Here is a 57,671-nt window from a genome sequence, read left to right as displayed (position 1 = left end):
ACCGCTCGACCAGCTCCACGCCCTTGGCGTCGTTGTACGTGAACTTCCCCCGGCCCTCGTCCATGAGCGGTACGCCGTACTCACCGAAGGTCTCGATGGCGGGCATCCTGGCGATCATCGCCTCGTCCGGACAGTGTTCGGCCATGGTCTCGGCCTGGTCGAACAGTTCGTCGTACGTGGCGGGCAGTTTCGCGGGGTCCAGCGCACACTTCGCCAGCAGCTTCTTGTTGAAGAACGAGGGACCGGTGTTCAGATACCAGGGGTAGCCGTACGTGCCGCCGCCCAGGCCGTCGAACGTCATCGCCTGCCACGCCTTGTCCAGATACTTCCCCTCGGCCTTCGGATCCGCCTTGCCGAGGTCCAGCAGCATGCCGGCCCGCGCGAGGGTGTACGCGGCCTCGGGACCCATGTCGACGACGTCGGGGAGGGAGCCGGCGGCGGCGTCGGCGGAGAGTTTGTCCTGGTAGCCCTCGGCGGGCTGGTCCACCCATGTGATCTTCGTGTCCGGATTCTCCTTCTCGAAGGAGGCGATGAGATCGTTGAAGTACGAGGTGAACTTGTCGTTCTTCAGATTCCAGGTCTGGAACGTGATCGTGCCGGAGACCTCCGTGTCCGAGGCCTTCGGTGCCGATGTGTTGTCGCCGCCGATGACGCACGAGGACAGCAGCAGCGATCCGAGGACGGTTCCCGCGACGAGCGCGCGCCGGCCGGCGGTGGGTGTCATATGGATCCTCCTGATGTGTGGGCGGCGATACGCAGGGTCGCCACCTGGAAGGGGCCGAGGTCCAGACGCGCGCCGTCGGCGCGGGCGGGCGCGCCGGGCGGGCAGGGCGGGAGCGCGGGCGGCAGGCCGTCGTCCGGGTTGAAGGGGCGTTCGAGCAGATCCGTCTCGTGGACAACGGCGTCCGTGCCGAGGGCCGGCGAGGGGCGCAGCAGGGCCTGGGCCCGGCCGCCCTGGGTCTCGTAGATCCGTACGACGAGATCCCGCGAGCCGTCGTCCGCGAGCTTCACCCAGTCGACGACCGCGTGGCCGCCGACCGCTTCGAGCTCCACGAGCGGGCGCAGCCGCCCGGGGACGGCGACCTCGGGAGTGTTGAACCGGTAGGCGGCCTCGACCGTGGCGGGCACGTCCGCGCCCGGCAGCAGCGCCCAGCGGAACACATGCCGGCCCACATCGGCCTCCGGGTCGGGGAACCGGCTGCCGCGCAGCAGCGAGAGCCGGACGACGGTGGCGCCGCCCCGGGCCCGGGCGTCCGCGCCGTACATGGTGTCGTTGACGATCCCGAGTCCGTAGGTCCCGTCGGCCACATGGATGTACCGGTGCATGCCGGCCTCGAACATCGCGTCCTCGGCCGCCGTGTTCACCAGCAACGGGCGTTCCACGTACCCGTACTGCGTCTCGAACCGCGCCGTCCGCGCCATGACATGGACCGGCAGTGCGACCTTGAGCAGGTGTTCGCGCTCCTGCCAGTCGACGGCGCACTCCGTCTCCAGCCGCCCGGTGCCCGCCCTGAGCCACACCGTCACGGTGCACACCGACACACCGAACCGGCGGACGACCTCGACACCGGCGTCGGCTCCGTCGTGGACCACCCTGCGGCCGGTGACCTCGCCGACCGGCCGGGGATGGCGCAGGGTGTGGCGGTCCACGTCCCAGGCGTCCCAGCGCACGGGCTCGTCACGGAAGATCTCCAGCTCGTTGGCGTGCGCGCCGGGAGGTACGGTCTCCCGGCCGGTGCGCAGATCGACGAGTGAGGTGATGTGGCCCTCGGTGTCGACGACGGCCCGCAGCAGCCCGTCGTCCAGCACCGTCGCGCTGCCGTCTCCCTCCGTGACGGCGACGGTGGTGGAACTGCTCCCGGACGCCGGAAGGAACGGCGGCAGTACGGCGGCGCCGTCGCCGTCCGTCCCGCCCAGCACCTTGGCGGCCTGCTCGGCGAGGGCGCCCAGCCGCGCCACGGCCGACCGGTAGAAGTCGCGGGCCTCACGGTGCACCCAGCTGATGGAGGTGCCGGGCAGGATGTCGTGGAACTGGTGCAGCAGCACACCGCGCCAGATCGCGTCCAGCTCCTCCCGCGGACAGGGTGCCTCGTGCAGGAGCGTGGCCGCCGCGCAGAGGTACTCGGCGGCCCGCAGCAGCGACTCGCAGCGCCGGTTGTACCGCTTCATGGCCACCTGGGAGGTCAGTGTGCCCCGGTGCAGCTCCAGATACAGCTCCCCCCGGTGTACGGGCGCGAGCGCCGGCGAGGCCGCGGTGACCTCGGCCAGCTCGGTCTCGGCGTCCTGGAAGAACTCCGCCGGGGTACGGGAGACGACCCGGGGCGCGCCCTCCAGATCGGCGAACCGGCGCAGCCGCTCCGCCATCTCCGCGGTGGGGCCGCCGCCCCCGTCGCCGTAGCCGTAGGGCAGCAGGGAGTGGGAGGCGATGGCCTTGTCCTTGAAGTTGCTCACCGCGTGGCGCAGTTCGCGGGCGGAGACATCGGCGGCGTACGTCTCCACCGGCGGGAAGTGGGTGAAGACCCGGGTGCCGTCGATCCCCTCCCACCAGAAGGAGTGGTGCGGGAAGACGGTGGTGTCGTTCCACGAGATCTTCTGGGTCAGGAACCAGCGGGCGCCGGCCCGGCGCGCGAGCTGGGGCAGCGCGCCCGAGTACCCGAAGGAGTCCGGCAGCCACACCTCGCGCGTCTCGATACCGAACCGGTCGAGGAAGTACCTCTTGCCGTAGGTCAGTTGCCGCACCATGGACTCGCCGGTCGGGATGACACCGTCCGGCTCCACCCACATCCCGCCGACCGGGACGAAGCGGCCCTCCTCGACATGCCGCCGCACCCGGGAGAAGAGCGCGGGTTGGTGCTCCTCCAGCCAGGCGAAGTGCTGTGCGGCGGACATCGTGTAGACGAGGTCCGGGTGCGTGTCGAGCAGCGCGAGGACGTTGGAGACCGTACGGCCCACCTTGCGCACCGTCTCGCGCAGCGGCCACAGCCACGCCGAGTCCATGTGCGCGTGCCCCACGGCGGTCATCCGGTGGGCACTGTGGTGGGCGGGCGCGGCCAGCAGCGGCGCCAGCACCGCGCGTGCGCGTCTGGCAGTGGCCGCCGCGTCGGTCTCGTCGTAGACGTCCAGGGCCTCCTCGATGCCGCGCAGCAGCCGCCAGCGGCGCGGTTCGTCCTCGCCGAGTTCGGCGGCCAGGCCGCCCAGCACCTCCAGATCGCAGAGGAGACCGTGCACCTCGGCGCGGAACACGGTGGTCTCCGCCCGGCGCAGCCGGAACTCCTCGAACTCCTCCCGCGCGCCCTTCTCCCCGTGCTCGGTGACGACGAAGGGCGGCAGCCCGAGCAGCAGCGGATTGGCGGCCGCCTCGACATGGAGGACGAAGCGGCCCTCGGCGTCGAGCAGGCCGGAGTCGCTCTCCCCGTCGTACAGCCGGACGCTGCTCTGCCGGGGATGGAGGCCCTTGACCACGTGGCCGTCCCGGGCGAAGACCAGGCCCTCGCAGTGACCGCCCACCGAGTGGTCGAACCACCCCAGATCCAGGACGAGTTCGACCGGTCCGGGCGGGGCGGCGGCGATGTCCACCGTGCCGCTGACCCGGAACCAGGTCGTCGACCAGGCCGGGCCCCACGCGGAGCCCGGGGCGAAGGGGCGGTAGTCCGGGAGGGCGCGACCGCTGTCGGTGGTGAGCCCGAGCGCGTGGCCGGGGCTCACCGGCTCGCCGTCGCCGTCCGACACGGCCCAGGACTCGACGCGTACGCCGGCGAGCCGGGTGCGCACCCGGGGCAGGATGCGGTCGCGCCGTACGCGGTCGAGCCGGTCGAGCGTCGAAGAGAAGTGGTTGTGCACCGTGAGTGCTCTCCCTGGAGGAGTGGGCGAACAGGCGGATACGTTCCGGTTCCGGTCAGGTCCCGGTGCGGTAGACCGCGATTCCGGTCATCGTCGGTGTGTAGCGCTCCGTCGCGATCTTCCCGGTGAGCGCCAGCCGGAGCCGGGAGGACGTCACACTGCCGAATCCGGTCACGGTGAGGTCGTGCCCGATACCGGTGTCGCGGCTCGCGAAGGTCACCCAGTGGCCGGATCCGGCGTCCCACCGCTGGAGTTCGAAGGTACGCACGCGCGGGTTGGTGCCGGAGTCGGTGTACTCGTCCAGGTAGACCTCGTCGAAGGTGGTGTCCGCGCCGAAGCCGATGTCGAGGGTGATCGGGTAGACCGCGTCGTCGGCCGCGGCCCAGCGGGTCGCGGGGTCGCCGTCGGTCAGTTTCTCCGCGCCGAGTGTGCCGTTCGCGCCGGGGTGGGTGGAGCTGGCGGTGACCGGTCTGCCGCGTGCGAGGTCGACCCGGCTGTCCGTCTCGTCCTCGACGGGGTCGTTGTCGACCGGGTCGGTGACGCGCGGGCCGGTCCGCGCCTCGGCGATACCGATGTCCGGTGCGTCGCCGTAGTAGAGCTGCGTGCCGAGGAAGTCCTCGGTGCCCAGATGCGGGTTGTACCGGCCGGCGTCGATGAGCGGCGAGTCCGGTCGCGGCGCGAAGTGCGCCGCCGCGTCCCGGATCCGGTCCACGCCCGCCCCGGTGACGTACGCGGCGGGGTCCCCGGTGAACCGCGGATCGGCCCGCAGCCCCCTCGGGTCGGCCGGTTCCTGAGCGGAGTGGACGCCGCCGGCCTCGTAGTAGTCGTTGTTCGAGAACACGGCCTGGCGCAGGGCGCCGGTGCGCCGGTACCACGGGGTGGGAGTCGTCGTCGAGGTGTTGTAGAAGATGTTGTTGAGGAAGTAGACGCGGCTCAGGAACGTCTCGTCGTGGACGGTGTCGAGTTCCGCGCCGTCGTAGACGAAGGTGTTGTTCGTGAAGTAGGTCGGTGAGTAGTTGGTCGACAGCATGTTCTTCACGAGCACACCGTTGTCGTTGACGCTCAGGTTGTAGCGGGCGATCGAGTTGTGGCTGTTGCCCATGTAGGCCATCCAGCCCGCCGCGTTGTCGTGCGAGTAGTTGAACTGGTAGGTGACGTTGAAGTTCGTGTACTCCAGGTCCCACGGGGTGCCGTCGTACTCGTCGCTCGGGCCGCCGTAGACCTCGTTGTACTGCATGACCGAGTCGGCGCCGGCCCACAGATAGAGCGCGCAGGAGACCCCGTCGTACCGCTCCAGGAACCCGTTCACCTCGTTGTACTCGACCGTCATGTTCTTGGTGTTGGCGAGCTGGATCGCGCCCTGGCCGGTGCTCTTGGCGTAGTTGTGGCCGATGTAGACGTCACGGCTGTACAGGTCGCGGGTGCGTACCCACAGCTGTTCCCAGCCCTCGTGGAACTTTCCGCTCTCGTCGTACTGGCCCGCGCTGGTGCCGTCGGCGCCGAACCAGTTGAACGCGAACTGGATGGCGTGGAGTTCGACGTTCTCGAAGGTGTTGTTCTCGATCCGGACGTCCTTGAAGTAGTAGCCGCCCGTTCCGTACTCCTTGTAGCTCCGGCTGCCGAAGACCTGGAAGTTGACACCTCCGTAGTGGATGCGCTGCCACTGGCTCGGGCCGTCGATGTGGTGGACGTACACCTCCGATATGCGGAAGTGGTCCATGACGCTGTCCTCGCCGTCCTTGAGGAGGTCGGCGTTGACCGAGACCGCGATGCCGTCGCGGACGACGGACCCCGTGGTGATGTCGGTCGCGAAGTCGTTGTCGTTGGACAGCTCCACGTTGTCGATGTGCCAGTACTGCTGGTTGCGCAGCACGATGGCGCCGGTGAGCCCGACGGTGGCGGGGTTCTTCGTGCCGTTCGCCTGGAACGGGCTGGGGACCTTACCGTTCGTCGCGATGTACGGCCGCCGGGCGCCCGGGTCGCCGTACGCCGAGATGGTGACCGGCCGGCCCGCGCTGCCCGAGCCCTTCGGCCACAGCTGCTCGTCCTGCCACTGCTCACCGGCCTTGAGCAGGATCCGGTCGCCGGGCCCGAACGTGGTCGCGTTCGCCTTGGCCAGGGTGCGCCAGGCCGCTCCGCGAGAAGTCCCGACAGCGTTGTCACTGCCCTGCGTGGCGTCGATGAAGTAGTCCGTGCCACCGGTCGTGTTCGGTGTGTCGCCCGGCCAGGACGCGCGTGCGGCGGCGGGTACGGGAGCGCGCTCCGCGGCCCCGGCGGCATGCGCGGCGGGCACGAGCGGTCCCACGAGCAGCGCGGCGAGCAGAGTGGTGAGTACGGGGGCGAGGCGCGCGCGGAGCGCCCGCGCCGAGAACCGCGCTGGGGTGTCGACAGGTCTCATCGCTGCACATCCTCTGCGTTGATGGCGTCCACCGCCGCGGTGTCGACTTCGGTCGTGCTCGCGTCGACCCGGCGCTGGAGGAACTGGGTGAACTTCTTCTCGACGAGCGACTGCCTGATCCGCCGCGCGTAGTCGGCGAACGCCTTCTCCTCGTCGACTTCCTTGCCGTCGAGTTCGTAGTAGGTGATGTGGCCGGTGCCCGTGACGGGGGCGGAGATCCGGCCCGGCGCGAGGGTGCCGAGCACCGCCATGAGGTCCTGGTCGTGCGCGTTCAGCCCGGTGGTGCCACCGCCGTCGTACGTGCCGGAGCTCAGCTCGGCTCCGGACTCCCCGGTGACGGCGGCGAGATGCCCGGCGGCCGTTACCCGGCGGTGCAGCCGGGCCGCGCCGTCGGGGGAGGCGCCGTCGGCCACCGGCACGACGAGCCGTGTGTACCGGTAGGTGGTTGCGTTGGCGCTCCAGGAGGCGCGGTCGCTGTCGAACGCGCGCCGGACTTCGGCGTCGGTGACCCGCAGCGGGCCGTCCGCGTCCGCGCCGAGCCGCTTCTTGAGGGTCGTGGTCAGCTCGGTGAGCCGGTGGGTGTAGAACTCCTCGGCGGTGAACTCGGCGACGCCGTAGACGGTGCGGCCCGCGGCGATCGCCTCGGCACGGGACGCGTTCTCCCGCGCCAGCGCGGTGAGGAAGTCCGCGTGGTCCACGGAGCCGACGAGCCCCTGCTCCTTCGCGAGGACGAGTGCGGCCCTGTCCCGCCGGATCTCGTCGAGGGCACGGGACGTGAGCCGCTGGAGCGCGGTCCTGTCGCCGGCCCGCGCGTTCCAGTCGGTGGTGCCTCGCAGGTGGTACGTGCCGCGCAGCTCGTTCTGGACGGCCGGCGCGAGCCGCCGCATGTGGAAGAGGAGTTCGTCGCGGGTCACCGGATGCCCGTCGACGGCGGCGACCTTCTCGTCGATGCGGTCGCCCGTGTCCACCACACCGGTGACCACCACCGCGGTGATCACCACGGCGGCGACCGCCAGGAACACACCGGCGAGCAGTGCGACGGCCCGGCCCACCGGCCTCCGCCCGGGCGGGACACCGCGCCGGAGAGCGCTCTTCACGAGGCCGTCCCGATCGCGGCCATCCGGGCGAGGACGGGCGTGTCCCGGGCCAGGGTGACCTCGGCCCGTACGGTGTCGACCTCGGCCGGCGGGAAGGTCAGGACGCGCTGGTGGCCCACCGCGTTGGCCTCGGCGAGCGTGGTCCACCGGCCGTCCAGGCGGCCCCGGACCACGACGTGCTCGACGCGCTGGCCCCACGCGATGTCCTCGCCCAGGACGACCGCCTCGACCTGGCGGGGTCCCGCGAACGCGAGGGTCACGGCGGGCAGCGGATCCGTGTCGTCCGGCCGCCACGGTGTGCGCCCCCGGCCGGGCCACGCGGTCGCGATGTCGCCCGGGGCGCCGGACGAGACCGTCGCCGTCGCCGCGATCCGCCGCGCCCGGAAGTCCTCGATACGCCGCCCGAGCCCCTCCAGCACCGCGACATCGGTCGCGTGGATACGCCCGTCCCTGGCCGGGGGGACATTGAGCAGGAAGCAGGAGTTGCCGCCGACGGCCCGCAGATAGACGGCGAACAGCTCGTCCACGGAGCGGACCGCGCCGTCCTCGGCCGGGTGGTGGAACCAGCCGGGCCTGATGGAGGTGTTGACCTCCGCCGGATACCAGACCGGATCGGCCCCCTGCCCGGCCCCCTGCCCGGCCCCCTGTCCGGCCAGCGCGGCGCGGCTGCCGAGATCGCGGTCGTCGCTGCGGACGAGCCGGGCGAAGGCGCCGTCGTCCGCCCGCTGCGAGCGGTCCGCGGTCCGCTCGGCGTCCCGCAGCGCGCCCGGCACCACGCTCCACTCGTCGGGGCGGGTCTCCCCGGCCTCGTTTCCGCACCAGCGGACGTCCGGCCCGCACACGGCGATGACCGCGTCCGGTTGCAGCGCGCGCACCACCGCGTAGTACCGCTCCCAGTCGTAGACCTGGCGCTTGCCGTTCGGCCCCTCGCCGTTCGCGCCGTCCAGCCATACGGAGAACAGCGGTCCGTACCGGGTCAGGACCTCGGTGAGCTGGGCGACGTAGAAGTCGTCGTAGGCGGTCCCGGAACCGTAGGACGCCTCGGTACGGTCCCACGGGGAGAGATAGACGCCGAACCGCAGGCCGTGCCGCCGTGCCGCGTCGGCGACCTCCGCGACCACATCGCCCCGGCCGCCCCGCCACGGCGAGGCGGCGACCGTACAGTCCGTGGCATCGCTCGGCCACAGACAGAACCCGTCGTGATGCTTGCAGGTGAGGATCACACCGGTCATCCCGGCGCTCTTCAGGGCCAGGACCCACTGGTCGGCGTCGAGGGCGGCCGGGTCGAAGGCGGCCGGATCGTCGTGGCCCTCGCCCCACTCCCGGTCCGTCATCGTGTTCATACCGAAGTGGATGAACCCGTAGAACTCCATCTCCTGCCAGGCGAGTTGACGCCCGCTCGGCCGGACCGCCGCCAGCTTCCTCCCGTACTCGTCGGTCACCGGAACCTCCGGTTGTACGCGGCGAGCAGGGCCAGCAGCCCGGCCAGTCCCGCGGCCATCACCAGGAGGTGTCCCCACCCGACCGTGGTGCGCGCGGTGACGACGAGCGCGAGGCAGAGTGCCGCGAGGACCGTACGGGCGGCGATGCGTAACGCGGTGTGTGTCGATTCCTTCATGCCGGTGTGTCCTTCCACTGGTGCCGGAGCCTGTTCGGCCGGTGCGGTGGGGGCCGGTCAGCCCTTCACACCGCCGGATGCCATGCCCTCGATGAGCCGGCGCTGGATGACGACGTAGACGATGAGTACGGGAACGATGACGATGACCATGCCGGCGTACAGGCGCCCGTAGTCGGCCGCCGCCTTCTGCGCGGTGAACAGGTTGAGCAGTCCGACCTGCAGTGTCTTGCCCTCGCCCGGGAGCAGGGTGAGCGAGATGATGAAGTCGTTCCAGTAGGCGAGGAAGTTGAAGAGGATCACGGTGGTGACCGCGGGACGCGCCATCGGAAGCATGATGGCGGTCATGATCCGGAAGCGGGAGGCCCCGTCCACCGCGGCGGCCTCCTCGTACTCGACCGGTATCGACCGGAAGTAGGCGGTGAGGAGATAGACGGTGAACGGGATCGACGTGGCCGCGTAGACGAGCGACAGGACCGCCGGGTTGTCGATGAAGAACCCGCCGGGAAGGACATCGAGGAGCGAGCGGTCCCAGCCGACGAGCATGAGGAAGATCGGGACGACGATGTAGTTGACGTTGACGAAGAGCCCGCCCAGGAGCGCGATCTCCACCAGGCGCCGGCCGCGGAACGCGTACCGGGCGATGACATACGCCGCCGGCACGGAGACCGCCAGGACGAACACCAGCCCCAGCGCCGTGACCAGCACCGACGTCAGGAAGTACTGCCCCAGGTGCGCCGAGACGAACGCGTCGGCGTAGTTGCTGACATGGAGGCCCTCAGGCAGCGTCCAGGGGCTCCCGAAGAACTCGCTCTTCCGCTTGAGCGAAGCGAGCAGCACCCAGCCGACCGGCACCACAACGGCCAGCGAGAGGGCGACGACAAGGACATGGGTGAGCACACGCCCGGCACCCGGCCGGGGAGCGCGCGGACGGGCGGTGTGCGATCGGGACGGACCGAGCAGGGTCATGGTGCCTGTCCTCAGAACTGGAGGGGCTCGCGCCGCGTCGCCCGGCTCACCAGCAGCGACACGAGGAACGAGAACGTGAAGATGACGACACCGATGGCCATGCCGTAGCCGTACGACGAGTTCGTGTACGCCTGCTTGTACATGTAGCTCAGCAGTACCTCCGAGGAGCCGTCGGGCCCGCCGCCCGTCATCGCGCGGACGAGGACGAAGCTGAGGTTGACGGCGCTCATGATGAAGAACGTCAGTGTGGTGCGCAGGCTCTGCCAGATGAGCGGCAGCGTGATGGCGAAGAACTGCCGGGCGGGGGAGGCGCCGTCGAGCGCGCTCGCCTCGTACAGCTCCTCCGGGACGCTCGACATGCCCGCCATGTAGAGGACCATGTAGTAGCCGAGCGACTGCCAGACCATCGCGACCGCGACGGAGTAGAGCACGATCTTCTGGTCGCCGAGCCAGACCCGCTGGAGACCGTCGAGGGACAGCAGCCGCAGTGTGCCGTTGAGCAGACCGTTCTCCTGGTCGTACACGGCGGAGAAGATCGCCGCGATCACGACCACCGAGAGCACGTTGGGGATGTAGAGGAGGAACCGGTACAGGTTCCGCCCGCGCAGCCGCTGCCGCGTCATGATCGCGGCGAGGAACAGGCCCATACCCATGGTCACGACGCTCACCACGACCAGGAGCGCGACCGTGTTCTGGAACGCGCGCACGAACTGCCGGTCGTCGAGGAGACGGGTGAAGTTGTCGAGCCCCACGAATCGCATGTCCGGGGAGAACCCGCTCCAGGTGTAGAGCGACATCCGGAACACGTTCACGGTCGGTACGACCATGAACACCGCGAAGAGCACGAGTGCGGGAAGCAGGCAGGCGAGTACGAAGCGGCCACTGCCGCGCCGCCGGGCCGGGGTTCCGGCTCCGCGCAGCGAACTACCTCTGGGCGGAGCGGTGTTGGAGGTGTGGTTCGTCGAGCCTGGGGGTGTGGTGGAGAGCGTCGTCACCGTACCGGTCCTTGGGTCGTACGAGGCGGTCCTGGGGGAGCGCGGCGGTCTCAGCCGCCCGACCGGCGCAGTTTCTCGCTGGCGTCGTTCAGCGCGGCCTGCCACTTCTCCTCGGTGGTGTCGCCGCTGATGATGCTGTTGGCGGTGTCGAAGAGTGTGGCCTTGATGTCGACGCCCTCGACGGGCGCGGTGCTCGCGAACCCGCCGACGAGCGCGGAGACCGACGGGTCCTCGTACACCTGGTAGAACTCGGCGTTCTGGGGCGACAGGGCGCTCGTGACGGACTCGACGGGCTGGATCGCGTTCGACTCGGCGAAGATCTTCGCCGCCTCGTCGGAGTACAGATAGGTGATGAAGTCCTTCGCCGCGTCCTTCTCCTTCGCGGCGCTGGGAACCCAGACCGACTCGACCGACGTCGTGATGTAACGCTCCCCGCCCGGAGTGACCGCCGGGAGGGGCGTCAGGCCCCACTCGAAGCCTTCCGCACGCGGAGCCTCGGCCATCTCGCCGACGATCCAGGTGCCGTTCGGCATGAACAGCGCCTTGTTGTCGAGGATCAGCTGCTGGTTCTTGGTGAAGTCCTGCTCGTTGGCGTACCCGACGGTGGCCGGCGCGGCGTAACCCAGCAGCCGGGTGGTGATGTCGAGAGCCTGGCGCGCCTTCGCCGACTTCCAGACGTCCTGCTTGTACGTCATGACGTCGGTGTGGAACTCCTCCCCGCCGATACCGGCGAGGAGCGCGAAGAAGTACGAGTCGAGGTACCCGGCGGTCGGGTAGGTGAAGAGCGGGATGCCCTGCCGCTTCGCCGTGTCGCCGAGCGCGAACATCTCGTCCCAGGTGGCCGGTGTCCGCCAGCCCTTCTCCTTGAACAGGCCCTTGTTGTAGAAGAGCCCGGTCGGCGCGTAGTACATCGGCATCAGATACGTCTGATCCGTGCCGTAGGGGTTGGTGTTGAGATTGCCGACGATGCCCTTGGTGAGCTTGTCGCCCACGGTCCTGTCCTCGCCGGGGATCTTCGCCTTGAGCACCGGGGTGAGGTCCTCCAGCGCCTTGTCCTTGACGAGGGTCTCGGTGAGGGCGGCCTTGCGGCCCTGGCCGAGCACCACGACGTCCGGATACCGCCCCGCCTTCATGTTCGGGGTGATCTCGTCCTCGATGCTCTTCGATATCTGCAACCGCACCTCGACCTCGGGGTGCGCCGCCTCGTACGCCTTGATGACCTGGGCGTACATGTCCCGGCCGTAACCGCCTTCGAGGGCGGCGACCTTGAGGGTCGTCCGGCCCGAGTCCGCGGTGCCCTCGCCGGCCGAGCAGCCGGCGAGCAGCCCGAGCACCGTGACCGCGGAGCCCGCGAGGGCGAGCGATCTCCTCATGGGGGAGTCCTTCCCATGCACAGGGGGTTGTTACGATGGCACCGATAACATGCGCGTTCACGATGGCATCGAACCCCACGCGGCGCAAGAGCCCCGGGAACGGCGTTTCGGTGGGTCACCGGGAGCGCGGCGGCGCCGTGGAGGCGCGCACCGACAGGGTCGGAGCGGCGTCCGGCCCGCCGGTGCCGATGTCGTCACCCCGCAGCAGCAGGGCCACGGCCGCCTCGCCGTAGCGGTAGAAGTCCTGCCGGACGGTCGTCAGCGGCGGCGAGCAGTAGGCCGCCAGGGCGATGTCGTCGACGCTCACGATGGACAGGTCCCCGGGCACCGAACGGCCGCGCTCGCGCAGCGCGCGGATCACCCCGAAGGCCATCTCGTCGCCGGCCACGAAGACCGCGGTCACCTCCGGGATCATCGCCAGGATCCGCCCCTGCCGGTACCCCGAGTCCGGCGACCAGTCGCCCTCCAGGGGCGGCGGCGCCTCGATCCCGGCCTCGGCCAGGCACTCCTGCCAGCCCTGCCGCCGCCGGCGCGCCTCGATCCACTCGTCGGGCCCCGAGATGTGCCAGACCTGACGGTGCCCCAGATCGAGCAGGTGCCGCGTGGCGACCCGGCCCGCCTCCCGCTGGTCGATGCCGAGCACCCGGGCGCCCGCAGTCCGCGAGCCGTCCAGGGTGACGGTCGGGATGTCGCGGGTGATGTCCTCCATCTTCCGGGTCACGGAGATGAGCGGCACGGCGATCACGAAGCCGTCCACGCCCTGGTCGGCGAGGCGGGACAGGGACTGCTCCATCAGTCCGACGTCCAGCGCGGCGATGGCCGCGATGCTCACCGCGTACCCGGCCGCACCGGCGGCAGCCTCGACACCGGCGGTCACCGCCGAGCGCGAGTAGTACCCGCCGGACGCCAGCAGGACGAGCCCGATGGTGCGGCTGCGCCCGGAGGAGAGCGCCCTGGCCGCGCTGTTGAACCGGTAGCCGACCTGCTCCACGGCGGCCAGCACGCGCTTGCGGGTCTCGGGATCGACGTTCGGCGACGCGCGCAGCGCCCGCGAGACGGTCTGCGCCGACACCCCGGCGGTCCTGGCCACATCGGCCATGCTCGGCTGCCTCGGCTTGGCGGTGCCCTCGGTCATGGCGCGCTCCTCTCCCGCGGCCGCGCGCGGCGTCCTCCGCCCGATCACGCGACCTTGTTACGTATGGCACCGATAACATACGCTCGCCGCGTGACTGAGTCGCCCGCGACACCCATCTCTCCGGCACCCACCACGACCGACGAGGCGATCGGAGCCGTCGGAACCGCCACCGCCGCGCTCACCTGGCGCGCGGGGCGGGTGTACCGGCACGGCGTCCCCCACCGCGTCCTGTCCGGGGCGCTGCACTACTTCCGCGTCCACCCCGGCCTCTGGCGGGACCGGATCCGCCGCCTCGCCGACCTCGGGCTCAACACGGTCGACACCTATGTGCCGTGGAACTTCCATCAGCCCCGCGAGGACATGGCGCCGCGCTTCGACGGCTGGCGGGACGTCGAGCGGTTCATCCGCACCGTGGGGGAGGAGGGTCTCGACGTCATCGTCAGGCCCGGACCCTACATCTGCGCGGAGTGGTCCAACGGCGGCCTGCCGAGCTGGCTCACCGGCCGGGACGTCGCGGTCCGCAGCTCGGACCCGGCGTTCACCTCGGCCGTCGGCCGCTGGTTCGACGAGCTGATCCCGCGCATCGCCGCACTCCAGGCCGCCGAGGGCGGTCCGGTCGTGGCGGTACAGGTGGAGAACGAGTTCGGCAGCTTCGGCGACGACCGCGCCTATCTGCGGTGGAACCGCCGGGCCCTGACCGCACGGGGAATCCGGGAACTGCTGTTCACCGCCGACGGACCCACCGAGCTGATGCTCGACGGCGGCACCCTGCCGGGGACCCTGACGGCCGTCACCCTGGGCTCCAAGCCCGACGCCGCCCGGCGGCTCCTCGCGGCCCGCCGCCCGGACGAGCCCTTCGTGGTCGCCGAGTTCTGGAACGGCTGGTTCGACCACTGGGGCGAGCCGCACCACGTCCGCGGAGTCGACAGCGCGGTCGGCACCCTGCGCGGCATCGTCGCCGACGGCGGCAGTGTGAGCATCTACATGGCACACGGCGGCACCAACTTCGGTCTGTGGGCGGGCGCCAACGAGAGCGAGGGCCGGCTGCAGCCCGTCGTCACCAGCTACGACTCCGACGCGCCGATAGCCGAGGACGGCAGCCTCACCGCCAAGTTCTTCGCGGTACGCGAGGCACTCGGCGCCCGCGGGCCGCTGCGGTCGCCCGCACGGCCGGAGACGCTCCCGCCCGCACGCGTGCCGCTCGTCCACCGCGCCGACCTGCTCGCGGGGCTGCGCGCCGTGCCCGCCCCGACCTCGACCGCCGCGCGCCCCGCCTCGTTCGAACAGCTCGGCCTCGACGCGGGAATGGTCCTGCACACCGCACACCCGCGTATCCCGGCGGGCGAGCACCGGCTGCTCCTCACCGACGTACGCGACCGGGCACTGGTCTTCCGCGACGGCACCCTCCTCGGCACCGCCGAACCGGGCTCCCCCGAACTCCCCCTGCACGGAACGGGCGATGCCGTACGGCTGGAGGTGCTGGCCGAGAACCTCGGCCGGGTGAACTACGGGCCCGGCATCGGAGCGCACAAGGGCCTGCTCGGCCCCGTCCTCGTCGACCGGCGCACCGTGCAGGGCTGGGACAGCACCCCGGTCGCGCTGCAGGAGTGGTCCGCCGCCGAACTGACCGCCGCGCTCGCCGCGGGCCCCGCGACCACACACACCGGATTCGCCGTCGCCACCCTGCGCGTCGACACCCCGGCGGACACCTTCCTCGCGCTGCCGGGATCGGGCCGCGGCCTGGTCTGGGTCAACGGGTTCCTGCTCGGCCGCTACTGGGAGATCGGGCCGCAGATCACGCTCTACTGCCCGGCACCGCTGCTGCGCCCCGGCGAGAACACCGTGACCGTCCTGGAACTGGAACGGCTGGGCCGGGAACTGGAGTTGCGGGACCGCCCCGAGCTGGGACCACCGCAGGAGTACGTCGAGGAGTTCGGCTGAGCGGACCACGCGCCCACGCGTGCCGGCGGTCAGCCCGTGAACCCCGCGTGGACATGGTCGTGGTGGGTGGCGTCGCTGAAGAACTGGCCCGCGCCGCCGCCCGTGAGCAGGACGGGACCGCCCACGTTGTACGAACCGGCCGCCGCCGCGTCGCGCATGAAGGTCTCCACCAGCCGTCGCGGGGTGGCCGGGTCCACGACCCGGTGGCCGTCGATCCGCCACACGTCGAAGGCCCGGCCGCGCGGATGGTCGCTGGGCCGGTCGGTGCCGAAGACGTCCAGCGGGTGACCGGAGCGGATCACACTCACGTCCATCCGGTACGTACCCGCCAGCCGGAGCAGCGCCCGCAGGACGCTCTCGTGGATGTGCCCGGCGCGGACATCGGCCGCTGCCGCGGGCGGCAGCGTGATCCGGCGCTCCGCCAGCACCTCGCGCGCGGCTGCGGGCAGCGACCTTACGGCTCCGCCAGGACTGGCCGGGTGCAGCGCGGTGACCTCCCAGCGGGGCCGCGCGCGGCGCAGCCGTACGTCGACGGTCGTGCCGCCCGCGTGCCCCGGGATCCACTGCCAGCAGACCACCAGCATACTAGGGCCTGTGTGGGGTTGTGATCTGGGCTCGCGGGGCGTGGCACGCACGCTCGCGGCGTTGCCGAAATGCCCTAGTAGCTCCGCTACGAGGGCCTCTCGGCGCCTTGCGATCGCACGCACCACGCCCCGCTCCCTGGGCCAGATCACAACCCCACACAGGCCCTAGCCGAGTCCGCCAGGATCCCCCCGTACTGGGCGTCGACCACCTGGAGCGCGGCCTCACCGGCGGCGGGCAGCAGCGCCCCCGCCGCGTCCACGAGGGACGGCGCCGCGCCCAGCGCGGCCACCCGCCGCTTCGCCGCCGCCGCGCCGCCCTGCCCGGCGGACCAGGCCCCGATGGCCTCCACCACCTGTACGGCCCGCAGTTTGACGTCGGGGCTCACATCGGCGCGGTCGGGCCGCCACGGGGTGGTCGTCGGCAGCGGTACGGGCGAACGCGTCGCGGCGACGGCGCGGGCGCCCGGCCCGGCCCCCGCCCGCGAACCCCCGGAACACCCGGCGGCGGCCCCCGCCACCAGCCCGCCGGCGCCCAGCAGCACCGCCCGTCTGCCGAACTCCATGGCCGTACCTCGTCCCCGGTCCCGGACCTGTCCCGGTCTCCTGTGCTCCAGGGTGCGGGACATCCGCTCGGGCCGCACGCCGCCGCGCACCGCCGCACGCCGCGCACGCCACACGCCGCCGCTCGGCGTCAGCGGCCGTAACGGCGCTCCCGGGCCGCGTACGAGCGAAGCGCCCGCAGCAGGTCGATCTGGCGGAAGGCCGGCCACAGGACCTCGACGAAGTGCACTTCGGCGTAGGCGCTCTGCCACAGCAGGAACCCGGACAGCCGCTGCTCACCCGAGGTACGGATGATGAAGTCCGTGTCATGGCCGGCCGGGGAGTACAGATGCTCGGAGATGTGCCGGGCCTCGAAGTTCTCCGCCAGCTCCATCGGGTCACCGCCCGCGCTGGTGTGTGTGTCGAACGCCGCCCTGACCGCGTCCACGATCTCCCGGCGACCGCCGTAGCCCACCGCGACATCCACCTTGAGACCGCCACGCCCCGCCGTCGCGGCGGCGGCGTCCTTCAGGACGCGCGCACTCTCCCCGGGCAGCAGATCGAGGGCGCCGATGATCTCTATCTCCCACGGCTCCGACGCCGCGCAGATGCTCTGGACGGTCTCCTCGATGATCTCGATCAGCGGGCCGAGCTCCGCCGGGGGCCGGTGGAGATTGTCGTCGGAGAGCATCCACAGCGTCACATGCTCGATCCCCGCCGCGGTGCACCAGCGCAGAAAGTCGGACGCCCTCGCCCCTCCCGCGCGGTAGCCCTCGCGGGGATCGTCGTGCCCGGCGCCCCGGGCCCAGCGCCGGTTGCCGTCGAGCATGATCCCGACATGCTTCGGCCGGGGCGCCCCTTCGAGCTTCCGGGCCAGGCGCCGTACGTACACCGCTTCCAGCGCCGATCGAATGGCCCCGAGAACCGCCACGCCTTCGTTCCTTTCCTCGCACCGCCAAAGCCGAGAGCGCAACCGTATCGCCAACCCGGTCACCGGGGAGCCGGAGCGGTGTCGGAGACCACGCGCACGCCCAGGCCGCGCACCCGGTAGATGCACGTGTCGTCACCCCACAGCGACGCGTCCGCGACCGCGTAAGGGCCCCGCGCGTCCGTACCGGACTCGACGATGTCCATGTCCACCCGGATCAGCCGGCTCGCCGGGGTGATCTGGCCGCGGTACGTCCAGACCGTCTCGCGGCCGGGCAGCACCGGCTCGAACCTGGGGTGCGGGACACCCTCGGCGGCGCCGCGTTCGAGCAGGTGGTACTGGAGCAGCTGGCACATGGCCTCCAGCCCCAGTGACCCCGGCTGCACCGGGTCCTGGAAGAAGTGCGCGCGGAAGAACCACTCGCCCGGGTCCACGTCCTTCTCCGACCGCAGCCGGCCGAGCCCCGCGCGGCCCCCGGCCGGCCAGAAGCCGGTGATCCGGTCGAGCATCAGCAGCATCGGGCCCGGCAGCCGCGGCTGCCCCGCGCAGTACCGGGCGGGGCGCCCGGTCAGATCGACCGCCCGGCCGCAGGGCTCGTCGAGCCGGGCCCGCTCCTCGGCCGGCACCGCCAGGCCCGGCTGATGGGCGAAGGAGGACGGCGGGAAGTAACCGAAGACCGTGGAGAGTTCGCACAGCGGCACGCCGTCGGCCGTGCACGTCACCCGGAAGGACTCGATGATCATGTCCCCGCCGCGGGAGATCCGGGTCAGTACGGCACGGGTGCGGACCGTGCCCGTCGCCGGGGTGACCTCACCGCTGACCGTCCCCGTCCCGTCGAGGTTGCGGAACAGCAGGTCGGCGCCGGTGGTCAGCGCGCTGCCCACGTACGAGGCCAGCCACCCGCAGGGTTGCAGCGCGATCTCCATGAGCACGGCGAACGGCATCGTACGGCCGCCGCTCTGCTCGAAGTACCAGGCCCGCGCGGGTACGTCGTACTCCGAGACGACCTCGCTGCCCTCCCGCATACCGCCCTGAGGTCCGTCCACCGAGACGATCCGGCTCATGAAGTGGTACGGAGGCCCCGGCAGCCGCGCGACCCCGCGGGTGCCGTCGAACGGCTCGTACACGGCGCCGAACGCCTCGCTCGGTCGGCCCCAGGCGCCCGCCAGCAGCGAGGCGTAGCCGAAGGGGAAGCCGTCGGCGGCCGTCGCCACGGGCTTCTCCTCCCGGTGCCCGGTCAGCCCGCCGAGGAGGGAAAGCGGTACGGGCGTACCGTCGGCCATGACGGCGGGCGGGCCCGAACGCCGCCAGTGCGACAGCGGCCAGTCGGGTACGAGCCGCAGCGCCACATCGCGGCCCAGGAACGCCTTCGCCCCGTCCACCGAGCCCAGCACATCGGCGTGGAGCGTGGGCATGGGGCCGGCCGAGACACCGCGCACGAACACCTCGTACACGACCCGCCGTCCCGACGGGGTGGCCTGGCCCCGGCACATCGTCCGGCTGGGCCTGCCGTCGACCGGCTCGAAGCGCCAGCCGTCCCGGTCCACGGTGAAGCCCATGGCCGCCAGATAGAACGCCATCGCCTGGAGACCGCCCTGGAGCATCAGCGTGCCCGGCATACAGGGGTCGTTCTTGAAGTGCCCCGCGAAGAACCAGTCGTCCGGCGACAGCGGGGTCTCGGCCCGCAGATAGCCGCGCCCCCACGGTCCGCCCGCCGGGTCGAACGCGGTCACCTCGTGGATCATCCGCAGCCGGCCGCCGTCGAGCCCCGGGGAGCGGACATGGGCCGCCGTCGCCTCCCAGCCGGGCCCGAAGCAGTCCGCGGGACGGCCCGCGACCAGGGCCGACACCCGCTCCGCGCCGAACCGGGTCAGCGCGCAGCGCACGGCGGGCGGGTCGAGCGGCAGATCGTCACCGGGCGGGCGCTCGGCGGGATCCCACCGCACCCCGCCACCGCCTGACAGCTCCTGCGGAGTGAAGAACCCGGCCTGGCCCTCGCGGACGCTCAGCCGCAGTACGCCGTCCACGAAGCAGTCGTAGTGGAAGAAGGCCAGCCGGACACCGTCGTGCTCCGCGTGGCCGTCGACGTGGATCTCGTAGCGCAGGACGTCTCCCGCAGTCGGCGGGCCGCCGTGGTACGTCACCTCGCAGCCGAGCAGCCGGTAGGCGCGCTCGCCCCGGTTGAGGAGATCCGCGCCCAGCCAGCTGAGCAGGAGCAGGTCCGCCTGGCCCGCCTCGATCAGCACACCGGCCGGCACCCGGCCGGTGGAGTCCAGATACCAGCTGTCCGGCAGGACATCGGTCTCGGTCCAGATCGTCCCGTCGGTGCGTACGGGGCCGGGAGCGGCGAGCGCCGCCGGTACCGCGTCGATGCCGGTGACCCGGTCCGCGAAGAGCATGGGCGGCTCGGGCATCCGGGTCTGCACCGCGTACGCGTCCTGCTCGGCGAACCGGGGGCCGAACAGCGCGGAGATCTCCCCGGAGGCGAGGTACTCCAGCTGGGCGCGGTCGAACTTCGGCCCCGGACGGAGTGGTTGGGTACCTGAGAGTACGGGGGCGGGCGCGGTTGCGATCTTTGGCCGCCGCTCCGGACGTACGGGGTGGGCGGGAGCCCCGCCCACCGTCAGCGCGGTGACGGCGAGGGCCGAGACCCGCAGGAACCGCCGGTGGGCCTCGGTGTGTACGGCCATGACCTCCCGGTGGAGCGCGGCCACCCGCAGACTCTGCCGGGCGACCGCGGCACGGACCCCCGCCACCGGGGCGGCCGGCCGAGCCGCCTCCCGATCCGGCACCGGCGCCAGCTCCGGGGCCCGGGGCAGGGTCACGGCGGCCGGTGCCACGGCCGGTTCCGGGGCCGCCTCGACGGCCGCTGCCACGAGCGGCAGATACGGAGTCGTGGGTACGGGGATGCTGACGGTGGGCCCCGGGCGCGGAACCTCGGTGGCGGCGTCCGCGAGCCGTGCGAACAGCTCGTCGGCGCGTACCGGCACCCCGGCGACGACGAGTTCGGCGACCGCGAGGCACAGCTGCCGCAGCCCGGTGTCGCCCGGGGTGTCCAGCGCGACGGCCACATGCTCCCGGTCCCCGAGCACCCGCTTGACCCAGCCGGTGCACAGCTTGCGCGGCCCGTGCTCCACGAAGACGCGCACACCGTCGGCCCAGGCCCGCTCGACGGTGGCCGCGAAGTCGATCGTGTTCAGCCCCTGCGCGGTGAGCGCCTCGGCGGCCCGTTCGGCCGTCGGCCGGTACGGCTGTCCGGTGGCCCCGCTGTAGAACCGCACCCCGGGCACATCGACGGTGGGACGGTGGTGCGCCGCACGCCACACCTCTTGAACCTCCGCCAACTCCGGTGCGTGAGCGGCCAGTTCATAGTCCAGCTCGATCGCGCGGTCGGCGCCGATCCGGGCCACGACGGCCGCGCACGCGCCGGACTCGCCGCCGATGACGCAGACCCCGGGCGCGTTCACCGCCATCAGATGGACCGCTACCTCGCCGGCCAGCTCCGAACGGACCACGTCCAAAGGCGCGTTGACGAGACAGGTGGCCCAGCGGGAGCCCCGGACGCCCAGCCGCGCCCAGTGGCGCCTGACCGCCCGGAGCTCACCGGTCAGCTCCGTGGTGAACAGCCCGCTGGCCAGGGTCGCGTCGTACAGTCCCGAGGCGTCCGGCCAGGCCCCCAGGGCGACCAGCGCGGCCGACTCGCCCGAGGAGTACCCGACCGCGGCGTCCGGCCGCAGCCCGAGCACATCCCGGGTGAACACGGTGTGGACGACGGCGAGTTCGGCGGCGGCCCAGATCCGGCCCAGCACACCCCGCTCCGTCCGGGAGCGCAGCCGCGTGCCGATCGCCCGGTGCCCGGCCCTGACGGCCTCGCCGAGGGACGGCAGCGCGAGCATCAGCTCATGGCCCATCCCCGGGTACGCGGCCGAGCCGTTGGTGTAGACGAACGCCGTCTGCCCCGTGACCGGCCTGTCCCGGTACAGCACATCCGCCGGACGGATCCCGCCGTCGGCCAGCCAGCTGCGGGCGGCCTCCGTGCGGCCGGGGAGCGCGGCGTCGTCGTCCACCACGAGCGCCAGCCGGGCCGGGCCGGCATCGGACCGCGTACCGGAGTCCAGCGCCGCCAGCACCTCCCCGCGGTCGGCCCCGGAGAAGACGTGCAGGCGGGGAGCCCGGCCGCGCAGCCACGGCCGGGCGTCCCCCGCGCGCAGCCGGACGCTCGCGACGGGGCCCTCCACCGGGGTCACCGCGGCCTTCGCGGTGTGCGCGACGGCCCCGGTGTCCGCGGGCCCGCCCGGCCGCGGTACCGCGCGGTGCTGGAGCGCGAGCGCGGCGACCGCGACGGAGACCAGCCCGTACGCGGCGTGCGCGCGGCCGAAGGACGACGCCGGGTCGAACACCGTGTCGGGTCCGTCCCCGACGACCATGTCGGGCACGTCGGCCGGGACAGCGGTGGCGGTCGGGGCGGCGGCGGCCTCGTCGAGCAGGGCGATGACGGTGTCGCCGTCCCTGCGGGCGGTGTCCAGGGACTTGAGGACCAGGACGACGGCGGCGTCCCCCGGCTCGCTCGCCCGCCCCAGCTCCCGCAGTGCGGCCCGGTGGACCACCTCGTGGGAGAGATCGGTGGCACCGACGAGCGCGGCGTCCGCCTCTCCCGACCGGACGGCCCGGGCCGCGACCTCCAGCGCCACCAGACCGGACGCCTCCTCCGCCGACACCGCGAAACTCGCTCCGGCCAGGTCGAGTTGGGTGCTGACACGGTTCGCCACCAGGTTCGGCATGCTGCCCACGACCGCCTCCGAGGTCATGGGCCCCACGAAGGCGTCCCCGGCGTGGTCCCCGGCCGGCTGAGCGGCGGCCGGCCCGGCCTGCTCCAGCCAGTACGGAACCCGCCACCGTGCCCCCGCCCGGGCCACCTCCGGGTCCGCCCCCATACCGATGACCACCATGGTCCGCTCGCGGGGCAGGGACACCGTCCGCACCGCCTCCCGGGCCGCCTCCAGCACCAGCAGCTGATGGCGTACGGTCCGGCTCAGGGCGAGCGGCGGAAAGCACAGGTCCGTCAGCTCCACGGCGATCTCCGTGGCGGGCCCGCGCCGTTCGCCGCCCAGCACCGCCCGGCGGAAGTCCTCGGTGCAGGTCCCGTCGCCGACCCGGGCGCCCAGAGCGACGATCGCCACCGGGGCCGGCGCGGTCGCGGGGGCGGTCGAGGTCGCGGCCGCGGTCGAGGTTGCGGGTGCGGTCACGGTCGCGGTCACGGGCGACACCGGGCGCGCCGGGGAGCGTACGGCGGAGACCGGGGCGCAGTCCGGGAGGTCCACGATCAGATGGGCGTTGGTCCCGCCGAACCCGAACGCGCTCACCGCAGCCCGGCGCGGCCCCGGCCACGGCTCCGGCGCGGTCAGCACCCGCAACGGCGTACCCGCCAGCGCGTCCAGCGGGCGTTCGGCACCGAGCGTCGCCGGGCGGATTCCCGTACGCAGCGCGCCGAGCACCTTCAGCAGCCCCGCCACGCCCGCCGAGGCCAGCAGGTGCCCGACGTTCGACTTCGCAGAACCGATGGGCAGATCGGCACAGGCCCCGAAGACCCGCGCCATGGCGCGCGCCTCCACCGCGTCCCCGACCGGCGTCCCCGTCGCATGGCACTCGACGAGCGACACACTCCCGGGCACGAGGCCCGCCGCGTCGTACGCCAGCCGCATGGCCCGTACCTGGCCGTCCTCCGCCGGACTGATCAGCCCGGCGCCGCGCCCGTCGTTGGACAGCCCGGCACCGCGGATCACACCGAGCACGGGCAGCCCCGAGGCGCGCGCCTCGGACAGCCGCGTCAGGGCGACGAACCCGGCGCCCTCGCCGTGCACCAGCCCGTCCGCGTCCCGGTGGAAGGGCCGGCTGCGCCCCGTACGGCTCGTCGCGGACAGCCCGCAGAACCCCACGTGCAGATAGAGGGGATCGGCCCGGCTCACCGCCCCGGCCACCATCAGGTCCGCCGTACCGTCGTGCAGCCGGTCGCACGCCAGCTTGATCGCGTACAGCGAGGAGGCGCAGGCGGCGTCGAGGGACCACGCCCCCGCGCCGAGTCCGAGCGCCCGGGCCGCGAGGTGGGCCGGGAGCCCGGACGAGAAGCGGTTACGGGCGTCGGGCCGCGTCCGGCGCTCGCCCGTCAGCAGGGCGTCACGGACCGGGGGGCGCTGCGCGGAGAGCCAGACGTGCTCGGCGAAGGCCGCCCCCAGAGGCGTGGGGTACGACAGATTTCCCAGCACCAGCCCCGCGCGCGGCAGCGGGCCCTCGCGGCCCGCCTCCACGAGGGCCTGGCGGACGCCGTACATGACCCAGTGGAAGAGCGGATCCAGCGACAGGATCCGCTCCGGCGCGATCCGGAAGACGCTCGGGTCGAAGACGGACTCGAACCCCCTGACGTACCCGCCGACATCGGAGTACGTGCGGTCGAGATGGTCGTCGACGGGGCCCATGGCCCAGCGTCGAGGCAGCCGCCACCGGCCCTCGGGGACGGTGGACAGGCTGCTGCGGCCCGCTGCGATGTTGTCCCAGAACGTGTCGGGATCGAGAGCGCCGGGCAGCACACAGCCCCGGCCGACGACGGCGATCGGTTCGAAATCCATGCGCGTCTCACTTGCCTAGGAGGGACGGCTGACGAGTTCCACACCGAGCAGTTCCAGCCGGACCGCCCCGTCGGCGTCGATCAGCGCCGCGTCGCAGCGCGCTCCCGTGCTGTGCGTCTTCCGGCCCCGCACCACACACCGCACGGTGCCGTCCACCGGCCCGCGCCGGTGCACCCTGCACTCCGCGACGGCCATCGGCAGCGTCGCCGCGCCGGTGGCGTTCCGCGCCCAGAGCAGGGCGAGTTGGAGCGCCCCGTCCATGGCGGCCGGATCCAGCGGCCAGCGTTCCCCCGGCCACCCCAGGGCGCGCAGGCCCTCGACGGTCGCCTCGGCGCCGTGCGCGGAGACACCGCGCAGGGTGCGGACGGACCGGAACCGGGTGCCGTGGAAGAGGAGTTCTCCGTCGTAGAGCGCGGCGCGGTCCACCTGCTCCGCACTCTCCACACCGTCCGCACCGGCCAGGACGTCCGGGCTGCTCCAGGTGGCCGGATCCGGCTCCGCGCCCCCGGTGCCCAGGACGGCCCGGAAGTGTGCCACACCGTCCGCGCCCCGCAGCTCCGTCTCCAACTCCGTCTCCAGCTCCGGCGCCGAACCGGGCGCGCCCCGGCCGGCGCGCACGGTGAGTCGGTGGCCCTCGCCGGTCAGCTCCGGCAGGGCGAACTTCCTGTACACCCGGAGATCGCGCAGGACGAGCGGCCCGGTATCCGGCCGCCAGGCGGTGGCGGCCCCGGCGAACCAGTTCAGGACCATCGCCACGGGCAGCACGGGAACCCCGGCGAGCGCGTGGTCGGCCAGATACGGCATGGTGTCCGCCCGGACCAGCAGCTGTGCCGGGGGAGGATCACCGGCGGGGGACAGGGCCGCCGGATCGTCCCCGGCCGCCAGCACGGCCCGCGCCTCGCCGGCCGTCCCGTCCAACTCGGCGGTGAAGGCGGCGGCGCCCTGCTCCAGGGGGATGAGCGGAACCCCGGACCGGCCGAAGTGCCCGGCCAGAGCGGGTGTGACCATGCCGCCCTGCCAGGGGCCCCAGGCGATACACCGCACCAGAGCGCCGGGGCGGCGCGCCTGCTCGGCGGAGGCCACCTGGCCCAGGATCTCGTTCGCCATGGCGTAGTCGCTCTGCCCGGCGTTGCCGTACACGGCGGCCACCGAGGAGAAGAGGCAGATCACCTCCAGCGGATCCTCCGCCGTCGCGTCCAGCAGCGCGCGCAGCGCGTCCACCTTGGTGGACATCACGTGCTCGACCTGCGCGTCGGTCTTGTCGGCGATCCGGCTGTCGGCCAGGACCCCCGCGCCGTGCACGATGCCGGTGACCGGGCCCCATGTCTCGCGTACGTCGCGCAGCACGGCGGCGAGGGCCTCGCCGTCGCGGGCGTCGACCGGGACGTACCGGACGGGAGAGCCCGCCGCCTCCAGTGCCGCCAGAGTCGCCCGTACCTCACGCGCGGCCAGGATCTCCCGTGCCCGCACCGCGATCCGGGCGGGCGAGGAGTCCGCCGGGGAGTGCTCCGGGGCGCGCTCCGCGAGCAGCCGGACGAGGGCCGGCTCGTCGTGGGCCGACGCCAGCCCGGCGGGTTCGGGGACCGGCGCCGTCCTGCCGAGCAGCACGATCCGCGGACGGTGTGTCCTGGCCAGGTCCAGCAGCGCGGCGGCGGTCACCCCGCGCGCCCCGCCCGTCGCCACGATCACCGACGCGGAGGTGATCCGCCGCGCGGCGGCGGGTGTGACGTGCGCGGGCACCGCCCGCAGGGTGACGCGGGTACCGTCCGCGCGGAGACCGGCCTCCGCGGCGGGGCCGCCTTCGAGCAGTTCCCCTACGATCGCCTCCGCGACCGCCTCGTCGTCCCGGCCGTCCCGCTCGCAGTCGACGGCCTTGACCGAGGATCCTGGCCACTCCTTCGCCGCGGTTCTGACCAGCCCGGCGACCCCGCCCAGCCACGCGCGGTCGGCCGCCCGGCCGCCGAGCCCGAAGTCGCCCCCGGTGTCCTGCACGGTCACGAACAACCCATGCGTACCTGCTCCTTGGGCCGACACATGGGCCGCCACGGAACGCGCCGCGCGGAACACCGACCGGTGGACCTCCCGTGCCTCGTCCGGCGTACCGCGCCCGGTCAACGCGCCGAGGTGGACGACACCACGCGCGTCCTCGGGCACCTCGGCGACGGCGGTCGCGTCCACGCCGCGCTCCGCCAGCTTCCGCGCGACGAGGCCGGTGAGCCCGTCGCCGTCGGGGCCCTCGCCGGTCACCAGGACCGGCCCGTCCAGGAGCCCGGCCATCGCCAGGCCGGCCGCCGGCGACTCCACCGCGCGCGGCGCCAGCCTGGTCAGCGCCGGCTCCTTCGGGACCTCGGGTGCCTTGTGTGTCTGGGGGACCGGGGCACCCGCCGTATCGGGAACCTCGGGACTGGTGGCGGTGGTGAGCGCCTCGACGATCTCGCGCAGTGTGCGGAGCTTGCCCAGCCGGCCGACGTCCCCCGCCGCGACATCGCCCACCTGCCGCCGTACCGCCGACAGGATCTCGACCCGCTTGATGGAGTCGACCCCCAGATCCGCCTCCAGCTCCATGTCCATGCCGAGCATCTCCGTTGGATAGCCGGTGAGTTGGGCCACCACGGAGAGCAGCGCCTCCTCCAGCTCCGCCGCCGGCGCGGGGGCGTCGGCGGCCGGTTCCGGCGGGGGCGTCCGGTCGGGTGTCGGTACGGGTACGGGGACCTCCACCGCGGCCGGTGCCACGGGCACCGGAGCCCGACGTGGCGACGGAGGGCGGGGGAGCGGCAGTGGTGCCAGGGGAGCCGGGGCCGGGGGCGGTACCGGGGTGTCGATCACCCCGTCGGCGTCCTGCTCCGCGCCGTTGTGCCTTCCCCGTACCCCGAGCATCGCGGTCAGGGTCGTCTCGGTCATCCGCAGAAACGCGATATGACTGTCCGTCAGCATGCGCTGACAGGCCGCGTGGGCCTCCGTCGTCTGCCGCTGCACGCTCTCGACCGCGGTGTACCAGTCGGCGTCGTGGGCGGGCTCCGGGGCGTCGGCGGTCGCCGTCTCGTACATCGGTGGCTCCGGTGTGTGGTGGGGAGTGGGGGTGAAGGCGGGCACGGGATCCGCCACGGTGTCGGGAACGGGAACGGGAGCAGGCGCGGGAATGGGAACGGGCACGGGGTCGGGATCCCGCACAGACGCGGGCAAGGGCGGCCCGGCGGCCCCGGCTCCGGCGCCGGGCGGGTAGAGCCGGCCGTAGTTGGCTCCGCCGATCCGCACGGTCATCCGGGGCCGGTCCTCCTTCACCGGCGCCGGCGTTCCGGACGCCTCGTACGGCGCCCAGAGCGGGTCGAGATCGAGGGGCACACCGCGTACGGCGAGCTCGCCGAGGGCGGTGTGCAAGGTGCTGATCCCGGACCGGCCAGGCCGGTCCAGCGGTACGGCCGCGTGCGTACGGTCGCCGAGGATCTGCCCGACCAGGCCGGTCAGCGCGGTGCCCGGGCCCACCTCGACAAAGGTCCGCACCCCCGCCGCGTACATCGCCTCGATCTGGTCCTGGAAGAGCACGGGCGAGGCGAGGTGACCGGCGATCCGGCGGCGTACCTCGTCGGGCGAGGCCGGGTACGGGGCCGCGTCCGCGTTGCCGTACACCTCGATCCGGGGCTCCGAGAGCGGGACCGTGCGCAGGAACGCGGCGAGCGGCTCGCAGGCCGGGGCGACCAGCGGGCTGTGGAAAGCGGTCGAGGTGGTCAGCCGGTGGGTGCCGACGCGCTCGTCCGCGAACACCTTCTCGGCGCGCGCGACTGCCTCCGCCGTCCCGGAAAGCACCGTCTGGAGAGGGGAGTTGTGGTTGGCGGGCCAGAGGTTGCCGAGTCCGCCACCGGCCAGCACCGCCGCCACGCGCGCGCGGTCCGTCGCCACGGCGAGCATCGCGCCGGGCGCGGTGGCCGCGTCCCGCATCAGCTCGCCGCGCCTGCGGGCCAGGGTGACCAGCGACCGGCCGTCCAGGACACCCGCGCAGTGCAGTGCCACCAGCTCACCGAAGCTGTGGCCCGCCACGCAGTCCGGCCGCAGCCCCAGGGACCGCACCACCTCCAGCAGCGCGAGCGCGTGCACCGCGAGCGCGGGCTGCGCCCACTCGGTGGCGGCCAGGGACGCCTGCCGGCCGGCGCGCTCCTCGTCGGTGAAGGCGGGCGGCGGGAACACCACCCGGTGCAGCGGGGGCCCGTCGGACCCGGTGCCGCCCAGCTCGTCCCACACCCGCTGGGCGGTTGGCGACAGCATGGCCAGACCGGCGCCCATCCCGACGTACTGGGACCCCTGTCCCGGGAACAGGAAGCCGATCCGGCCGGGCTCGGGCGCCCCGGCGGCGTACCGAGCGCCCGTCGGTGCCGAGAACGCCGTGCCGGGCCGCTGCCGGATCAGTGCGAGCGCCCGCGCGTATCTCTCCCGCAGCTCCTCGACGCCGGTGGCGACGACGGCCAGCCGCACCGGGTCCGTGGGCGAGAACGCGCGGTGGCTCTCCCGCGCGAGCGCGGCCAGCGAACGGCCGCCGCCGGTGTCCGGCGGCACCAGATCGGACGGCGACGCGCCACTGAACAGGACGAGTTCGTCCGGCGCGCCGCGATGGCGCGGTGCCACCCGGCCGGGGGTGCCCGAGGGCACGTACTCCTCCAGTGTGACGTGGAAGTTGCTGCCCCCGAAGCCGAAGCCCGACACCGAGGCCCGGCGCGGATGCCCGGCGGGCCGTACCCAGGGGCGGGCCTCGGTGTTGACGTAGAACGGACCGTCGGGCGCGGCTGCCGCCGGATGCGGCCGGTCGACCTTGATGGTCGGCGGCAGCACCTGGTGACGCAGGGCCATGACGGCCTTGAGCAGCCCCGCCGCGCCCGCCGCGCACTTGGTGTGGCCGATCTGCGACTTGACCGAGCCGATCGCGCACCACTGCCCGTCCGTACGCCCCGACGCTCCGAACACCTCGTTCAGCGCCGTGAGTTCGGCGGTGTCCCCGGCCTCGGTCCCGGTGCCGTGCGCCTCGACCAGCTCCACCGTCTGTGGACCGTAGCCCGCCTCCTCGTAGGCGCGTCGCAGGGCCCGCGCCTGCCCGCCGGCCAGCGGCGCGTAGATCCCCGGACTCCGGCCGTCGGACGAGGAGCCGATGCCCCGGATCACCGCGTGGACGGTGTCGCCGTCCCGCTCGGCGTCGGACAGCCGCTTCAGGGCGTACATGACGACGGCTTCGCCGAGCATCGTGCCGTCCGCCGCGTCCGACAGCGGACGGCAGTCACCGCTGCGCGACAGCGCGGGCGTCTTGGAGAAGGACAGGAACATGCCGATGCCGTTGTCGGTGTCCACACCACCGCTGATCACCAGATCGGCCCGGCCGAGCGCCAGCTCGCCGACCGCGGTGGACAGCGCGGCCAGGGAGCTGGCACAGGCGGCGTCGGTGGTGTGGTTGGTGCCGTGCAGATCGAAGCGGTGGGCGATCCGGCCCGCGACGACATTGCCGAGCACCCCGGGGAAGGTCGACTCCCGCCACGGTGTGTAGTGCGCCGCGATACGGTCGCACACGGCGCCCGCCTCGGCCTCGGTGAGACCGCTCTCCCGCAGCGCCTTCCGCCACACGGGGCGTTCGGTGCGACCGTACATGTGCGGAAGCAGTTCCAGGGCGGCCACTCCGAGGACGACACCGACCCGGTCCCGGTCCATGCCCGCCAGACCGCCGGCATCGTTGAGCACCTGGTCGGCCACCAGCAGGGCGAGCAGCTGCGAGGTGTCCGTCGAGGACAGGTTGGTGGGCGGCACACCGTACGTCATCGGGTCGAAGTCGACGTCGGGCAGGAACGCGCCCCGCCGGGCATACGTCTTGTCCGGGGCGGCCGGGTCCGGATCGTAGTGGTCCGCCACCAGCCAGCGGGAGGGCGGCACTTCGGTCATCATGTCCCGTCCGCCGGTCACGATCCGCCAGTAGCCGGCCGCGTCCGTCGCGCCGGGCACAAGGGCGCCGGCGCCGACCACGGCGACGGGCACCTGGCGAGGGGTGGAGGCGGTCACGGTCTCTCCTCGGGATCGGGCGGAGGGCGCTGACGCCTCCGGGGCACCGGAGGCGCTCATGCCAGCGCGCACGGCGTGTAGGTGAACGCGTCGGACGGCAACGGAACGCCGTAGGTGCGCAGTTGATGGGCGCGGGTGAGTACCGCGGCGCCTTCGAGCAGGTTGAGCGCGATCTGTGTCACGGACCGGTTCGCGGGATCGGCCAGGAAGGTGCCCGCGGCCCACCGGTTGAACGCGCCCATCGCGGGACCGCACCAGATCTGGAAATCGGCGCGCCTGGCCGCCTCGCCGGTGATCGCCCACCGGCTCGAACTCCCCAGGTACCAGCGGAAGACCAGGGCCATCCGGTGCTTCGGGTCGGCCTCGGCCCGGGTGATCTCGGCGGGATCGCGCGCCTCCCAGAACGCGACGGTGCGCCGCCAGATCTCGTCGAAGGAGGCGCGCAGCACATCCCGTTCGATCGGGGCGCGCACCGCGGGCGGGATCTCCTCCAGCGAACCGTGTGCCCGGTACGCCGCGTGGAGCCGGCCGGCCCGCTGGGCGAACATCGTTCCCCGGGACAGGACTTGGAGCTGGACGCCCAGCTCGAACATGTCCGCGGCCGGCGCCATGGTCACATCGGCGATGTCCGCCGCGCAGAGCATCGCCTTGGCCTCGTCGGACAGTCCCGCCTCGGTGGCCGTCTGGTTCACCGATCCGACGACCACGTACGACGCGCCGAGGGCGAAGGCGGCGGCCACCGCGTCCGGTGTGCCCAGCCCGCCGGCCGCGCCGACCCGGACCGCCCGGCGGTAGCCGAACCGCCGGCACAGTGTGTCGCGCAGCGCGGCGATCCTCGGCAGCAGGACCGACAGCGGCCGGTTGTCGGTGTGCCCTCCGCTGTCGGCCTCGACGGTGATGTCCTCGGCCACCGGAACGCACGACGCGAGTTCCGCCTCCCGGGGCGTCAACTCCCCCTGCGTGACGAGCCGGTCAAGCAGCGCGGCCGGGGCGGGCGAGAGGAACCGCTCGGCCACCTCGGGGCGGGAGACCTTGGCGAGCAGCCGCGTACGCCGGACGATCCCGCCGTCCGCGCCCCGGCGCAGCCCCCGGGCCGCGCACAGCACGACGGCCGGCGTCAGCTCCATGAACGCCGACGCCGAGATCCGGGGCACCTCACGGCTCAGCAGCAGCTTGGCGACGCGGAACTCCAGCTCGGGTTCGGCCGGTGAGTGGATGAGGTTCACACCCCAGTTCGCGTGGGAGCGCAGCTCGTCCGCCAGTGTGTGCACGGCCCGCTCCACGTCGGCGTACGCCAGGCCGCCGGCGCCGAAGAACCCGAGCATCTCCGCACGGGCCATCGCGGACACCATCCGGGTGGTCGCGATGCCGTTCGCCATCTCGCCCGCGACATAGGGGAACCGGACGCCGTGGGCCTCGCAGAAGGTGCGTCCGCCGAGCCACTCGGGGTACAGCGGCGGCAGCGTACCGAGCACCGGGCCGCCGGGCACGGGGCCGGTCGCGAGCCCCAGCTCACGGCCGTCGGGACCGCTGACGACATGGACGGGTTCCCGGACGATCCGGGCGACGGCGGCGATTCCCTCGGGGGAGAAGACCGGCGGGGACGCGGCGGGGGAGTCGGGAGCGGCGAGGACGGACACGGAGGGCTCCAGCGGAAGAGGCGGCGGGTCGCACAGCTGCACAGGCACTCAGGTACTCAGGACATGTCTGACGGTCACTCAGAAGTGCGGGGTGGAAGGTGAGTCGGCGGACGGCGCGGCCAGTCCGGACCAGAGATAGCCGAGGTCCACCCGGTCGGAGGCCGCCGACGGCCCGAGCAGGGTTCTGACCCGGGTGTCGTCGAAGCGCCGCCGGTGGGCGAGATAGGCCGTCAGCCCCGGGTAGAACTTCAGCACGGACTCCAGCGGCGACGGATCGTCCGGCTCCGTGGCGACCAGCTCGATGGAGACCGGCCCCAGCCGTTCCAGCAGGGTCACGACGGTCGGTACGGGTACGTCGCGGTCATGGACGACGTGGTACGTGTCGACCCCGCCCGAGGGCGTCCGGCCGGCGAGGCGCACCATGATCTCGGCCGCGTGCTCCACCTGTATCAGGTTCAGCCGGCCGTGCCGATGTCCCACCAGCCGGACACGGGGGCGGCCGTCGCGGTCCGGGCTCCCGGGGCGGGCGGTGTGGCGTGCCTCGCGCATGATCCGCTCGACGACCTGGAGCGGGTGCGGGGGCAGCTCCGGGTGCGGCGGCAGATCCGTGACCAGAATGCTCGGCCGCAGCACCACGACCGGCCGGGTGTGCTCCCGGGACCACGCGTGGATCAGCTTCTCCGCCTCGTACTTGGAGTGTTCGTACGCGTTCTCGAAGCCGTACGTGTCGTTCAGTTCGTCCTCGTACGCGACGCCCTCGCGCCTGCCCCCGGCCACGAAAGCGGTGCTCACGTGGTGGACCAGGGGCCGGCCGCGTCCGGCTGCCGCCAACTCCAGTACGTGCCGGGTGCCTTCGAGGTTGGTCCGGCGCAGCTCCGGGAGGTCTCCCTCCAGGTTGATACTGCCCGCGCTGTGCCAGATCGCGCCGAGACCGTCGGCCAGCTCCCGGAAGACGCTCTCCGGGAGACCCAGCCGGGGCTGCTCCAACTCGGTCTCCACCACCCGCAGCCGGTCGGCGAGTCCGGCGGTGAACGCCTCGGGCGCGCCCGTCAGTTCGAAGAACCGGGTGATGCGGCGCAGCGCGTCGCCCGAGCCCGCGTGCACCAGGACCGTCACCGATCGGTGCGTGGCGAGCAGACGACGTAACAGGCGCAGTCCGAGGAATCCGGTGGCGCCGGTGAGGGCGACATGCACGACCATGCCTCCAAGGGCTTCGAAAGGGACGGGACCACGACCGCGCGACGAGGGCGGGCCGTCGTCGGCGCGTGGCTGCCGGGGCGTTTCGGCAGCGCGGAAGCTCTCAGGACCTCCCCCCGGGGCCGGTGACCGTTGACGCACCGCACACAGTGTCAGAAGGCGGGCGGTGGAGGGGGTCCCGATTCCCCGCACTCACCTGAACGGAGTACCCGCGCCACGGTTCACCCGTACGGACGTGGCGGACGTGACGGATGTGGCCTCTGCTGTACGGACGGCCAGCGGCTATGTCCTCCTTTCGAGTGGATCCACGGGCACCGGCCGGCACGCGGCCCCGAGGGGCGCGACACTCGCCCCGCCACCGGCACCTGCCCCCGTCCTCGGCCCGTCCACCGGCACGAACTGGAGTTCTTCGATGCCCGAGTCCGTCCCGTCAGCCCCGTTGTCGCCCCCGCCCGTTCCCCCGCCGCGCCACCCCGCCCACGCGCTCGACCGCGCGTTCCTCGGCATGGAACGCCGCCGCCCCGACGTCCGCTGGGACGCCGGGGGTGTGGCGTATCTGAGCGGTCCGCCCCCGAGCCTGGCGGATCTCCGTGCGTACGTGGGATTCCGCCTGCCGCACCTGCCCCTGCAGACGAGCCGGGTCGAGGGCGGCCCGGGGCGCCCCTGGTGGCGGCCGGACGCGGACTTCTCCGTCGGCCGGCATGTCCACGAGGTGGTGGCGGACGGCCCCGGCGGTTGGGACGCCGCCCTGCACACCGCGCTCAACACGCCGTTCGCGCCCGGCGCCTACTGGGGCGTCTGGCTGCTCCACGGCCACGCGTCCGACCAGTACGCGGTGTGTTACCGCTTCCGTCATGTCTGCCAGGACGGTGCGGCCGCCGCGATGACCTTCCGGACCATGCTGGGGGAGGGGGAGCCCTCGGCCCGCCCGGTGCCGGCGAAGGGCCGCCGGGCCGAGCTGCCGCGACGGGTGGGCATGGCCGTCGCCCTGGCCGCGAGGTTCGCGTCCCGCCCCCTCGTCGCCCGTGGCCCCCGTCGGGCCGCCCCGTTCGTACCCACGGGCGAGAAACGCCTGTGGCGCGGCCGGGTACCGGCGGGAGACCTCCGCCGGATCGGCGCGGCGCACGGCGGCTCGGCCCACGACGTCCATCTGGCGGCGCTCGCCGGGACGTTGGCGGCCTGGTCGGCGCGGTCGGGCGTACCGCTCCCGCGCGTGACGGCGCTGGTACCCGTCGACGCGCGTCGCCCCGACGAGGACCAGACCTGGGGCAACCGCTGTTTCGCCCTGCCGCTGGAGCTGCCCGTACGGACGGCCCCGAAGGGCACGGCCGCGTCGCCGCTGTGGCGGCTGGACCGCGTCATCGCGAGGACCCGGAAGCTGCGGGGCGAGACCTGGCGGCAGGCCATTCAGGACCTGGTCCGGTTCATGCCGGACCGCCCGACCGAGTGGTACATGCGACGGGTGATCTCCCCACGGGTCACCGACGTCATGGCCACGTCCATGCCCCTCGCCGAGAAGGGCAGCCTGGGGGAGACCCGGGTGACGGGAACTGCCCTGCTCCCGCTGCTCGTGCCCGGACATCTCTTCGGGGTGGGACTGTCCTTCTTCGACACCTGGGCCGAGGTGTCCTTCGTGGCCGACCGGGCCCTTCCCCACGGGGAGTCGCTGCCGGAGCTGTGGACGCGGGCCGTGGCCGAACTGGCGGAGACCCGGACGGGGCAGGACGGTGCCGCGCGAGGCCCCGGCCGCTGAACCCGGGCTGAGGCGGGGCGCGTTCACCGACGGCCGAGGATGGGCGGCGCCGCCGCACCACCCTCGGCGCCGCCGGTCAGGCGTTGGGGTCGAAGGAGATGCCGGAGGGCATGGCCTTGGTGAGGTGGGCCGCGAAGTTGGCGTCCTTGAGGCCGAAGTTCGCGCTGCCGAAGTCGTACGCGCTCAGCTTGTCGCGCAGACCGGCCGGGTAGCCGTTCCAGCCGACCAGGGCCGGGAACTGCCAGGTGTGGTAGGCGTTCTCCGGCGGCTCGTCGTTCGCGTTCGCGAGCCGGAAGGTGTGGGTGCTCAGGCCGTCCTTGTGGTAGACGATCTTGGGGTGCGTACCGTCCCAGCGGACGGCACTGGCGGCATGGACGGTGAAGCTGCCGTGGTTGGAAGTGGCGACGTACTTCGCCTGGTCGTTCTGCACCCAGACCGCGACGTGCTCCCAGTCGTGCCGGTGGCCGCCGATCGTCGCCTGGTCCTTCTCGAAGTAGAGACCGTAGAGGATCACACACCAGCCGTTGTTGCACTTCTCGCGCGCGTAGCCGTTGGTGTTGTCGAGGTCCGAGACGTCGTGGCACTCGCCGCTCGGCGAACCGGACGGATTGAGACCGCCGTTGACGGTGCCGTCGGGGCCGATGGCGGGGGTGGGGTAGCACCCGTCGGTGTCGTAGTCGTACGCCGGCTGCCACTTCTGTTCCAGCGCGTCCGCGTTGGCGGGCAGGGACGCGGGCGGGGCGGCCAGGGCGCTGCCGGGGAGAGCGACGACCAGCGCGACCGAGCTGACAAGGACGAGCGAGGCCCGGCGTATGCGCGTACTTCTCTGCACAGAGTCCTCCTGAAGGACCGCGAGGGGTGGGGGGAGCGGTTGCTTCGCGTGCGGGGCCCACTCTCGCCCGACCGGTTGAGCAACTCAAGCGCTTGTGGTGTCGCGGGAGTGAAAAATCAACGAACTGGCCTGCGTGGCGAGTTGCGCAAGCGCGCTCGGGCCCGGTTCAGGCGCCCGGCGGCCCGAAGAGGACCTGGGACGCGGTGTCCCACTCCCGGACCAGGCCGGTGGTGTCCGGGTCGCGCAGCCACTGCAGCTCCAAGCCGTCCATCGTCGCCAGTATCTGCCGGGCCAGCGACCGCGGCTGGTCGGTGACGGTCGCGGCCAGGGCAACGGCTACGTGCCCATGCTCCGCGCCGTGACGGAGGCGATCCGCCGCGGTGACACGGAGCACGCGTGGCACCCGCTCCGGGGCACCGTCGACGTCTTCGAGATGCTCGACAGCATTCGCTCCGCCTTGCTGTCCTCCCGGCCACACGCGCCCGTACGCCCTGGGAGGCCCGGGGCCGTCCCCGGCCCGTCCCACCTCAGCGCACGGTGATGACCAGCTTGCCCGTGGTGCGGCCCGTCTCGCCCTGGGCGTGGGCCCGCGCGCCCTCGGCGAGGGGGAAGGTGCCGGAGACATGGGCGCGGAGCCTGCCCCGCTCGACGAGGTCGGCGATGGCCCGCATCCCGGCGTGGTCGTGCTCGACGATCAGGGTGACGGCGCGGACCCGGGCCTTCTCCGCCGCGGCCGGGGTGTCCTCGGCGCCCGGCAGCAGGGAGACGAGGACACCGCCGGGGCGGAGCACGCCCACGGAACGGGTGGCGTTCTCCCCGCCGAGGGCGTCGAGGACGACGTCGTACGGCTCCTCGGTGTCGGTGAAGTCCTCGGAGCGGTGGTCGACGCAGACGTCCGCGCCGAGTTCGCGCAGGAATCCGTGCTTGGGGGCGCTCGCCGTCCCGGTGACGTGCGCGCCGCGCTCCTTGGCGATCTGTACGGCGAGATGGCCGACACCGCCGGCCGCGGCGTGGATCAGCACGCGCTGCCCGGCCCGGAGGTCCGCGGTCTCCACGAGGGCCTGCCGGGCGGTGAGCGCGGCCAGCGGCAGAGCGGCGGCCTGGACGTGGTCGATCCCGGCGGGCTTGGCGGCGAAGGCGCGGGTGGGGCCGGTCACGTACTCGGCGTGGGAACCGGCGCCGTACGGGTAGGGCAGCATGCCGAACACCTCGTCGCCGGGCCGGAAGAGGGTGACGCCGAAGCCGGTCTCCACCACGGTGCCGGAGACGTCCCAGCCGAGGGTCAGCGGCGGGGGCGGCAGGAAGATGCTCAGGGCGCGGTGCTTGAAGTCCGTGGGATTGAGCCCCGCCGCGTGCACGGCGACGAGGATCTCCCCGGGGCCGGGCGCGGGCCGCGGCAGCTCGGTCAGCCGCAGGACCTCGGGGCCGCCGAGGGCCGTCTGGTGCAGGGCGAGCATCACGGGGCGCCCGTCGGGGGCGGTGGTGCGGTCCGGGGCGGTGGTGCGGTCCGGGGAGTCCGAGGCGGCCGTCGGGGCCGGGGTGCCGGGATTCTCGGGGGTGTCCGTGTGCGCGCGGGTGTCCGTCGAAGTCATGCCTCGATCCTGACGCGTACGGTCGGCCCGGACGATGGCGAGAAGGTCATCCTCCGATACATTCCTGCCATGCCCCCCACCCCTGCCGCCGGCCCCGCGCCCGCCACCCCCTCCCGGGCCCGTGACCTCGCCGACCGCGCGGCCGAAATCGACCGCCGGCTGTGCCCGGACCAGCGGGCCGGTGCCCACAAGGTCGTCGTTCTCGCCCTCGACGGCGTCTACCCCTTCGAACTCGGCATCCCGCACCGGGTCCTGGGCTCCGCCGACGGCCGCTACGAGGTGCTGTCCGCGAGTGTGGACGGGCGGTCCGTACGTACCGATTCGGACCTGACCGTCACCCCGGGGCACGGTCCCGAGGTGCTGGCCGGGGCGGACACCGTGGTGATCCCGCCGTACGCGATCTCGCCCGCCTCGGCCGCCGCCCCGGATCCCCGGGCTCTCGCCGCCCTGTCCCGGGTACGCCCCGGCACGCGCCTGGTGTCCATCTGCACCGGCGCTTTCCTGCTGGCCGCGGCCGGCCTGCTGGACGGGCGCCGGGCCACCACCCACTGGGCGCTCGCCGACTACTTCCAGGAGCTGTTCCCCCGGGTCGAGCTGGACGCCGGTGTGCTCTTCGTCGACCACGGAGATGTGCTGACCTCCGCCGGGGCGGCGAGCGGTGTCGACGTCTGCCTGCATCTGGTGCGCCAGGACCACGGCAGCGAGGTGGCCAACCAGGTCGCCCGCCGCTGTGTCGTGCCGCCGTACCGGGACGGCGGGCAGGCGCAGTACATCGAACGGCCGCTGCCCCCGGCGGGCGGAACCGGCACCGGGCCGACCCGCGACTGGGCTGAGCAGCGGCTGGAACTGCCGCTGTCGCTCGATGAGTTGGCCGCACACGCGGCGATGAGCACCCGTACCTTCGCCCGGCGCTTCCGCGAGGAGACCGGTCTGAGCCCCGGCCGCTGGCTGACTCAGCAGCGGCTGCGGCGGGCACGGCACCTGCTGGAGTCCAGCGACCTGCCGGTGGAGCGCGTCGCCCACGAGGTCGGCTTCGCCACCGCCACCTCGCTGCGGCGGCACCTCGCTGCGGAGGCCGGGGTCGCCCCGTCGGCGTACCGGCGCACCTTCCGCGCCACGGGTCCGGGCGGTGGCGCGGGCGCGGGCGACGGCCCGGGAGCGCCGTAGCCGCACGGCGGGCGCCGGAATTCACCTCGAAAAATTCACCTCGGCGTCACCTATTGACTAGGGACATCCCTGTACCTACGCTCCGGGTTGTTCATAGTTGTCCCCATACAAGGGTGCGGTGTGTCGATGAAGATCGCTGTTGTCGGAAGTTACGGGGCCGGCCTCACCATGCGAGTGCCCAGGTCGCCCGAGGCGGGTGAGACCGTCTCGGGCGGTGTGTTCCAGCCCGGCCCCGGTGGCAAGGGAAGCAACCAGGCCATCGGCGCCGCCAGGCTGGGCGCCGAGGTCTCCCTGCTGACCGCCGTGGGCGACGACGACTTCGGACGCGCCGCCCGCGCGCTGTGGCGGTCCGAGGGGGTCGGCGCCGCGCACGTACTGACGGCGCGGGCGCCCACCATGGTCGGCTTCATCCTGGTCGAGCCGTCCGGGGAGAACCGCATCGCCATCGCGCCCGGCGCACTGGACGAGCTGGACGCCGCCGCCGTCGCGGCCTTCGAGCCGGAGATCGCCTCGGCCGACATCCTGGTGGTCTCCATGGAGATCCCCGAGGAGGCCGTCGCCGCCGCCCTGCGCGCGGGCCGCCGGACCGGGACCAGGACCCTGCTCAACCCCGCGCCCGCCCGGCCGCTGCCGGCGGACCTCTGGCCGCTCATCGACGTGATCACCCCGAACCAGACCGAGGCCCCCGTCCTGCTGGGCCTCGGCGCCGGACACGGACTCGGGGACGAGGAGCTGGTCACGGCCCTGCGGGACCGTACCGGAGGCGCCGCCGTCCTCACCCGCGGCGGCGGGGGAGCACTGGTCGCGCGGCCGGCCGGGGTGACGGCCGTCCCTCCGTACCCGGCCGAGGCCGTCGTCGACACCACCGGCGCCGGGGACTCCTTCACCGCCGCGCTCGCCGTCGCCCTGGCCGAGGGCCACGACCTGGACCGGGCGGTCGGGTTCGCCGCCGCCGCGGGCTCCCACACCGTGACCATCGCCGGGGTCGTTCCCGCCCTGCCCACCAGAGACCAGCTGAACGCCCGGATTGGAATCACCCGATGACCTCGATCACCACACCGGCGAGGGCGATCCCGCTCCCGCTGCGCAGACTGCTCCACGCCCGCGAGTCCGGGGTCTTCGCGGCCCTCGTCGCGCTCTTCGTCCTGGGCGTCGTGCTCTCACCGAGCTTCGCCCAGTCCGACAACCTGCTCTCGGTCGGCCAGCAGATCGCCCAGATCGGCATCATGGCCGCCGGTGTGACCTTCGTGATCCTCAACGGTGAGATCGACCTGTCCGTCGGCTCCATCTACGCGCTGTCGGCGATCTCCACCGGGATGCTGATCTCGAACGGCTGGAGCTGGCCCCTGGCGATGCTCGCGGGGCTCGTCGTGGGGGTGCTGGCCGGGCTGCTCAACGGGCTGGCCGTCGTCGTCCTCGGTGTGCCGTCGTTCATCGTCACCCTCGGCACCCTCAGTGTCTTCCGCGGCCTCGCCCTGCTCATCTCCGACGGCGCCCCCATCTCCCTCAGCTCCTCCCAGCCGGGCGTCGCCGAATTCAACCTGCTGGGGCAGGGCGAGCTGTTCGGCCTGATACCGATGCAGTTCGTCATCTTCGCCGTCGTCGCCGCCATCGGTGTGGTGCTCCTGTCCCGCTCGCGCTTCGGCTTCAACACCTACGCAGTCGGTGGCAACCAGGAAGCCGCCCGCCTCGTCGGTGTCAACGTCAAGCGGGTCAAACTGACCGCGTTCGTCCTCTCCGGATTCACCGCGGCCCTCGCGGGCGTACTCGGCCTCTCGTTCCTCTCCTACGTCCAGGGCGTCACCGGGCAGGGCATGGAACTCACCGTGATCTCCGCGGTCATCATCGGCGGCGCGGCCCTCTTCGGCGGCTCCGGCACGATGTGGGGCACCGTCATCGGCGTCGCCTTCATCGGACTGCTCCAGAACATCCTCAACATCAAGGGGATCTCGTCCTTCTGGCAGACCGTCGTCACCGGCCTGGTGATCGTCGCCGCCGTCGCGGCCGACACCTGGCAGCGCCGGCGCAAGACCCGCGCCTGACCCCGCCCCCTCAGCCAGCATCCACGACAAAGGAGTCACCGATGTCCTCTCGCACCCTTCTCAGAAGCCTCGTCGCCGCGACAGCCGCGACAGCGGCCCTCGGCCTCAGCGCCTGCGGCGCCGTCACCTCCGCCAACGGCGGCAGCGGCGGCTCCGACGACGGATCCTTCAAGCTCGCCTCCTACATCCAGCAGCGGATCGACGACGGCAAGCCGATGCGTATCAAGCTCAGCTACCACGACCCCTCCCTCGCCTTCGCCACACCGATCGGCGCGGGCATGAAGCAGGCCGGCAAGGAGCTGGGCGCCGAGACCGCCCTCATCGGGCCCACCGGCGGTGACGCCGCCAAGCAGGTGTCGGAGATACAGACGCTCATCCAGCAGAAGGCCGTGGACGGGCTCGCCGTCTCCTCCGCGTCCAGTGACGCGCTCAAGCCGGTCATCGCCCAGGCCCACAAGGCGGGCATCCCCCTCATCTCCTTCAACACCGACAACCCCGGCTCCGAGCAGATGGGCTTCGTCGGCCAGGACCTCAAGGCGTCGGGCCAGGACCAGGCCACCCGGCTCGTGAAGGAACTGGGCGGGAAGAAGGGCAAGGTCGTCGTCTTCTCCGTGGACACCGGCGCCGGCTGGTCCCACGACCGGTTCGGCGGCTTCAAGAAGGGCCTGGCCGGCAGCGGCCTGGAGATCGTCGGACCGGTGAACGTCGGCAACGAGCCCAGCGCCGCGTACAACACCGTCGAGTCCACCATGTCCGGCCAGTCCGGTGTGGTGGCCATCGCCGGGCTCGACTGCTGCTCCACGACCGCCGCGGCCAAGTGGGTGTCACGCTCCGGTGGCAAGGACGCCCCCATGACGGTCGGCTTCGATCTGCTCCCGCAGACCGCCGAGTACCTGCGCGACGGAGTCATCGACTTCACGATCAGTCAGAACCCGTCCAAGCAGGGCTTCGAGGCCGTCAAGGTGCTCCACGACTTCCTCACCAAGGGCACCGAGATCACCGGCGTGAACACCGGCGCACAGTTCGTCACCCGCGCCAACCTCGACGAAGCGACGGTGGAGAAGTGACGGCCCCCGCCATCGGCGTCCGCGGCCTGTCCCGCAGCTTCGGCGCGGTCCGCGCCCTCACCGACGTCTCCTTCGACGTACCCGCCGGAGAGGTCACCGCACTGCTCGGCGAGAACGGTGCCGGCAAGTCGACCCTCCTCAAGATCCTGGCCGGCCTCCAGCCGCCCAGCGCGGGCAGTGTCACCGTCTTCGGCGAGGAGGTCACCTCCTTCGACCCCAGTACGATGCTCGACCGGCACGGCGTCGCGATCGTCCCGCAGGAACTCTCCCTGCTGCCCGACCGCAGTGTGGCGGAGAACGTCCTCAGCGGAGTCGAACCGGGGCACCGCTGGTTCCCCTCCCGGCGGCAGATGGTGGAGCGTACCGCCGCGCTCCTCGCCGAGCTGGACCTCCGGCTGGCCCCGGAGACCCCCGTACGCTCGCTCGACCTCGCCACCCAGCAGCTCGTCGTGGTGGCCCGGTCCGTCGCCCGGGGCTGCCGTGTCCTGATCCTGGACGAGCCGACGGCGATGCTCACCCCGGCCGAGGCCGAGCGGCTGTTCACCCTGATGGGCAACCTCAAGACGGCCGGGACGACCATGCTCTACGTCTCGCACCGTATGCCCGAGGTCTTCCAACTGGCCGACCGCATCGAGGTGTTGCGCGACGGCGGACACGTCGCATCGTGGCGGAACACGGAGACGACCCCCGAGCGGGCGGTCGCCGCCATGGTCGGCCGCGAGCTGGGGCAGTTCACCCGCCGCGCGGAACACCGCACCGACCCGGCGGTCCGGCCGGCCCTGAGCGTCCGGGAACTGAGCGGACGCCGGCACCGCTCCATCTCCTTCGACATCAGGCCCGGTGAGATTCTCGGCATCGCCGGACTGCCGGACTCCGGCCGGGTGGAGCTGCTCCACAACATCTTCGGCGGCGAGCGGGGCACCGGCGGCACCGTGGAACTGCTCGGCGAACCCTACGAGCGGCGCGATCCCATCGCCAGTGTCGGGCGCCGGCTGGCGTTCGTCCCGGGCGAGCGCCGCGCCCAGGGGCTGCTGACCACCATGAGCGTCGGCGAGAACGTCGGCGCGCTCACCACGAAGGCGTTCAGCCGCTTCGGGCTGCTCCGCCGCGGCGCCTTCGACCGGCGGGCGGCCGAACAGGCCGAGCGGATGCGGGTCAAGACCGCCACCATGGGCCAGCCCATCACCAGCCTCTCCGGCGGCAACCAGCAGAAGGCCGTACTGGGCCGCTGGCTGGCGATCAACCCCGGTGTGCTGATCCTCGACGAACCCACCCGCGGTGTGGACGTCGGAGCGAAGGCCGAGATCTACGAGCAGCTGTTCGCGCTGGCGGAGAAGGGCCTGGCGATCCTCTGCTCCTCCTCCGACCTGCCCGAACTCCTCACCCTGACCGACCGGATCGCGGTGCTGAGCGAAGGCCGGGTGGCGGGCACGGTCGAGACCGCGCTGGCCACCGAGGAATCCGTGATGACCCTGGCGACGGGGGCCGCACCGGCCGCCTGAGCCGCCCGTACGCCGCCCCGTACGCCCCGCACCCCCACCGAAAGGAACCCACCATGAAGCGAACCGGCATCCTCAACGCCGAACTGAGCGGGGCCCTGGCCACACTCGGCCACACCGACCTGCTGATGGTCGTGGACGCGGGCTTCCCGGTCCCCCGCGACGCGCACCGGATCGACCTGGCCCTCGCCGAGAACTTCCCGGACCTGCGCACCGTCCTCGGACTGATCGCCGACGAACTGGTCGTCGAGGGCGTGGTGCGCGCCGAGGACGTGCCCACTCACAACCCGAGGCTCGACGCCTGGCTGCGCGAACGCTTCACCGGCGCCGAGTTCACCACCCGCCCGCACACCGAGGTGCTCGGTGAACTGGCCCGTACCGCCAAGGTCGTCGTCCGCACCGGTGCCTTCGAGCCCTGGGGCAACATCGGCCTGTTCTGCGGGGTGGACGCCCCCCGCTGGTTCGGCGGAGAGGACGTCGTCGTCCCCGAACCGTACGCGTCCAGACTCTGACACCCTCCGCGCGCCTTTCCGCACTCCGCGGCGGTCCCACCGCCGTTCCGTACCGCCCCTTCCACCACAGGAGATGTCCCCGTGTTCGACACCGCCCCCACCGCCACCGAACCGACCCTCAGCCCGGCCGAGTTGGCGCCCTACATCCAGCACACGAGAATCGAACCGGACGCCTCCCGGGACGATATGGTGGCCCACGCCCAGGAAACGATCACACACGGCTTCAACGCCGCGATGGTCCCGGCCTCCTGGGTGCCCCTCGTGGCGGCCGAGCTGCGCGGGACCGGTATCGGCGTCGCGTCGGCGCTGGACTTCCCCACCGTCGGCGTCATGACCAGCGCGGGCAAGGCGGCCGAGGCCGCCGAGATCGCCCGGCTCGGCGCCACACAGATCGACATCGGCGTACAGATCGGCTGGCTCAAGAGTGGGATGTACGACGAGTTCCGGGAGGACATCGCCGGGGTGGTCCGCGCCTGTGGCCTGCCCGTCAAGGTCATGCTGGAACTGCCGCTGCTCACCGAGGCGGAGAAGGAGGCCGCGGTCGAACTCGCGATGGAGGCCGGCGCCGCCTACCTCAAGAACGCCAGCAGCGGGCAGATCGAAACGGCGAACCCGACGAGTGTTCGCTACCTTGTTGACCGGGCCAGGGACGGCGTCCTCGTGAAGGCGTCCGGGTCCATCAAGAGCTACGGGCAGGCCCTGGAGCTCCTGCGCGCCGGTGCCGTCCTGCTCGGTACCAGTGCCGGGATATCGATCATCACCGACACCGGCGACGCCTCCACCACCAGTTACTGACCAGTGGCCGCCGTGCCCCGGGCACCCCCGCCCCGGGGCACGGCACAGCCACTTCCCGAGAGGAGAAGCATGACCGCGACGGCCGACGAAGGTGGTCCTGCGGACATCAAACGTGACGTCCCCACGGCGATCCACGTCCAGATCTCGGAACACATCCGGCTGCGCATCGCGGGCGGCGAGTGGCCGGCGCACTACCGGCTCAAGAGCGAACCCGAGCTGGCCCAGGAATTCGGCGTCAGCCGCGGCACGGTGCGCCGCGCCCTGGCCACCCTCATCGAGGAAGGGCTGCTGCGCCAGGTACGGGGGCGCGGTACGTACGTCACCTCGACGGTGATCGAGCCGGCCATCGCCCAGAAGCTGAGCACCCTCTCGGAGGACTTCGCCAGCCAGGGCATCGTCACCTCCACCGTCGTACGGGAGTGCTCCCTGATAGCCCCGCCCCGCCCGGTCGCCGCCCTGCTGGACCTGGCCCCCGGGAGCACACCTGTGCTCCGTCTGGTCCGGGTGCGCAGCACGGTGGAAGGGCCGGTCGCCCTGCTCTTCAACTTCGTGCGCACGGATCTCGCGCCGGGCATCGAGGACGTGGACTTCAGCACGACGAGTCTCTTCGGGGTCCTGGAGGGCACCTACGGCCTGAAGATCGCCACGGCCCGGCGCACCTTCAGCGCGGAGGCCGCCTCTCCCGAGGTCGCGGACGCCCTGGCCCTGGCGACGGGCCGGCCCGTGCAGTACCTCCAGCAGGTCACCTACCTCGCCGACGGCCGCCCGGTGGAGTACTCCGACGTATGGATCCACAGCGGCCGGCTGCGGATGACCTCGCTCCTGCTGCGCAGATGACCCGCCCGGGGCCCCGGCGTTCCCGAGCGGGGACGGCCGGGGCCCCGGCCGCGTCGCAGGCGCCGCCGACGCGCCGCCGGCCCCGGAGACCTGACCCGGAACACGCGTGTCCCGTGTCGCTATTGCCCGGAAACTCTCGCCCGCGCGCGACACTGTGGACCCGGGCACCGTGACGGCACACGCGGGCTCCTCCCCGGCGAGCCCGGAAAGAACCGGACGCCGATGTCGAGAGCCCGCGTCCGGCTCCGTCCCCGGGATGAACGCGACCGCAAGGGGTCGCGTGAGTACCGAGGAGAACCACGATGGCGAAGTATCTGCTGCTGAAGCACTACCGAGGCGCTCCGACTCCGGTCAACGACGTGCCGATGGACCGGTGGACCCCGGAGGAGGTCTCGGCGCATGTGCGGTACATGAACGACTTCGCGGCCCGGCTGGAGAAGACGGGCGAGTTCGTCGACGGTCAGGCGCTCGCCCCCGAGGGCGCGTGGGTCCGTTACGACGGTGAGGGGCGCCCGCCGGTCACCGACGGACCGTTCGCGGAGACCAAGGACCTCGTCGCCGGCTGGATGATCATCGACGTCGACAGCTACGAGCGCGCCGTCGAGCTGGCCGGGGAGCTGTCGGCCGCCCCGGGGGCGGGCGGCAGGCCGATCCACGAGTGGCTGGAGGTGCGCCCGTTCCTGACCGCGCCGCCCACCGTCACGGAGTGACCGCACCGGTGGGCCGGCGCCGCCGACCGGGGCGCGCCGCCGCGCCGTGCACGCCGACGGACACCCCCGTGCGCCGGCCGGTCCGGAGCGAGAGCATGATCGGCCACGAACCGCTGAACCCTGGGAACAGATCATCCGGTAAGGAACCACGCCATGACCACCTCGCACGCCTTCCCCCTGGAGCCCACCCCGATCCATGTGCCCGAGGAGGTTCTCGGCGACCTGCGCGCCCGGCTCGCACTCACCCGGCCGCCGCTGGACGAGGGGAACGAGGACGGGGCCTACGGCGTCCCCGACAGCAGTCTGCGCGAGCTGGTCGCCCACTGGAGGGACGGCTACGACTGGCGCGCGGCCGAGGCCGCCATCAACGCCTACGAGCACTACCGGGTGAGCGTCGACGGCGTCCCGGTGCACTTCATGCGCAAGCCCGGCCGCGGCCCCCGCCCGGTGCCGCTGATCCTCACCCACGGCTGGCCGTGGACGTTCTGGCACTGGTCGAAGGTGATCGACCCGCTCGCCGACCCGGCCGCGTTCGGCGGTGACCCCGCCGACGCGTTCGACGTCATCGTGCCGTCCCTGCCCGGCTTCGGTTTCCCCGGCCCGCTCACCGGCTTTCCCGACATCAACTTCTGGAAGGTCTCCGACCTCTGGCACACCCTGATGACCGAGACCCTGGGATACGAGAAGTACGCCGCCGGGGGCTGTGACATCGGCGGGATCGTCTCCAGCCAGCTCGGCCACAAGTACGCCGACGAGCTGTACGGCATCCACATCGGCTCCGGACTGCCGCTCGACTTCTTCACCGGCCCCCGCGCCTGGGACTTCGCCCGGAACCGGCCCCTCACCGACGACCAGCCCGCCGACGTCCGCGCCCGCATCATCGAGCAGGACCGCCACTTCGCGTCCCACGTCACCGTCCACATGCTCGACGGCGCCACCCTCGCCCACGGGCTGAGCGACTCACCCGCCGGACTGCTCGCCTGGCTGCTGGAGCGCTGGAACGCCTGGAGCGACAACGGCGGCGACATCGAGTCCGTCTTCACCAAGGACGATCTGCTCACCCACGCCACGATCTACTGGGTGAACAACTCCATCGCCACGTCGATGCGTTACTACGCCAACGCCAACCGCTACCCCTGGGCCCCCGCCCACGACCGCACCCCGGTCGTACAGGCCCCGGTCGGCCTCACCTTCGTCACGTACGAGAACCCGCCCGGCATCCACACCGCCGACGAGCGCGTCAGGGCGTTCACGTCCGGCCCGCAGTCCGACTGGTTCAACCACGTCAACGTCAACGCCCACGACCACGGCGGCCACTTCATCCCCTGGGAGAACCCCGACGCCTGGGTGAGCGACCTGCGCCGTACCTTCCGCGGACGCAGGCCCTGACCGGCCTCCGCGGGTTCACCCGGCGGTGTGGCGGCGCATACGCACAGGCCAGACACTTGCGGTAGGGGTTAGGTAAGCCTTACCGTAGCTGCTTGTACCCCTCAGGGCCTCGGCCGTCACACCGGTCCGCCCGCGGCGAGCGCTTCACCGACGCAGCCTGGCCGTCCGCTGCCGGAACCCGCTCACAGGACCCGCACTTGAATCAGCTTCCGTTCGGTCTGTACGACCCTGCCCGCGATCACAGCGACTGCGGCGTCGGCTTCCTCACCCGCCTCGACGGGGCGCCGAGCCACGACGTCATCCGCAGGGGTGACGAAGCGCTCCGCGCCATCCCGCACCGGGGCGGAAAATCCGCCGAGGGCGTCGGCGACGGCGCCGGCGTGAGCGTCGACCTGTCGGTGGAGTTCTTCGGCGCACTCACCGGCGAGGACCTGCGCGCCGGGCACTTCGGTGTCGCGAACTGCTTCGTACCGACCGGCGCCGGGCGCCGCGACGGCGCCATGGACCTCGTCCGCCGGAGCATCGCCGAGCAGGGCTTCGAGGTGCTGCTCGTACGGGACGTACCCGTCGACCACACCGTCGCCAGGCCCGCGGCCCAGCAGTACCAACTGCCCATCGTGCAGTGGGTGTTCCGGGCCCCGGAGGGCTGGGAGCGCCACGAGGTCGACGCCGGCGCCCACCGTGCCCTGCTCGCCGTCGAGGCCGTCGCCTACGCCGACGACACCTACGCCGGGCTGTACCCGCTGTCGCTCGGCGCGCGGACGCAGGTGCTCAAGGGACGGCTCAACTCCGACGAGATCGTCGGGTACTTCCGTGACCTCCGCGACCCGCGGCACTCCGTGCGGTCGCTGTACTTCCACACCCGGTTCTCCACGAACACCGAACCGCACCCGACCATGGCGCAGCCGTTCCGCCTCATGGCGCACAACGGCGAGCTGAACACCGACCGCAAGAACCGGCTGTCCGACGACGCCCTCGCGCGTGCCCGTACCCGGAGCATCGTGCGCCCGCCCGGGCAGTCCGACTCCAGCCGGCTCGACCAGACGCTGCAGAGCCGGGTGTCCGACGACGGCCTGGACCTCGTCGAGGCCGTCGTGTCGCTCATGCCGCCCGCCTGGGAGAACGACCGCACCCTGCCCGCCGCCGTCCGGGACATGCTGGAGTACTTCTCGCTGTACGAGGAGAAGAACGACGGCCCGGCCGCCGTGATCTTCAGCGACGGGGACGTCATCGGCGCCCGGCTCGACCGGCTCGGCCTGCGCCCGCTGCGCACCGTCGAGACCGCCGAGTACCTCATGGTGTCGTCGGAGGCCGGGCAGGTCGCGTTCCCCGACGACGAGGTCGTGCACCGGGGCCGCATCGAGGCGGGCGGCATGCTCGTCGTCGACCACCGCACCGGGCGCAGGATGCGTACCCGCGAGGTGCTCGACTCCCTCGCCGCGCGCCGCCCGTACAGCGAACTGCTCGACGCGGCACGGGTACGGCTCGACGACCTGCCGGCGCCCGACTACTACCGCGGCACGACGACGCTCGGCTACGACGGCGACCTCACGCTCGCCGGCCGGTACGTGGCGTACGCGCTGAACCAGGAGAGCTTCCGGTTCATGCTCGACCCGATGCTCGACAACGGTTCCGAGCGGATCTCGGCGATGGGGTACGGCAACGCCATCAACGCGCTCAGCGACACCGAGGGCGGCATGGCGAAGTACTTCTCGCAGCGCTTCGCCCAGGTGACGAACCCGCCGCTCGACAGCATCCGCGAAGCCGACGGCATGAGCATGCGGGTCGCCCTCGGCCCCAAGCCCGACGGCACCGGAAGCACCGGCGGCACCGGAAGCGCCGGCGGCCGGCAGCTCGTCGTCTCCTCACCCGTGCTCGGGCACCTCGACATGGTCCGGCTGCGCGACCAGCGGATCGTGCCGCTGGAGCGGTTCGCCATGCTCTACGAGCCGGTGCCGGGGAACGAGAGGGCCAACGCCGACGCGCTGCGGGCAGCACTGGACCTGCTCTGCGACGGCGTCGAGCGGTTCGCCGCGGAAGGGGGCGGCATCGCGGTCCTCACCGACCGGGCGATCTCCTCGACGCGGGCGCCGCTGCCGGTGATCCTCGCCGTCGCCCTGGTGAACCAGCGCCTCATCGAGACCGGGCTGCGCCTGCGCGTCTCGATCGTGGTGGAGAGCGGGCAGCTGCCCTCCTCCCACCACGTCGCGACCGCGCTCGGCTTCGGCGCCTCGGCCGTCTACAGTCTCAGCGCACGGCTGCGCGCCGAGGAGCGGCATCCGAGCGCGCCCGCCCCCGCGGGCGAGATCACCGGGACCGACCGGGCGCTGGCGAAGTTCCGCAAGGCGGCCGAGAAGGCCCTCGCCAAGACCATGGGCCGCGTCGGACTGTGCACCGCCGAGAGCTACATCGGCGGCGAGTTCTTCGAGCCGAACTACCTCGACACCCGCGACGACGTTTTCGCACGGGCCTTCCCGCACATGGAGGCCCCGGTCGGCGGTGTCGGGTTCGCCCGCATCGCGCAGGCCGCGACCGACTGGCACGAGCGGGCCCGTACGGTCGCCACCGAGCAGCAGATCCCGCTGCTCGGCCTGTTCAAGGAGCGGTCGGACGGCGCCGGGCACTCGTTCGGCATCACGGCCGTACGCGGCTTCGGCGGCATGACCGAGGAGCGGCCGGAGTTCGGCCGGCACCGGCAGGACGGGCCCGACGGTGACGGGCCGGGCGACGGCGCACCCGGCGACCCGGACGCGCTGCGCCTGCTCACACTCGGCCAGCTCGACGACGCGTTCGGCATCACCGACGCCGCCTACCGCAACACCGGGTACGACGCGCTCAGCGACGCCGAGATCGACGCGTTCCGGATCACCCCCGGGTACCGCGCCTTCCTCCGGACGACGCACGAGGAGCGGTCCCGCCGCCCGTCCGCGCTCCGCGACGTACTCGCGCTGCCCGCCGACGTCACGGGGCTGCGCACCCCGGAGGAATTCGCCCGCGAGCTGGGCCGGTTCTCCACGACCGGCAACGCGAGCGTCACCGTCCGCGGGGTGACCGCGTCGGTCGTGGACCGGGCCGCAGGCACGGTCACCGTCCGACTGCGGCTCGGCTCACCGGAGCCCGGCAGCACCGAGCGCCACACCGCACTCGCCGACGGCCTCGCGCTCGCGCACCCCGGCGAGGTCACGGCACTCGGCGTGGACGCCGAAGGCGTCCTGGTCGCCGCCACCGGCACCGCCGCCGACCTGCTCACCCTCCTGCGCGCCGCCCCCGACAGCGTCCCGCTCTCCGAGGTGCGGCCCGCGCACGAGATCACCCCCGCGCTCGCCTCAGGCGCGATGAGCCACGGCGCGCTGGTGGCGACTGCGCACGAGGCCGTCGCCCACGGCACCAACATGGTCGGCGCCATGTCGAACAGCGGCGAGGGCGGCGAGCACCACACCCGGTACGGCACACTGCGCGGCTCCCGCATCAAGCAGTTCGCGTCCGGCCGGTTCGGCATCTGGGCGGGCTACCTCGCCGACCCGATGCTCCAGGAGCTGGAGATCAAGATCGGCCAGGGCGCGAAGCCGGGCGAGGGCGGCCAGCTGCCCGCGCCCAAGGTCACCGTCGACATCGCCGCCGCCCGCGGCGGGACCCCGGGCATCGAGCTGATCTCGCCGCCGCCGCACCACGACACGTACTCCATCGAGGACCTCGCGCAGCTCATCCACGACTGCAAGGCCGCACGGGTACGGGTCGTCGTGAAACTCGTCTCCTCCGAGGGCATCGGCACCATCGCGGTCGGTGTCGCCAAGGCCGGCGCGGACGTGATCAACGTCGCCGGGAACACCGGCGGCACGGGCGCCGCGGCCGTCACGAGTCTCAAGTACGCAGGGCGGTCGGCGGAGATCGGCGTCGCCGAGGTGCACCAGGCGCTCGTCGCGAACGGCCTCCGGCAGAAGGTCGTCCTGCGCTGTTCCGGCGCGCACCAGACCGGCGGCGACGTCGTCACCTCGGCGCTGCTCGGCGGCGACAGCTTCGAGTTCGGTACGACCGCGCTCATGATGCTCGGCTGTGTCATGGCGAAGAACTGCAACGTGAAGTGCCCCGCCGGACTCACCACCAACGCCGAGGCCTTCGAGGGCGACCCGCGCGCCCTGGCGCAGTACCTGCTCAACATCGCGCACGACGTCCGGCAGATCCTCGCCCGCCTCGGTCTGCGGTCCCTGCGCGAGGCCCGGGGCCGCACCGACCTGCTGCAACTCCTCGACCACCCCGCGAGCGTCGGCCGCCTCGACGTCCGGCGCCTGCTCGCGCGCGTACCCGAGAAGGTGGTGGCGGACCCCGAGTACCTGGAGAAGGACTTCACCACCGACGACGCCCTCATCGAGCGCGTCCGTGCCGCACTCGTCGAGCGGCGCGAGCCGGCCCTGCTCGTCGAGGGCGTCCACCTCGGCAACAGCGACAAGTCGGTCGGCGGTCAGCTCGGCATCGACGTCGAGCGGCTGCTCAACTACGAGCTGAACGCCGACGACACCGCCGCGGCGCCCGCCGTCACCACCGACGACCGGGGCCGTCGCCGCCTCGTCGACGGCGCGGTCCTCATCCGTTCCACCGGCTCCGCCGGACAGTCGTACGGTGTCTTCTGCAACGACGGCATCACCCTCGAACACACCGGCACCGCGAACGACGGCGTCGGCAAGAGCCAGAGCGGCGGCCGGATCGTCGTCCGCGCCCCGGGCGGCGGCAGCGCGGAGCCCGGCGGCAACGTACTCATCGGGAACTTCGCGCTGTTCGGCGCGACCGGCGGCCGGACGTTCGTACAGGGCGAGGCAGGCGACCGGTTCGCCGTACGGAACTCCGGCGCGACCGCGGTCGTCGAGGGCCTCGGCGACTTCGGCTGCGAGTACATGACCGGCGGTACGGTCCTCAACCTCGGCGGCTTCGGCAAGGGCCTCGGCAACGGCATGAGCGGCGGGTTCCTCTACCAGTACGACCCGTCGGGCGAACTCCGCGACCGGGTGAGCGCCGACTCGCTGCTGGTGTTCCCGGTGACCGACACCGCGCACGGAGCCTTCCACGAGGCGGCCGTACGGCTGCTCCTGACCTGGCATCTGGAGGCCACCGGGTCCGAACTCGCGGCGCGGCTGCTCCACGACTGGGAGGGCGAACGGCGGCACGTGTACTGCGGGATGCCCCGCGCGCTGCTGCTGTACCAGGACGCCGGCGACATCCTCGCCGCCGCCACCCGCCCGGAACTCCTCGACGAACTGGCGACCTCGATCGCGACGGACAAGCTCCGCGCCTTCAAGGCCGACTACCGCGACCGCCGCGCCGTCCTCGGCGGCCGGGCCCCGGCCTTCGGCGACCGGGACGGCGACGACATGTTCTCGCTGCTGTCGTCCTACACGGTGCTCGGCGTCGCGCAGGACCTCGCGCTCAAGCGGGTGCCCGGAGCGAGCGGCCCGGACGACCCGCGGGTCGCCGAGGCCGTACGGAACCTCGTGCTCACCGAGGACTTCTTCGTCAAGCAGCGCGTCGTGAAGTACCTGCGCTCCACGCTGGAACGGTTCGGTGACGACGAGCTCGCGACGCTGATCGCGATTCTGCGCCTGGACGACTACAAGCGCGCGCTGAGGCAGCGCAACAACCTCAGCGTGGACGCCCCCGGCACCTACGGCTGGATCATCCACCAGACCGTGAAGAACGCCGGCCGGGTCCGTGCCGCCCGGTTCGACGAGCTGCTCGCGAACGCGGCACTCGACGACCTCGCGGGCTTCGCCGCCCGCCACCACCAGATACCGCAGGCCCCGACCGAGACGGTGACCGCGTGACCCTCATGCCCCCGACCGGCACCCTCATCCCGGTCGACGCGCCGTTCTCCGCCGGTCAGGAGGCATGGCTCGCCGGATTCCTCGCCGGTGTCGCCGCCGCCGGCCGCCGCGGCACCGCGGCGGCCGACGCGCCCGCGGCGACGGTCGACGTCCTGTTCGGCACCCAGACCGGCAACGCCGGGTTCCTCGCAGAAGCGGCCGTCGCCGGGGCCCGCGCCCGCGGCCTCGGCGGGAGCGCCACCGCGCTCGACGACACCACGCCCGAGCGGCTCGCCGCGATGTCCCACCTGCTCGTCGTCGTCTCGACCTACGGCGAGGGCGAGATGCCCGACAACGCCGGGCTGTTCTGGGAGGCGCTCCAGTCCGGCACCGCGCCGCGCCTCGAAGGGCTGCGGTACGCGGTCCTCGGGCTCGGGGACCGGGGGTACGACGACTTCTGCCAGGCCGCGAAGCTCATCGACACCCGCCTGGAGCAGCTCGGGGCCACCCGGCTGCACGACCGCGTCGACTGCGACGTCGACTTCGAGGACCCCGCGGCCGGGTGGACGACGGCGGTCCTGGAACGGATCGCCGCCGAGACCGGCGCCTCCCCGGCGGCCCCGGCGGGCGGCCCGGCCCCGGCCCCGCGCCCCCCGCGTACCCCCGCCACCTGGAACAAGCGCACCCCGTACCGCTCCCGCCTCGCGGTGAACCGGCTGCTGTCCGGGCCGGCCGGCGCGAAGGAGATCCGGCACTACGAGTTCGACCTCGGCGACAGCGGCATCACGTACGAGGCCGGCGACGCGCTCGCCGTCGTACCGCTGAACGACGACGCGCTCGTCGGCGCGCTCCTGACGCACCTCGGTGCGAGCGGTGACGAGGAGGCGGACGGACGGCCGCTCGCCGACATACTGCGTACGGACCGCGAGATCCGCACCCCGTCGAAGGACCTGATCGCCGATCTGGTGGAGCGCGCCCCGTCGAGCGGCCTCGCCTCGGTCGTCGCGCACGGCGACCGGTCCGACCTCGACTCCTGGCTCTGGGGCAGGGACGTACTCGACCTGCTCCGCGACGCCGGATCCGCCGCTCCCGGCCTCGCCGAACTGCTGCCGCTGCTAAGGCCGTTGCAGGCACGCCAGTACTCGATCTCGTCGAGCCCGCTCGCCCACCCGGACCGCGTCCACCTCACCGTCGCGTCCGTCAGGTACGGCACCCCGCACCGGACGTACGCCGGTGTCGCGTCGACCTATCTGGCCGACCGGGTGGGCGAGGACACGTCCGCGGGCATCTACCTCCAGCCCAACGCCTCCTTCGGCGTCCCGGCGGACGACGACGCCCCCATGATCATGATCGGCCCCGGCACCGGTATCGCGCCGTTCCGCGGCTTCCTCCACGAGCGCGCCGCGCGGGGCGCCTCCGGCCGGAACTGGCTGTTCTTCGGCGACCGGCACCGCGCGACCGACTTCGTGTACGAGGACGAGCTGACCCGCCTGCGGGAGAGCGGCGTCCTCACCGAACTCGACCTCGCCTTCTCGCGCGACCAGACCGAGAAGGTCTACGTGCAGACACGGATGCGCGAACGCTCGCGCGAACTGTACGGATGGCTGGAGGACGGCGCCCACCTCTATGTGTGCGGCGACGCCTCCCGCATGGCGAAGGACGTCGAGGCGGCGCTCCTGGACGTCATCGCCGAGCAGCGCGGACGCGGCGGCGACGACGCCGCGGAGTACCTCGCGAACCTGCGCCGGGCCAAGCGCTACGTACGGGACGTGTACTGAGCATGACGGATCACGACCCCGAGCCGTACGGGGCCTGCGCGTTCGACTGCTGCGGCAGGCGGAACAGCAGCGTACGGCTGATCGACGCGCGGATGCCGGAGCTGGCGCGGTGCCTGACGCTCTTCCAGTACGTCCAGGCGGTCACCGGAGGGCCGGTCGCCCGGATCGACCAGGCCGGGAGCTACGCGTTCCCGAGCCTGCGCGGCGACGCGTTCGCCGTCCACCCGGGCTCGATCGCGCTGCGCCTCGACAGCGAGGCCGTCGCCTCGGCCGTGGTCGCGCGGGACGAGGGCAGCGGCACGGTCGCCCTCCATCTGTACGACGCGGACGGCCGGACCGTACACCAGGGGCGGCTGCTCTCCGAGGGGGACCGGCTGCTGGCCTCACTCGCCGGCACGGTCGCCGCTGGCGCGCCGGCCGCAGGTCCTTCCACGGCCCCCGAGGTACCGGCGTGGGAGAGCGGCGATCAGCTCGCGCAGCTCGACGCGGTCCTCGTGGACGGCGGGGCCGCCCGGCGCGCGGCGTTCGGCCGGTACCGGGGTGAGCACCGGGCGATCGACGCAGGCGTCGTGCCCGCGGTGCTCGACCACGTCTGCTCCGTCGGGCTGCCGGTCGGTGTCGCGGTGTTCGCCCCGGCGGCCATGCAGGCGTGCGGCGGGCGGGTGCACGTCACCGACCGGACCGTCGGGGGGCGGGTGTTCGCGGTGATCGCGGAGAGCTCGGTGGAGATCGACCTCACGGGCGTCCGCGCGTGCCACCTCGTCCGCTCCACGGCGGCGCACGGTCCGACCTCGGCCATCGAACTCGACGACGAGGACGGCCGCTGCGTCGCGGTCATCACCCAGTTCGGGATGGTGGGTGAGCAGGTGCACGCGGCGTGGGAGCACCTCGCGGCGTCACTGCCCGACGCCTGACCCTCCCGCGACCCGCTCCCGCGCCCCGGAAGAGGCCGCCTGCGCACCGTGCTCACTCCTTGGTCGCGCCGGCCAGCATGCCGGACACCAGGGCCCGTTGGGAGAAGAGGAACACCAGGAGCACGGGCAGGACCGTGACGAGGGCGGCCAGGGCGAGCTCCGGACGCATGATCTGGTTTCCGAGGCCGGCGGAGGTGTTGAAGGCCGATGACGAGGTGAGCAGGTTGTTCAGCCCCACCTGGGCCGGGTACTGCGAACTGTCCGGCAGCATGACGAACGGCAGGAAGAAGTTGTTCCAGTTTCCGACGAAGTTGAAGAAGCCGACCAGCGCGACGACCGGCCTGGCCAGCGGCAGGGCGACGAGCCGGAAGACCTGCCACTCCGAACAGCCGTCGATCCGCGCGGCGGCCAGCAGGTCGGCGGGGATGTGGGAGGAGAAGTAGATGTAGGTGAGGTAGACCCCGAACGGGAAGAGCGAGAAGGGCAGGATGACCGACCAGACCGTGCCGTCCAGATGGAGCGCGTTGATCTCCAGGTACAGCGGCAGGACCAGTGCGGCCGAGGGCATCAGCATCACCAGCAGCGTGATGGTCAGCAGCAGCCGGCGGCCGATGAACCGGGTGAGGGCCAGGCCGTATCCGGCGGGTATGCCGGTGACGAGGGTGATGACCAGCGCGCCGAAGGTGTAGAGGGCGGAGTTCCTCAGCCAGTCGAGGATGGCCCCGTCCTGGAAGCTGTAGAGGTTGTGCCAGGTGTCGGCGAGCCCGTTCAGGGATCCCAGCGAGAACGGGGCGCCGCGCAGGATCTGGCCGTCGCTCTTGGCCGGCGCGAGCAGCAGCCAGATCACCGGCAGTACGAAGAACAGCAGGAAGAGGCCCAGGACGATGGTCCACGCGGCGCGGGCGGCCAGGTCCTTCGGGCGGACCCGCCGCGATGCCGTGCGCCGGGTCCGGTCGGCGGAGGAGGAGGTGAGCGTCATGACGGCCTTTCAGTCCCGGTCGAACAGCCCGGCGCGGAAGACGACGAGTGCCGCGCAGCCGAGCCCGAGGAGGAGCAGGTCGACGGAGAGCGCCGCCGCGCCGTTGAAGTCGCCCGCCTGGAAGGCGTATTGGTAGGAGAGCTGGTTGGGGGACCAGCTGTCGGGGATCATGCCCCAGCTGGCGGTGGAGACCAGCTGCGGTTCGACGAACAGCTGGGTGCCCGCGGCGAAGGCCAGGAGCAGCATGTAGGCGATCCACTTGGTGAGCATCGGGATCTGGACGCGCAGCGCGATCTGGAGCGTGCTCGCGCCGTCGATCCTGGCCGCCTCCAGGATCTCGTCGGGGATGTTGTTGAGTGCCCCGTACATGATCACGATCCAGCCCCCGGCCCCGGTCCAGAAGGCGATGACGGTGAAGAGCACCGGCAGATGGCCGGGAGCGACGACCTGGGCGAGGGTGTGCCAGCCCAGGGCCTCCAGCAGCCGTCCGACCGGGCTGGAGGCCGGGTCGAGCAGGATGAGCCAGAGCAGCACACTCGCCACCCCGGCGAGCGCCCCCGGCAGGTAGAAGAGGAACCGCAGGGCCGAGGAGGTGCGGCGCATCCGGCCGTGCAGCATCAGGGCGAGCAGCACGACCAGGAGCATCAGCGCGCCCAGCCAGACCAGCAGATACAGCCCGATGTGGGCGAAGGCCGGGCCGAAGCGGTAGTCGGCGAAGGTACGGGTGAAGTTGCCCAGCCCGACGAACTGACCGCGGGAGTTGGACAGGGCCAGCCAGAGGGCGTACCCGGTGGGCAGGACACCGAAGGCGAGCAGCAGGACGACGTATCCGGAGACGAAGAGGTATCCGGCGCGGCCGAGCGGGTTGCGGGCGCTGCGTGCGCCGCGCTTCGGCCGTACGACGGGGAGGCCGGGGGGCGCGGAGGGCGCGGAGGGTGCCGAGGGAGCGGTCATGGGGTCGGCTCACCGCCCGACGGTGTAGCCGAGGGACGTGGCCCTGTCGGTGATGGCGGTCTGCCACGCGCCGAGCGTGCTGGTGAGTGACTTCCCCGAGTTGAGGGCGGGGACGACGGTGGAGGCGTAGATCGCCTCCTGGCTGTACGGGGTG

38 protein-coding genes (2 of these 38 cut by a window edge) are annotated in these 57,671 nt (G+C 72.5%); 15 read left to right on the top strand and 23 right to left on the bottom strand.

The window, feature by feature from the left end; genetic code table 11:
- The 10 genes from AB0389_RS01455 to AB0389_RS01410 all read right to left on the bottom strand — a co-directional run.
- Window positions 1-724, bottom strand: partial view of an extracellular solute-binding protein gene (locus AB0389_RS01455; RefSeq protein WP_366393245.1) — the 5' portion only. Its footprint begins 578 nt before the window's first position; the window shows 724 of its 1,302 coding nt (coding positions 1-724); it begins with the start codon at window positions 722-724; its stop codon lies beyond the left edge, outside the window.
- The gene (locus tag AB0389_RS01450; protein ID WP_366393244.1) at window positions 721-3,840 is read right to left on the bottom strand and encodes a glycoside hydrolase family 38 C-terminal domain-containing protein; all 3,120 of its coding nucleotides are present in this window, start codon (window positions 3,838-3,840) and stop codon (window positions 721-723) included. The genes AB0389_RS01455 and AB0389_RS01450 overlap by 4 nt, the downstream gene beginning before the upstream one ends.
- Window positions 3,841-3,895: 55 nt before the next feature.
- Complete coding sequence (locus tag AB0389_RS01445; protein ID WP_366393243.1) at window positions 3,896-6,238, bottom strand: discoidin domain-containing protein; 2,343 nt, start codon at window positions 6,236-6,238, stop codon at window positions 3,896-3,898.
- Window positions 6,235-7,335, bottom strand: a complete 1,101-nt coding sequence (locus tag AB0389_RS01440; RefSeq protein ID WP_366393242.1) for a hypothetical protein — start codon at window positions 7,333-7,335, stop codon at window positions 6,235-6,237. The genes AB0389_RS01445 and AB0389_RS01440 overlap by 4 nt, the downstream gene beginning before the upstream one ends.
- The gene (locus tag AB0389_RS01435; protein WP_366393241.1) at window positions 7,332-8,777 is read right to left on the bottom strand and encodes an alpha-L-fucosidase; all 1,446 of its coding nucleotides are present in this window, start codon (window positions 8,775-8,777) and stop codon (window positions 7,332-7,334) included. The genes AB0389_RS01440 and AB0389_RS01435 overlap by 4 nt, the downstream gene beginning before the upstream one ends.
- Window positions 8,774-8,953: a hypothetical protein gene (locus AB0389_RS01430; RefSeq protein ID WP_366393240.1), complete on the bottom strand. Its 180-nt coding sequence runs from the start codon at window positions 8,951-8,953 to the stop codon at window positions 8,774-8,776. The genes AB0389_RS01435 and AB0389_RS01430 overlap by 4 nt, the downstream gene beginning before the upstream one ends.
- A gap of 57 nt (window positions 8,954-9,010) precedes the next feature.
- Complete coding sequence (locus tag AB0389_RS01425; RefSeq protein WP_366393239.1) at window positions 9,011-9,919, bottom strand: carbohydrate ABC transporter permease; 909 nt, start codon at window positions 9,917-9,919, stop codon at window positions 9,011-9,013.
- A gap of 11 nt (window positions 9,920-9,930) precedes the next feature.
- Window positions 9,931-10,914 carry a sugar ABC transporter permease gene (locus AB0389_RS01420; RefSeq protein WP_366393238.1) on the bottom strand — a complete coding sequence of 328 codons (984 nt, stop codon included), beginning with the start codon at window positions 10,912-10,914 and terminating at the stop codon, window positions 9,931-9,933.
- A gap of 50 nt (window positions 10,915-10,964) precedes the next feature.
- A complete protein-coding gene (locus AB0389_RS01415) occupies window positions 10,965-12,287 on the bottom strand; it encodes a carbohydrate ABC transporter substrate-binding protein (RefSeq protein WP_366393237.1) in 1,323 nt (440 codons plus the stop codon).
- A gap of 115 nt (window positions 12,288-12,402) precedes the next feature.
- Entirely contained in the window at window positions 12,403-13,422 is a 1,020-nt protein-coding gene (locus AB0389_RS01410; RefSeq protein WP_366393236.1) for a LacI family DNA-binding transcriptional regulator, read from the bottom strand.
- Window positions 13,423-13,512: 90 nt separating this feature from the next.
- Here AB0389_RS01410 and AB0389_RS01405 point away from each other — a divergent pair, with 90 nt between their 5' ends.
- Window positions 13,513-15,363 carry a glycoside hydrolase family 35 protein gene (locus tag AB0389_RS01405; protein ID WP_366393235.1) on the top strand — a complete coding sequence of 617 codons (1,851 nt, stop codon included), beginning with the start codon at window positions 13,513-13,515 and terminating at the stop codon, window positions 15,361-15,363.
- Window positions 15,364-15,392: 29 nt separating this feature from the next.
- On the opposite strand, the gene AB0389_RS01400 is transcribed toward AB0389_RS01405, so the two are convergent.
- The 7 genes from AB0389_RS01400 to AB0389_RS01370 form a co-directional block, all read right to left on the bottom strand.
- Complete coding sequence (locus AB0389_RS01400; RefSeq protein WP_366393234.1) at window positions 15,393-15,947, bottom strand: hypothetical protein; 555 nt, start codon at window positions 15,945-15,947, stop codon at window positions 15,393-15,395.
- 146 nt (window positions 15,948-16,093) lie between these two features.
- A complete protein-coding gene (locus AB0389_RS01395; RefSeq protein ID WP_366393233.1) occupies window positions 16,094-16,510 on the bottom strand; it encodes a hypothetical protein in 417 nt (138 codons plus the stop codon).
- 128 nt (window positions 16,511-16,638) lie between these two features.
- The gene (locus AB0389_RS01390) at window positions 16,639-17,418 is read right to left on the bottom strand and encodes an isoprenyl transferase (RefSeq protein WP_366393232.1); all 780 of its coding nucleotides are present in this window, start codon (window positions 17,416-17,418) and stop codon (window positions 16,639-16,641) included.
- 59 nt (window positions 17,419-17,477) lie between these two features.
- Window positions 17,478-24,038 carry a beta-ketoacyl synthase N-terminal-like domain-containing protein gene (locus AB0389_RS01385; protein ID WP_366393231.1) on the bottom strand — a complete coding sequence of 2,187 codons (6,561 nt, stop codon included), beginning with the start codon at window positions 24,036-24,038 and terminating at the stop codon, window positions 17,478-17,480.
- Window positions 24,039-24,053: 15 nt separating this feature from the next.
- The gene (locus tag AB0389_RS01380; protein WP_366393230.1) at window positions 24,054-30,068 is read right to left on the bottom strand and encodes an SDR family NAD(P)-dependent oxidoreductase; all 6,015 of its coding nucleotides are present in this window, start codon (window positions 30,066-30,068) and stop codon (window positions 24,054-24,056) included.
- 56 nt (window positions 30,069-30,124) lie between these two features.
- Window positions 30,125-31,708 carry a PfaD family polyunsaturated fatty acid/polyketide biosynthesis protein gene (locus AB0389_RS01375; protein ID WP_366393432.1) on the bottom strand — a complete coding sequence of 528 codons (1,584 nt, stop codon included), beginning with the start codon at window positions 31,706-31,708 and terminating at the stop codon, window positions 30,125-30,127.
- Between the two features lie 78 nt (window positions 31,709-31,786).
- The gene (locus AB0389_RS01370; RefSeq protein ID WP_366393229.1) at window positions 31,787-32,908 is read right to left on the bottom strand and encodes an NAD-dependent epimerase/dehydratase family protein; all 1,122 of its coding nucleotides are present in this window, start codon (window positions 32,906-32,908) and stop codon (window positions 31,787-31,789) included.
- A gap of 409 nt (window positions 32,909-33,317) precedes the next feature.
- On the opposite strand from AB0389_RS01370, the gene AB0389_RS01365 reads away from it, so the two are divergent.
- Window positions 33,318-34,658 carry a wax ester/triacylglycerol synthase domain-containing protein gene (locus tag AB0389_RS01365; RefSeq protein ID WP_366393228.1) on the top strand — a complete coding sequence of 447 codons (1,341 nt, stop codon included), beginning with the start codon at window positions 33,318-33,320 and terminating at the stop codon, window positions 34,656-34,658.
- Between the two features lie 76 nt (window positions 34,659-34,734).
- Here AB0389_RS01365 and AB0389_RS01360 read toward each other — a convergent pair whose 3' ends face one another.
- The 3 genes from AB0389_RS01360 to AB0389_RS01350 all read right to left on the bottom strand — a co-directional run bounded on the left by AB0389_RS01360 (window position 34,735) and on the right by AB0389_RS01350 (window position 36,947).
- Window positions 34,735-35,490 (bottom strand): NPP1 family protein, encoded by a 756-nt coding sequence (locus AB0389_RS01360; RefSeq protein WP_366393227.1) that lies wholly within the window; start codon window positions 35,488-35,490, stop codon window positions 34,735-34,737.
- 166 nt (window positions 35,491-35,656) lie between these two features.
- Window positions 35,657-35,884 carry a hypothetical protein gene (locus AB0389_RS01355; protein WP_366393226.1) on the bottom strand — a complete coding sequence of 76 codons (228 nt, stop codon included), beginning with the start codon at window positions 35,882-35,884 and terminating at the stop codon, window positions 35,657-35,659.
- Window positions 35,885-36,017: 133 nt separating this feature from the next.
- Window positions 36,018-36,947 carry an NADP-dependent oxidoreductase gene (locus AB0389_RS01350; protein WP_366393431.1) on the bottom strand — a complete coding sequence of 310 codons (930 nt, stop codon included), beginning with the start codon at window positions 36,945-36,947 and terminating at the stop codon, window positions 36,018-36,020.
- A gap of 204 nt (window positions 36,948-37,151) precedes the next feature.
- Here AB0389_RS01350 and AB0389_RS01345 point away from each other — a divergent pair, with 204 nt between their 5' ends.
- From AB0389_RS01345 to AB0389_RS01285, 13 genes are all read left to right on the top strand, one after another.
- Window positions 37,152-38,249, top strand: coding sequence for a helix-turn-helix domain-containing protein (locus tag AB0389_RS01345; protein ID WP_366393225.1), 1,098 nt, complete (start codon window positions 37,152-37,154; stop codon window positions 38,247-38,249).
- A gap of 126 nt (window positions 38,250-38,375) precedes the next feature.
- On the top strand, window positions 38,376-39,293 hold the full coding sequence (locus AB0389_RS01340; RefSeq protein ID WP_366393224.1) for a ribokinase: 918 nt from the start codon (window positions 38,376-38,378) through the stop codon (window positions 39,291-39,293).
- Entirely contained in the window at window positions 39,290-40,291 is a 1,002-nt protein-coding gene (locus AB0389_RS01335; RefSeq protein WP_366393223.1) for an ABC transporter permease, read from the top strand. Before AB0389_RS01340 ends, AB0389_RS01335 begins: the two co-directional genes overlap by 4 nt.
- 41 nt (window positions 40,292-40,332) lie before the next feature.
- Complete coding sequence (locus tag AB0389_RS01330) at window positions 40,333-41,358, top strand: substrate-binding domain-containing protein (RefSeq protein ID WP_366393222.1); 1,026 nt, start codon at window positions 40,333-40,335, stop codon at window positions 41,356-41,358.
- On the top strand, window positions 41,355-42,860 hold the full coding sequence (locus AB0389_RS01325) for a sugar ABC transporter ATP-binding protein (protein WP_366393221.1): 1,506 nt from the start codon (window positions 41,355-41,357) through the stop codon (window positions 42,858-42,860). The genes AB0389_RS01330 and AB0389_RS01325 overlap by 4 nt, the downstream gene beginning before the upstream one ends.
- A gap of 53 nt (window positions 42,861-42,913) precedes the next feature.
- The gene (gene rbsD / locus AB0389_RS01320; protein ID WP_366393220.1) at window positions 42,914-43,369 is read left to right on the top strand and encodes a D-ribose pyranase; all 456 of its coding nucleotides are present in this window, start codon (window positions 42,914-42,916) and stop codon (window positions 43,367-43,369) included.
- A gap of 81 nt (window positions 43,370-43,450) precedes the next feature.
- Window positions 43,451-44,164, top strand: coding sequence for a deoxyribose-phosphate aldolase (deoC, locus tag AB0389_RS01315; RefSeq protein ID WP_366393219.1), 714 nt, complete (start codon window positions 43,451-43,453; stop codon window positions 44,162-44,164).
- Between the two features lie 69 nt (window positions 44,165-44,233).
- Window positions 44,234-45,001, top strand: coding sequence for a GntR family transcriptional regulator (locus AB0389_RS01310; protein ID WP_366393218.1), 768 nt, complete (start codon window positions 44,234-44,236; stop codon window positions 44,999-45,001).
- A 302-nt stretch (window positions 45,002-45,303) separates the two neighbouring features.
- On the top strand, window positions 45,304-45,711 hold the full coding sequence (locus AB0389_RS01305; RefSeq protein WP_366393217.1) for a YciI family protein: 408 nt from the start codon (window positions 45,304-45,306) through the stop codon (window positions 45,709-45,711).
- A gap of 153 nt (window positions 45,712-45,864) precedes the next feature.
- Window positions 45,865-47,100, top strand: coding sequence for an epoxide hydrolase (locus AB0389_RS01300; protein ID WP_366393216.1), 1,236 nt, complete (start codon window positions 45,865-45,867; stop codon window positions 47,098-47,100).
- Window positions 47,101-47,297: 197 nt separating this feature from the next.
- Window positions 47,298-52,913, top strand: coding sequence for a glutamate synthase-related protein (locus AB0389_RS01295; protein ID WP_366393215.1), 5,616 nt, complete (start codon window positions 47,298-47,300; stop codon window positions 52,911-52,913).
- Between the two features lie 5 nt (window positions 52,914-52,918).
- Window positions 52,919-54,670, top strand: coding sequence for a sulfite reductase subunit alpha (locus AB0389_RS01290; protein ID WP_366393430.1), 1,752 nt, complete (start codon window positions 52,919-52,921; stop codon window positions 54,668-54,670).
- Window positions 54,671-54,672: 2 nt separating this feature from the next.
- Window positions 54,673-55,584, top strand: coding sequence for a hypothetical protein (locus tag AB0389_RS01285; RefSeq protein ID WP_366393214.1), 912 nt, complete (start codon window positions 54,673-54,675; stop codon window positions 55,582-55,584).
- Between the two features lie 52 nt (window positions 55,585-55,636).
- Here the strand turns inward: AB0389_RS01285 and AB0389_RS01280 are convergent, their stop codons facing one another.
- The 3 genes in view from AB0389_RS01280 to AB0389_RS01270 are tightly spaced (at most 9 nt apart) and all read right to left on the bottom strand, a layout consistent with a single transcriptional unit that may run on beyond the window.
- A complete protein-coding gene (locus tag AB0389_RS01280; RefSeq protein WP_366393213.1) occupies window positions 55,637-56,563 on the bottom strand; it encodes a carbohydrate ABC transporter permease in 927 nt (308 codons plus the stop codon).
- A gap of 9 nt (window positions 56,564-56,572) precedes the next feature.
- Complete coding sequence (locus AB0389_RS01275) at window positions 56,573-57,517, bottom strand: sugar ABC transporter permease (protein WP_366393212.1); 945 nt, start codon at window positions 57,515-57,517, stop codon at window positions 56,573-56,575.
- Window positions 57,518-57,526: 9 nt separating this feature from the next.
- Window positions 57,527-57,671 carry the 3' end of an extracellular solute-binding protein gene (locus AB0389_RS01270; protein WP_366393211.1) on the bottom strand. The gene runs 1,073 nt beyond the window's last position, so the window shows 145 of its 1,218 coding nt (coding positions 1,074-1,218); its start codon lies off the right edge, out of view — the gene reads right to left on this strand; its stop codon occupies window positions 57,527-57,529.

Origin of the sequence: Streptomyces sp. NPDC093109, from assembly GCF_040701725.1 — a bacterium.
Lineage (GTDB): Bacteria > Actinomycetota > Actinomycetes > Streptomycetales > Streptomycetaceae > Streptomyces.
The sequence above is the reverse complement of the archived record's forward strand: the minus strand, read 5'-3'. Positions and strand labels throughout refer to the sequence as shown.

Excerpts from the sequence above, each read along its gene's own strand:
- AB0389_RS01445 (WP_366393243.1), bottom strand. The coding sequence starts at position 6,238 with ATGAGACCTGTCGACACCCCAGCGCGGTTCTCGGCGCGGGCGCTCCGC.
- AB0389_RS01430 (WP_366393240.1), bottom strand. The coding sequence starts at position 8,953 with ATGAAGGAATCGACACACACCGCGTTACGCATCGCCGCCCGTACGGTC.
- AB0389_RS01425 (WP_366393239.1), bottom strand. The coding sequence starts at position 9,919 with ATGACCCTGCTCGGTCCGTCCCGATCGCACACCGCCCGTCCGCGCGCT.
- AB0389_RS01415 (WP_366393237.1), bottom strand. The coding sequence starts at position 12,287 with ATGAGGAGATCGCTCGCCCTCGCGGGCTCCGCGGTCACGGTGCTCGGG.
- AB0389_RS01410 (WP_366393236.1), bottom strand. The coding sequence starts at position 13,422 with ATGACCGAGGGCACCGCCAAGCCGAGGCAGCCGAGCATGGCCGATGTG.
- AB0389_RS01400 (WP_366393234.1), bottom strand. The coding sequence starts at position 15,947 with ATGCTGGTGGTCTGCTGGCAGTGGATCCCGGGGCACGCGGGCGGCACG.
- AB0389_RS01395 (WP_366393233.1), bottom strand. The coding sequence starts at position 16,510 with ATGGAGTTCGGCAGACGGGCGGTGCTGCTGGGCGCCGGCGGGCTGGTG.
- AB0389_RS01385 (WP_366393231.1), bottom strand. The coding sequence starts at position 24,038 with ATGGATTTCGAACCGATCGCCGTCGTCGGCCGGGGCTGTGTGCTGCCC.
- AB0389_RS01370 (WP_366393229.1), bottom strand. The coding sequence starts at position 32,908 with ATGGTCGTGCATGTCGCCCTCACCGGCGCCACCGGATTCCTCGGACTG.
- AB0389_RS01365 (WP_366393228.1), top strand. The coding sequence starts at position 33,318 with ATGCCCGAGTCCGTCCCGTCAGCCCCGTTGTCGCCCCCGCCCGTTCCC.
- AB0389_RS01350 (WP_366393431.1), bottom strand. The coding sequence starts at position 36,947 with ATGCTCGCCCTGCACCAGACGGCCCTCGGCGGCCCCGAGGTCCTGCGG.
- AB0389_RS01345 (WP_366393225.1), top strand. The coding sequence starts at position 37,152 with ATGCCCCCCACCCCTGCCGCCGGCCCCGCGCCCGCCACCCCCTCCCGG.
- AB0389_RS01340 (WP_366393224.1), top strand. The coding sequence starts at position 38,376 with ATGAAGATCGCTGTTGTCGGAAGTTACGGGGCCGGCCTCACCATGCGA.
- AB0389_RS01335 (WP_366393223.1), top strand. The coding sequence starts at position 39,290 with ATGACCTCGATCACCACACCGGCGAGGGCGATCCCGCTCCCGCTGCGC.
- AB0389_RS01330 (WP_366393222.1), top strand. The coding sequence starts at position 40,333 with ATGTCCTCTCGCACCCTTCTCAGAAGCCTCGTCGCCGCGACAGCCGCG.
- rbsD (WP_366393220.1), top strand. The coding sequence starts at position 42,914 with ATGAAGCGAACCGGCATCCTCAACGCCGAACTGAGCGGGGCCCTGGCC.
- AB0389_RS01310 (WP_366393218.1), top strand. The coding sequence starts at position 44,234 with ATGACCGCGACGGCCGACGAAGGTGGTCCTGCGGACATCAAACGTGAC.
- AB0389_RS01305 (WP_366393217.1), top strand. The coding sequence starts at position 45,304 with ATGGCGAAGTATCTGCTGCTGAAGCACTACCGAGGCGCTCCGACTCCG.
- AB0389_RS01300 (WP_366393216.1), top strand. The coding sequence starts at position 45,865 with ATGACCACCTCGCACGCCTTCCCCCTGGAGCCCACCCCGATCCATGTG.
- AB0389_RS01290 (WP_366393430.1), top strand. The coding sequence starts at position 52,919 with ATGCCCCCGACCGGCACCCTCATCCCGGTCGACGCGCCGTTCTCCGCC.
- AB0389_RS01285 (WP_366393214.1), top strand. The coding sequence starts at position 54,673 with ATGACGGATCACGACCCCGAGCCGTACGGGGCCTGCGCGTTCGACTGC.
- AB0389_RS01280 (WP_366393213.1), bottom strand. The coding sequence starts at position 56,563 with ATGACGCTCACCTCCTCCTCCGCCGACCGGACCCGGCGCACGGCATCG.
- AB0389_RS01275 (WP_366393212.1), bottom strand. The coding sequence starts at position 57,517 with ATGACCGCTCCCTCGGCACCCTCCGCGCCCTCCGCGCCCCCCGGCCTC.